Annotated in this window: 48 protein-coding genes, 1 tRNA gene and 1 other RNA gene (1 of these 50 cut by a window edge); 34 read left to right on the top strand and 16 right to left on the bottom strand. The window is 68.2% G+C overall.

The window, feature by feature from the left end:
• From AruCF_RS19590 to AruCF_RS19565, 6 genes are all read left to right on the top strand, one after another.
• Positions 1–472, top strand: the 3' portion of a protein-coding gene (locus AruCF_RS19590; RefSeq protein ID WP_049075467.1) for an IclR family transcriptional regulator. Its footprint begins 389 nt before the window's first position; the window shows 472 of its 861 coding nt (coding positions 390–861); its start codon lies off the left edge, out of view; the stop codon is at positions 470–472.
• Positions 473–896: 424 nt separating this feature from the next.
• Positions 897–1,805 (top strand): arginase family protein, encoded by a 909-nt coding sequence (locus tag AruCF_RS19585; protein WP_049078006.1) that lies wholly within the window; start codon positions 897–899, stop codon positions 1,803–1,805.
• Between the two features lie 41 nt (positions 1,806–1,846).
• The gene (locus AruCF_RS19580; RefSeq protein WP_049075465.1) at positions 1,847–2,638 is read left to right on the top strand and encodes an ABC transporter substrate-binding protein; all 792 of its coding nucleotides are present in this window, start codon (positions 1,847–1,849) and stop codon (positions 2,636–2,638) included.
• A 44-nt stretch (positions 2,639–2,682) separates the two neighbouring features.
• Positions 2,683–3,375: an amino acid ABC transporter permease gene (locus AruCF_RS19575; RefSeq protein WP_049075464.1), complete on the top strand. Its 693-nt coding sequence runs from the start codon at positions 2,683–2,685 to the stop codon at positions 3,373–3,375.
• A 4-nt stretch (positions 3,376–3,379) separates the two neighbouring features.
• Complete coding sequence (locus AruCF_RS19570; RefSeq protein ID WP_049075462.1) at positions 3,380–4,132, top strand: amino acid ABC transporter ATP-binding protein; 753 nt, start codon at positions 3,380–3,382, stop codon at positions 4,130–4,132.
• 190 nt (positions 4,133–4,322) lie between these two features.
• Entirely contained in the window at positions 4,323–5,879 is a 1,557-nt protein-coding gene (locus AruCF_RS19565) for an acetolactate synthase large subunit (RefSeq protein WP_049075461.1), read from the top strand.
• 40 nt (positions 5,880–5,919) lie between these two features.
• Here the strand turns inward: AruCF_RS19565 and AruCF_RS19560 are convergent, their stop codons facing one another.
• From AruCF_RS19560 to AruCF_RS19525, 8 genes are all read right to left on the bottom strand, one after another.
• On the bottom strand, positions 5,920–6,630 hold the full coding sequence (locus tag AruCF_RS19560) for an ABC transporter ATP-binding protein (RefSeq protein ID WP_026383166.1): 711 nt from the start codon (positions 6,628–6,630) through the stop codon (positions 5,920–5,922).
• Complete coding sequence (locus AruCF_RS19555) at positions 6,618–7,391, bottom strand: ABC transporter ATP-binding protein (RefSeq protein ID WP_049075459.1); 774 nt, start codon at positions 7,389–7,391, stop codon at positions 6,618–6,620. The genes AruCF_RS19560 and AruCF_RS19555 overlap by 13 nt, the downstream gene beginning before the upstream one ends.
• Positions 7,384–8,421: a branched-chain amino acid ABC transporter permease gene (locus tag AruCF_RS19550; protein ID WP_049075457.1), complete on the bottom strand. Its 1,038-nt coding sequence runs from the start codon at positions 8,419–8,421 to the stop codon at positions 7,384–7,386. The genes AruCF_RS19555 and AruCF_RS19550 overlap by 8 nt, the downstream gene beginning before the upstream one ends.
• Positions 8,422–8,423: 2 nt before the next feature.
• Positions 8,424–9,305, bottom strand: coding sequence for a branched-chain amino acid ABC transporter permease (locus tag AruCF_RS19545; protein ID WP_006385541.1), 882 nt, complete (start codon positions 9,303–9,305; stop codon positions 8,424–8,426).
• Positions 9,306–9,320: 15 nt separating this feature from the next.
• Positions 9,321–10,481 (bottom strand): ABC transporter substrate-binding protein, encoded by a 1,161-nt coding sequence (locus tag AruCF_RS19540; RefSeq protein WP_049075455.1) that lies wholly within the window; start codon positions 10,479–10,481, stop codon positions 9,321–9,323.
• A gap of 19 nt (positions 10,482–10,500) precedes the next feature.
• The gene (locus tag AruCF_RS19535; RefSeq protein WP_049075453.1) at positions 10,501–11,346 is read right to left on the bottom strand and encodes an alpha/beta fold hydrolase; all 846 of its coding nucleotides are present in this window, start codon (positions 11,344–11,346) and stop codon (positions 10,501–10,503) included.
• Positions 11,343–12,902 carry a benzoate-CoA ligase family protein gene (locus tag AruCF_RS19530; protein WP_049075451.1) on the bottom strand — a complete coding sequence of 520 codons (1,560 nt, stop codon included), beginning with the start codon at positions 12,900–12,902 and terminating at the stop codon, positions 11,343–11,345. The genes AruCF_RS19535 and AruCF_RS19530 overlap by 4 nt, the downstream gene beginning before the upstream one ends.
• A gap of 170 nt (positions 12,903–13,072) precedes the next feature.
• Positions 13,073–13,543, bottom strand: a complete 471-nt coding sequence (locus AruCF_RS19525; protein WP_020926744.1) for a DUF4863 family protein — start codon at positions 13,541–13,543, stop codon at positions 13,073–13,075.
• 178 nt (positions 13,544–13,721) lie between these two features.
• On the opposite strand from AruCF_RS19525, the gene AruCF_RS19520 reads away from it, so the two are divergent.
• From AruCF_RS19520 to AruCF_RS19485, 8 genes are all read left to right on the top strand, one after another.
• Positions 13,722–14,633 carry a helix-turn-helix transcriptional regulator gene (locus AruCF_RS19520; protein ID WP_006385536.1) on the top strand — a complete coding sequence of 304 codons (912 nt, stop codon included), beginning with the start codon at positions 13,722–13,724 and terminating at the stop codon, positions 14,631–14,633.
• 244 nt (positions 14,634–14,877) lie between these two features.
• On the top strand, positions 14,878–16,539 hold the full coding sequence (boxC, locus tag AruCF_RS19515) for a 2,3-epoxybenzoyl-CoA dihydrolase (RefSeq protein ID WP_049075449.1): 1,662 nt from the start codon (positions 14,878–14,880) through the stop codon (positions 16,537–16,539).
• 109 nt (positions 16,540–16,648) lie between these two features.
• Positions 16,649–18,076 carry a benzoyl-CoA 2,3-epoxidase subunit BoxB gene (gene boxB / locus AruCF_RS19510; protein WP_049075447.1) on the top strand — a complete coding sequence of 476 codons (1,428 nt, stop codon included), beginning with the start codon at positions 16,649–16,651 and terminating at the stop codon, positions 18,074–18,076.
• Between the two features lie 51 nt (positions 18,077–18,127).
• Positions 18,128–19,375: a benzoyl-CoA 2,3-epoxidase subunit BoxA gene (gene boxA, locus AruCF_RS19505; protein ID WP_049075445.1), complete on the top strand. Its 1,248-nt coding sequence runs from the start codon at positions 18,128–18,130 to the stop codon at positions 19,373–19,375.
• 60 nt (positions 19,376–19,435) lie between these two features.
• Positions 19,436–19,876: a MaoC family dehydratase gene (locus AruCF_RS19500; protein WP_049075443.1), complete on the top strand. Its 441-nt coding sequence runs from the start codon at positions 19,436–19,438 to the stop codon at positions 19,874–19,876.
• A gap of 319 nt (positions 19,877–20,195) precedes the next feature.
• Complete coding sequence (locus tag AruCF_RS19495) at positions 20,196–21,740, top strand: phage tail protein (protein WP_053086020.1); 1,545 nt, start codon at positions 20,196–20,198, stop codon at positions 21,738–21,740.
• An 11-nt stretch (positions 21,741–21,751) separates the two neighbouring features.
• Complete coding sequence (locus tag AruCF_RS19490) at positions 21,752–23,023, top strand: IS256 family transposase (RefSeq protein WP_144419191.1); 1,272 nt, start codon at positions 21,752–21,754, stop codon at positions 23,021–23,023.
• A gap of 309 nt (positions 23,024–23,332) precedes the next feature.
• On the top strand, positions 23,333–24,985 hold the full coding sequence (locus AruCF_RS19485) for a Tail fiber protein 2 (RefSeq protein WP_049075441.1): 1,653 nt from the start codon (positions 23,333–23,335) through the stop codon (positions 24,983–24,985).
• A gap of 51 nt (positions 24,986–25,036) precedes the next feature.
• On the opposite strand, the gene AruCF_RS19480 is transcribed toward AruCF_RS19485, so the two are convergent.
• The 4 genes from AruCF_RS19480 to AruCF_RS19465 form a co-directional block, all read right to left on the bottom strand.
• Positions 25,037–26,023, bottom strand: a complete 987-nt coding sequence (locus tag AruCF_RS19480) for a TRAP transporter substrate-binding protein (RefSeq protein ID WP_049075440.1) — start codon at positions 26,021–26,023, stop codon at positions 25,037–25,039.
• Positions 26,024–26,151: 128 nt separating this feature from the next.
• Entirely contained in the window at positions 26,152–28,299 is a 2,148-nt protein-coding gene (locus AruCF_RS19475) for a TonB-dependent siderophore receptor (protein WP_080977467.1), read from the bottom strand.
• 208 nt (positions 28,300–28,507) lie between these two features.
• Entirely contained in the window at positions 28,508–29,701 is a 1,194-nt protein-coding gene (locus tag AruCF_RS19470) for an acyl-CoA dehydrogenase (RefSeq protein WP_006385528.1), read from the bottom strand.
• 132 nt (positions 29,702–29,833) lie between these two features.
• Complete coding sequence (locus tag AruCF_RS19465) at positions 29,834–31,516, bottom strand: thiamine pyrophosphate-binding protein (protein ID WP_049075439.1); 1,683 nt, start codon at positions 31,514–31,516, stop codon at positions 29,834–29,836.
• Positions 31,517–31,695: 179 nt separating this feature from the next.
• Between AruCF_RS19465 and AruCF_RS19460 the strand changes: the two genes are divergently transcribed.
• The 4 genes from AruCF_RS19460 to AruCF_RS19445 all read left to right on the top strand — a co-directional run bounded on the left by AruCF_RS19460 (position 31,696) and on the right by AruCF_RS19445 (position 35,065).
• Positions 31,696–32,607 (top strand): LysR substrate-binding domain-containing protein, encoded by a 912-nt coding sequence (locus AruCF_RS19460; protein WP_049075438.1) that lies wholly within the window; start codon positions 31,696–31,698, stop codon positions 32,605–32,607.
• 134 nt (positions 32,608–32,741) lie between these two features.
• The gene (xerD, locus tag AruCF_RS19455) at positions 32,742–33,725 is read left to right on the top strand and encodes a site-specific tyrosine recombinase XerD (protein ID WP_049075436.1); all 984 of its coding nucleotides are present in this window, start codon (positions 32,742–32,744) and stop codon (positions 33,723–33,725) included.
• Positions 33,726–33,788: 63 nt separating this feature from the next.
• Complete coding sequence (gene ybaK / locus AruCF_RS19450; protein ID WP_049075435.1) at positions 33,789–34,277, top strand: Cys-tRNA(Pro) deacylase; 489 nt, start codon at positions 33,789–33,791, stop codon at positions 34,275–34,277.
• A 209-nt stretch (positions 34,278–34,486) separates the two neighbouring features.
• Positions 34,487–35,065, top strand: coding sequence for a DJ-1/PfpI family protein (locus tag AruCF_RS19445; RefSeq protein ID WP_049075431.1), 579 nt, complete (start codon positions 34,487–34,489; stop codon positions 35,063–35,065).
• A gap of 161 nt (positions 35,066–35,226) precedes the next feature.
• Here AruCF_RS19445 and adhP read toward each other — a convergent pair whose 3' ends face one another.
• Positions 35,227–36,255 (bottom strand): alcohol dehydrogenase AdhP, encoded by a 1,029-nt coding sequence (adhP, locus tag AruCF_RS19440; RefSeq protein ID WP_049075429.1) that lies wholly within the window; start codon positions 36,253–36,255, stop codon positions 35,227–35,229.
• 244 nt (positions 36,256–36,499) lie between these two features.
• Between adhP and AruCF_RS19435 the strand changes: the two genes are divergently transcribed.
• The gene (locus AruCF_RS19435) at positions 36,500–36,889 is read left to right on the top strand and encodes a ribbon-helix-helix domain-containing protein (RefSeq protein WP_049075427.1); all 390 of its coding nucleotides are present in this window, start codon (positions 36,500–36,502) and stop codon (positions 36,887–36,889) included.
• A gap of 124 nt (positions 36,890–37,013) precedes the next feature.
• Here AruCF_RS19435 and pbpG read toward each other — a convergent pair whose 3' ends face one another.
• Together pbpG and AruCF_RS19425 are read right to left on the bottom strand one after the other, a co-directional pair.
• The gene (gene pbpG / locus AruCF_RS19430; RefSeq protein ID WP_254431141.1) at positions 37,014–38,174 is read right to left on the bottom strand and encodes a D-alanyl-D-alanine endopeptidase; all 1,161 of its coding nucleotides are present in this window, start codon (positions 38,172–38,174) and stop codon (positions 37,014–37,016) included.
• A gap of 420 nt (positions 38,175–38,594) precedes the next feature.
• Positions 38,595–38,669 (bottom strand) — tRNA-Arg (locus tag AruCF_RS19425).
• A 219-nt stretch (positions 38,670–38,888) separates the two neighbouring features.
• Between AruCF_RS19425 and AruCF_RS19420 the strand changes: the two genes are divergently transcribed.
• From AruCF_RS19420 to AruCF_RS19380, 9 genes are all read left to right on the top strand, one after another.
• Entirely contained in the window at positions 38,889–39,653 is a 765-nt protein-coding gene (locus tag AruCF_RS19420; RefSeq protein WP_049075426.1) for an enoyl-CoA hydratase/isomerase family protein, read from the top strand.
• A complete protein-coding gene (locus tag AruCF_RS19415) occupies positions 39,650–41,272 on the top strand; it encodes an AMP-binding protein (RefSeq protein WP_049075425.1) in 1,623 nt (540 codons plus the stop codon). Before AruCF_RS19420 ends, AruCF_RS19415 begins: the two co-directional genes overlap by 4 nt.
• Positions 41,269–42,219 carry a hydroxymethylglutaryl-CoA lyase gene (locus tag AruCF_RS19410; RefSeq protein WP_049075424.1) on the top strand — a complete coding sequence of 317 codons (951 nt, stop codon included), beginning with the start codon at positions 41,269–41,271 and terminating at the stop codon, positions 42,217–42,219. Before AruCF_RS19415 ends, AruCF_RS19410 begins: the two co-directional genes overlap by 4 nt.
• 88 nt (positions 42,220–42,307) lie before the next feature.
• The gene (locus tag AruCF_RS19405; RefSeq protein ID WP_049078000.1) at positions 42,308–42,841 is read left to right on the top strand and encodes a MarR family winged helix-turn-helix transcriptional regulator; all 534 of its coding nucleotides are present in this window, start codon (positions 42,308–42,310) and stop codon (positions 42,839–42,841) included.
• 90 nt (positions 42,842–42,931) lie between these two features.
• Positions 42,932–43,666, top strand: coding sequence for an enoyl-CoA hydratase/isomerase family protein (locus AruCF_RS19400; protein WP_049075423.1), 735 nt, complete (start codon positions 42,932–42,934; stop codon positions 43,664–43,666).
• A complete protein-coding gene (locus AruCF_RS19395) occupies positions 43,663–44,859 on the top strand; it encodes a CaiB/BaiF CoA transferase family protein (protein ID WP_049075422.1) in 1,197 nt (398 codons plus the stop codon). Before AruCF_RS19400 ends, AruCF_RS19395 begins: the two co-directional genes overlap by 4 nt.
• 71 nt (positions 44,860–44,930) lie before the next feature.
• Entirely contained in the window at positions 44,931–45,902 is a 972-nt protein-coding gene (locus AruCF_RS19390; RefSeq protein WP_049075421.1) for a Bug family tripartite tricarboxylate transporter substrate binding protein, read from the top strand.
• 153 nt (positions 45,903–46,055) lie between these two features.
• The gene (locus AruCF_RS19385; protein WP_049075417.1) at positions 46,056–46,310 is read left to right on the top strand and encodes a type II toxin-antitoxin system Phd/YefM family antitoxin; all 255 of its coding nucleotides are present in this window, start codon (positions 46,056–46,058) and stop codon (positions 46,308–46,310) included.
• Positions 46,307–46,735: a type II toxin-antitoxin system VapC family toxin gene (locus AruCF_RS19380; RefSeq protein ID WP_197487190.1), complete on the top strand. Its 429-nt coding sequence runs from the start codon at positions 46,307–46,309 to the stop codon at positions 46,733–46,735. The genes AruCF_RS19385 and AruCF_RS19380 overlap by 4 nt, the downstream gene beginning before the upstream one ends.
• Before the next feature lie 81 nt (positions 46,736–46,816).
• Here AruCF_RS19380 and AruCF_RS19375 read toward each other — a convergent pair whose 3' ends face one another.
• Positions 46,817–47,770 carry an NAD(P)H-dependent flavin oxidoreductase gene (locus tag AruCF_RS19375; RefSeq protein WP_049075413.1) on the bottom strand — a complete coding sequence of 318 codons (954 nt, stop codon included), beginning with the start codon at positions 47,768–47,770 and terminating at the stop codon, positions 46,817–46,819.
• A 212-nt stretch (positions 47,771–47,982) separates the two neighbouring features.
• On the opposite strand from AruCF_RS19375, the gene AruCF_RS19370 reads away from it, so the two are divergent.
• The 6 genes from AruCF_RS19370 to dnaX all read left to right on the top strand — a co-directional run.
• Positions 47,983–49,182: an MFS transporter gene (locus AruCF_RS19370; RefSeq protein ID WP_049075412.1), complete on the top strand. Its 1,200-nt coding sequence runs from the start codon at positions 47,983–47,985 to the stop codon at positions 49,180–49,182.
• A gap of 16 nt (positions 49,183–49,198) precedes the next feature.
• Positions 49,199–49,360, top strand: a complete 162-nt coding sequence (locus tag AruCF_RS29565; protein WP_167385865.1) for a hypothetical protein — start codon at positions 49,199–49,201, stop codon at positions 49,358–49,360.
• An 84-nt stretch (positions 49,361–49,444) separates the two neighbouring features.
• The gene (locus AruCF_RS19365) at positions 49,445–52,108 is read left to right on the top strand and encodes a PD-(D/E)XK nuclease family protein (RefSeq protein WP_049075411.1); all 2,664 of its coding nucleotides are present in this window, start codon (positions 49,445–49,447) and stop codon (positions 52,106–52,108) included.
• Between the two features lie 3 nt (positions 52,109–52,111).
• Positions 52,112–55,669: a UvrD-helicase domain-containing protein gene (locus AruCF_RS19360; RefSeq protein ID WP_049075410.1), complete on the top strand. Its 3,558-nt coding sequence runs from the start codon at positions 52,112–52,114 to the stop codon at positions 55,667–55,669.
• Between the two features lie 406 nt (positions 55,670–56,075).
• Positions 56,076–56,173, top strand: an RNA gene (gene ffs / locus AruCF_RS19355) — signal recognition particle sRNA small type.
• Between the two features lie 121 nt (positions 56,174–56,294).
• The coding region (gene dnaX, locus AruCF_RS19350) for a DNA polymerase III subunit gamma/tau (RefSeq protein WP_083036828.1) at positions 56,295–57,407 on the top strand (1,113 nt) is incomplete at its 3' end.

Raw genomic sequence — 57,407 nt, 5'->3', positions numbered from 1 at the left:
AATGTTCGTCAACATGCCGGTGGGCATGCGCTTGCCGCTGTATTGCACGGCTGCCGGCCGCGCGGTGCTGGCGCGGCTGGATCCGGCGGTGGCGCGCGGCTTGCTGGAACGCTGCGACCGCAAGGCGTACACCGCGGCCACCCTCACCGAGCTGGATGCGCTGCTGGCCGAACTGGAGTTCGCGCGCCGCCATGGCTACGCGCGTTCCAATGGCGAGTTCTATCCAGGCGACATCACTGTCAGCGCGGCGGTACTGGATGCGGGCGGCACGCCGCTGGGCGCCGTCAACGTCTCGGTGCCATCCAGCCGCTGGTCGTTCGAACAGGCGCAGGCCGTGTTCGGGCCGCAGGTAGTGGAGACGGCTCACGCCATCAGCGCCTCTCGCACCTTGGGACGCTCGCATCCGTTTTATGAACTCGAACCGCCGGGCGGCGCGTTGCGGGGCGCGCCCTTGGGCGACGACGAGGCCTGATCGGGGCCGGGCCCGACCGCGAACGCGGATGTTCGGGGCGACGAAGACGCGACGACATGAGACGCCAATTTGGAGCGCCAGCGCGACGCGCCAAATTGAGGCGGCACCTTGAGGCGTCGACGGAAGATATCACCTTGAGGCAGCTCCTCGACCGGCCAACTTGAGGCGTCGGCGACGCACCGCCCTGGGGCGCCACCCTGTTAATTCCTTACTATCTCAATCGGGTATTAATTCGCCGATCAAGGGAAATTCCCTAATTGGCGGCATACCCGCACGCACGTTAATCTATTTTTGACACGATCGTATCGTATAGCGATTTGTTCAAATCTAAATTTTCACTCTGCCACAAGCTTGCTGCCTGTCGCCAAGGAGCCGTGCCGTGCCGTCGTCCGCCGAAGTCCGCTTTCATCCCGCGTCGGGATTCATGGGCCTGCCGCCGGCCCGCGCCGCCGGAACCGGCGCCGCGCGCGCCTGCGTCGTGGGCATCCCGTTCGACTGCGGCACGCACCCGTTCCGGGTCGGTTCGCGGCAGGGGCCGGACGCGATTCGCGAACAGTCGCGCCTGCTGCGGCCGGTGGACATCTTCCGCCGCCACGGCATCGACAATCCGCCCGAGTTCCTGCGCGCCATCGACGTCGGCAACGTGGCCTGCCATCCTGGCGATCCCGACGCCTCGTATCCGCTGATCGAGGCGGGCATCGGCGCCATCCTCGATGCGGGCGCCATCCCGATCTCGATGGGCGGCGACGGCGCCGTGACGCTGCCGCAGTTGCGCGCCGTGGCCCAATGCCACCCGGACTTTGTGGTGCTGCATTTCGACTCACACACCGACACCTACCCGATCCCCGGCTACAACACCGCCACCACCTTCACCCGCGCCGCCGAGGAAGGCCTGCTGGACGTGCGCCGCAGCTTCCACGTGGGCACGCGCGGCAGTTCGTTCATGCCGGGCGTCATCGAGTTCGGCCGCGAGGTCGGCTACACCATCGTGCCCTTCGACGAGTTCGACCAGGACCAGAAGGGCGCGCTCGACGCCATCAAGCAGCAGATCGGCGAGCGGCCGGTGTACCTGTGCTTCGACATGGACATCTTCGACCCGTCCTGCGCGCCCGGCGTCTGCACGCCGGAGTGGGGCGGCCTGTCGCCCAAGGAAGGGCTGGGCCTGTTGCGCCAACTGGCGGGCCTGAATTTCGTGGCGTTCGACGTGAACACCGTTTCGCCACCGCAGGACGTGCAGGGCGCCACGGCGTTCCTGGCCGCCACCGTCGTGCAGGAATTCTGCGCGTTGGCGGCGGTGGCGGTACGGCAGTACCCGCAAGGACGCCCGGACTGAACCGGCGCATTGCGGCATCCATTTCATACAAGGGGAATTGCATGAAACTCAAATCCATCCTGCTCGGCCTGGCTTCGGCCACGCTGCTGGTCCAGGCCGGCGCCAGCGTGGCGCGCACGCTCGACGAGGTGCGCGCCGACAAGACCTTGAACGTGGTCACCACCGCGTCGGCGCCGCCGCACGGCTTCAAGAACCCGCAGTCGAACCGGCTCGAAGGCATCATGGTGGACGTGGCCGCCGCGGTCGGCAAGCATCTGGGCGTGGCCGACAAGCTCACCGACGTGCCGTTCTCGGGCCTCATTCCGACGCTGACCTCGGGGCGCGCCGATCTGATGTCGGCGCCGTTGTTCATCACCGAGGAGCGGGCCCGCGCCATCGACTTTTCGGCGCCTGTGTACGAATGGGGCGAGGGCATCGTGGTCAGCGACAAGGCCACCCGCCGCTACGCCAAATTCGAGGACATGCAGGGCCAGAAGGTCGGCGTGCTGGTGGACTCGGTGCAGTTCAACATGATCAAGGACATGCCGGGCACCAAGGTATCGACCTACCAGGACTATTCCACGCTGCTGGCCGATGTGCGCGCCGGCCGCGTCGATCTGGGCATCGTCGATCCGCCCAGCATCATCTACCAGATCAAGACCAAGAACATCCCCGGCGTGAAGCTGGACACCGGCTACCAGCCGCAGCGCAAGTGGCAGGTGGGCATGGCGGTGCAGAAGGGCAATACGGCGCTGCTGGAGGCCGTCAACGCCGCGCTGGCCGAGATGAAGCGCAACGGCGAACTGGCCGCGATCGGGCAGAAGTGGGGCGTATCCGACCTGCTCAGCAAGTAATGCCGCCGCCGCGCGGATAAGCAGCACGAGTTAAGGAGCAAGCATTGGATCTCGCCACGTTGCGCATGTACCTGAGTCCCCTGGCCGAGGGCACGCTCTGGACCCTGGCGCTGTTTTTCTGTTCGGCTTTCCTGGCGGTGGCGCTGGGCCTGGTGGTGTGCCTGTGCCGCCTGTCGCGGCGGCCGCTGGTCAGCCGCGCGGCCCGCGTCTACATCGACATCATCCGCGGCACGCCGCTGCTGCTGCAGCTGTTCTACATCTACTACGGCCTGCCGGAGCTGGGCGTGGTGATCAACGGCTTCGTGGCCGGCGTGCTGGGGCTGACGCTGAACTTCGGCGCCTACCTGGCCGAGCTGTTCCGCAGCGGCATCCAGTCGGTGGATGCCGGCCAGTACGAGGCGGCGCGGGCGCTGGGCCTGCGGCGCACGCAGCGGCTGCAGCGCATCGTGCTGCCGCAGGCGCTGCGCACCATATTCCCCGCGCTGGGCAACTACGCGCTGGTGCTGGTCAAGGAGACCTCGCTGGTGGCGGTGATCAGTGTCTATGAACTGATGCGCGCCGGCGAAATGCTGGCGGGCGCGACCTTCCAGGCGCTGACGGTCTACACCATGGTGGGCGTCATCTATTTCGCCCTGTGCAGCGTGCTGGCCTACCTGTTCCGCCGCTCGGAAAAGCGCCTGACCGTGCCGGGTTACTGGAGCGGCGCCGGCGACAACCACGACATTTCAAAGGCCTGACGCGATGGACGGACTGAACGACGCGGCGCCGATCATCACGATGCGGGGCGTCTCCAAATGGTATGGCGATTTCAAGGTGCTGGACGGGCTGGACCTGGAGGTCCGCCCCGGTGAAAAGCTGATCCTGTGCGGCCCGTCCGGCTCGGGCAAGTCCACCACCATCCGCCTGTTGAACCGGCTGGAGGAGCACCAGCAGGGCACGATCGTGGTCGACGGCATCGAGCTGAACGACGACGTCGGCAACATCGAACGCATCCGCGCCGAGGTGGGCATGGTGTTCCAGCACTTCAACCTGTTCCCACACCTGACGGTGCTGGAAAACTGCACGCTGGCGCCGATGCTGGTCAAGGGCGTGGCGCCGGCGGAGGCGCAAAGCCGTGCCATGCAGTATCTGGAGCGCGTCAGGATCCCGCAGCACGCCGCCAAGTATCCGGGCCAACTGTCCGGCGGCCAGAAGCAGCGCGTGGCGATTGCCCGCGCGCTGTGCATGCAGCCCAAAATCATGCTGTTCGACGAGCCGACCTCTGCGCTCGATCCGGAGATGGTCAAGGAAGTGCTGGACACCATGGTGGCGCTGGCGCGCGACGGCATGACGATGGTCTGCGTGACCCACGAGATGGGCTTTGCGCGCGAGGTGGGCGACCGGGTGGTGTTCATGGACCAGGGCGCGATCGTCGAGACCGACACGCCGGACAACTTCTTCCGGGCGCCGCGTTCGGAGCGGGCGCAGGCCTTTCTGGGACAGATCCTGGCGTAGGCGCGGCCCTCGCCTGGCGGGACAGCGTTGGGGGCGCGGTCTGAATTCCGGTTGCCGGAACCTGGGGAATGGTTCCATGCCGAGCCGCGTAAATGGCTCTACCCGGTTTGCGCTACGCTACCTATCATGCCAAATCGGGCCGGCGCGCCGCCGCCGGCCCGAGCCTACGTAAAACAACCAGGGAAACACGATGAACGGCGCTGATAGTCTTTGCGATACCCTTCTGGCCAATGATGTGGACGTCTGCTTTGCCAACCCGGGCACGTCCGAGATGCACTTCGTCGCGGCGCTGGATCGCAAACCGAAGATGCGCTGCGTGCTGGGCCTGTTCGAAGGCGTGGTGACGGGCGCCGCCGATGGCTACGCGCGCATGGCCGACAAGCCGGCCGCCACGCTGCTGCACCTGGGGCCGGGCCTGGGCAACGGCCTGGCCAACCTGCACAACGCCAAGCGCGCGCGCACGCCGATGGTCAACATCGTCGGCGATCACGCCACCTACCACGTGCAATACGACGCGCCGCTGACCAGCGACGTCGAAGGCGTGGCGCGGCCCATGTCGCACTGGGTCAAGCGCGGCATGTCGGCCGAATCGATGTCGGCCGATGCCGCCGAGGCCATTGCCGTGGCGCGCCGCCATCCGGGCAACATCGCCACCCTGATCCTGCCGGCCAACTCCGCCTGGACCGAGCTGCCGGCCGACACCGCGGTGGCCAAGGTGGTCGACGAGGCCGTGCCGCACACCACCATCGAGGCGGTGCGCGCCGCCGCCAAGGCGATCCGCTCCGGCGAAACCACCACGCTGCTGCTGGGCAGCACCGCGCTGCGCGAACGCGCGCTCAAGGCCGCCGGCCGTATTGCCCGCGCCACTGGCGTGCGGCTCATGTCCGAGACCTCCAACCGCCGCGTCGAGCGCGGCGGCGACCGCACGCCGGTCGACCGCCTGCCGTACCCGATCGACCTGGCGGTGGCCAAGCTCAAGGACGTGCGCCACCTGGTGCTGGTCGGCGCCAAGGCCCCGGTGGGCTTTTTCGCCTATCCCGGCAAGCCCAGCCTGCTGGCGCCAGAGGATTGCGAGAAGATCGTGCTGGCCACCGTCGAGCAGGACCTGGCGCATGCGCTGGAATGGCTGGCCGACGAACTCGGCATCGCCGCCGACGCGCCGCGCCTGGCGGCGCCCGCGCCGGCCTACGAGGTGCCGGCCAGCGGCAAGCTGACCGGCGCCGCCGTCAACATCCTGGTGGCGCACCACTTGCCCGAGAATGCCATCGTCTGCGACGAGTCCATCACCCAGGGCCGCGAATTCCCGATCTACAGCGCCAGCAGCGCGCCGCATGACTGGCTGATGCTGACAGGCGGCGCCATCGGCATCGGCCTGCCGCTGGCGGCCGGCGCGGCGGTGGCCTGCCCGGACCGCAAGGTCATCACCCTGCAGGCGGACGGCAGCGGCATGTACACCTTACAGGCGCTGTGGACGCAGGCGCGCGAGAACCTGGACTGCCTGACGGTGATCCTGGCCAACCGTTCCTACGCCACGCTGCACGGCGAAATGAAGAACGTGGGCGTGCAGGAGCCGGGCCGCAACGCGCGCCGCATGCTCGACCTGGAAGAACCGTATCTGGACTGGACGCACCTGGCGCGCGGCATGGGCGTGGAGGCGGTCAGCGTCGATACCGTGGAAGGCTTCGCCCGCGCCTTGCAGGACGGCCTGAAGCGCCGCGGCCCGTTCCTGATCGAAGCGTTGATCTGACCCGCCCCGCCCCGCGCCGCGAGCAGGCGGCGCGGGGTAATCAGACCCCCAGGTAGCGAGTCAGCTGTTCGGGCGCGGCGGCCAGCGCCGCGCTGTCGCCGTCCTGCACGATCAATCCCTTTTCCATCACCAGGCAGCGGTCGGTGTGCGCCAGCACCGCGCGGTAGTTGCGGTCGACGATCAGCGTCGACATGCCGGTGGCGCGGATCTGCCGGATGATCTTCCAGATCTCGGCCACGATCAGCGGCGCCAGGCCTTCGGTGGCTTCGTCCAGGATCAGCAGGTCGGGGTTGGTCATCAACGCCCGGCCAATCGCCAGCATCTGCTGTTCGCCGCCCGACAGCTGCTGGCCGCCATGGCCCAGCCGTTCCGTCAGGCGCGGGAAGGTCTCCAGCACCCGCGCATAGGTCCAGTCGCGCCGTCCCTGTTCGCCGGCGCGCGCCGCCACCAGCAGGTTCTCGCGCACGCTCAGGTTGGGGAAGATGCCGCGGCCTTCGGGTACGTACGCCACGCCCAGTTGCGCGATGGCGTGCGGCCGGGCGCGGGTGCAGTCGGCGCCGCGCACCGCCACGCGGCCCTGGGCGCTGCGCACCTGGCCCACCAGGCTGCGGATCAGCGTGGTCTTGCCCATGCCGTTGCGGCCCACCAGTCCCACGGACTCGCCGGCGCCGATGCGCAGGCCGACGCCGCGCAGCACGTGGCTGGCGCCGTAGTACACATGCAGGCCGTCGGCTTCGATCAGTGCGCGCATGTGAAGTCTCCGTCCAGGTCTTCGCCCAGGTAGGCGGTGCGCACCTCGGCATGGGCGCGGATCCGCGCCGGGTCGCCGCTGGCGATGCTGCTGCCGTTGACCATCACGGTGATGGTGTCGGCGATGCGGAACACCGCGTCCATGTCGTGCTCGACCAGCAGGATGGCGTGGTTGGCCTTGAGCGTTTGCAGCAGCGCCAGGATGCGGTCGGTTTCCTCCGGGCCCATGCCGGCCAGCGGTTCGTCCAGCAGCAGCACCTGCGGTTCGCCGGCCAGGCACATGGCGATCTCGAGCTGCCGCTTGCGGCCATGCGGCAGCAGCCCCGCCGGTTGCATGGCGTCGGCCGCCAGGCCGGTGCGCTCCAGCGCGTGCGCGGCCAGGTCGGCGCTGACCGCGCAGGCCGAGGCCGGCCGCCACCAGTGCCAGAAGCGCTGGCGCCGCGCCTGCGCCGCCAGCCGGCAGTTTTCGAACACGCTCAGTTCCGGGAACAGGGTCGAGCGCTGGTAGCTGCGGCCCAGGCCGGCGCGGGCGCGCTCAGGCTGGTCCCAGGCGGTGATGTCGCGCCCGCCCAGCGACACCTGGCCGCTGCTGGGCGCCAGTTCGCCGGACAGGATGTTGATGAGGGTCGACTTGCCCGCGCCATTGGTGCCGATGACGGCATGCACTTCGCCGCGTTGCAATGCCAGCGATACGCCGTTGACGGCGGTCAGGCCGCCGAAGCGCCGGGTGACCGCGTTGGCGGTCAGCAGGGGATCAGGCATGGGGCTCTCCTTGGATCGGCAGGGCCAGCGGTTTGGCGGCGGGCGAGGCCGGCGTGTTGGGGGCGTGGCGGGCGCGGCGCCGGCGCCATTGCGCCGGCAGGCCGGCCAGCCCGTCGGGCAGCAGCGCGACCAGCGCGATGATGGCCAGGCCCAGCGGCAGGTGCCAGTGGCGCGCGTAGTCGCCGAACAGCGCCTGCGACTGGAACAGTTCCTGCAGCAGCACCAGCGTCGCCGTGCCCAGTACCGCGCCGCCCAGGCTGCCCATGCCGCCCAGGATCACCATCAGCAGCACCAGCCCCGATTGTTCCCAGGCCAGCAGCTCGGGCGTGACGAAGCCATCCTTGAGCGCGAACAGAAAGCCGGCCAGCCCCGCCAGCGCGGCGCCGATCACATACGCCGCCAGCTTGTACGGATAGGTCGAATAGCCGGCCGCCCGCATGCGCTGTTCGTTGATGCGGATGCCGGCCAGCGCCGCGCCGAACGGCGAGCGCCGCAGCAGGGCCAGGAAGCCCCAGGTCAGCGCCAGGCAGGCCAGCACGAAGAAATAATAGGTATTGCCCTGGTCCAGGTCGAATGGCAGCCAGCCTGCGATATTGGCCTGCGGCCGGAAGTACAGGTAGATGCCGTCGCTGCCGCCGCCGACCTTGGTGTCATGGAACACGTAGTAGGCCATCTGCGCGAAGGCCAGCGTCACCATGATGAAGTACACGCCGCGCGTGCGCAGCGCCAGCGCGCCGGTCAGCGCGGCGTAGGTGGCCGCCGCCAGCAGCGCCGCCGGCAGCAGCCACCACAGGCTGGCCGCCTCCGACTGCGGCGACAGCAGCGCGGCGGCATAGGCGCCGATGCCGAAGAACGCCGCGTGCCCCAGGCTGACCAGCCCCGCGCCGCCCACCAGCAATTGCAGGCTGAGCGCGAACACCGCGTAGATCATGATCTTCACGGCCAGGCCGGTGTAGTAGTCGCTGCCGCTCCAGGCGAAGGCGGCCAGCGCCAGCAGGGTCGCGACAGGCAGGAGTCGATTCACGTTCATGGTCAGCCCTGTTTGAACAGCCCTTCGGGCTTGCACAGCAGAATCGCGGCCATCAGCACGTACACCAGCACGCCCGCGGCGGCGGGGAACAGCACCTGGCCGAAGGTCTCGACCACGCCCACCAGCATCGCCGCCAGGAACGCGCCGCGGATCGAACCGATGCCGCCGATCACCACCACCACGAAGCAGATGATGAGCACGCCGTTGCCCATGCCCGGATACACCGACGACACCGGCGCGGCGATGCTGCCGGCCAGCGCCGCCAGCGCCACGCCGGCGGCGAACACCAGCCGGTACAGCTTGTTGACGTCGATGCCCAGCGATCCGGTCATCTCGCGGTTGCTGGCGCCGGCGCGCAGCATCATGCCGAGCCGCGTGCGCGCGATGACCCAGTACAGCAGCAGCGCCACCGCGATGCCCACCGCCGAGATGAACAGCCGGTACACCGGGTAGGTCATCACATCGCCCAGCGCGATGCTGCCCTGCAGCCAGGACGGCAGCGGCACGCCGTGCACATCGTTGCCCACCAGGATGCTGCGCAGTTCCTCGAACACCAGGATCAGGCCGTAGGTCATCAGCACCTGCTGCAGGTGGTTGCGGCGGTACAGGTAGCTGAAGAACGCCGCCTCCAGCAGATAGCCGAGCGCGGCCGCGGCCAGCACGCACACCGCCAGGGTGGCGACGAAGCCGCCGCCGAGCCAGCGGTCCACCGCCGGCCCCAGCGCGAACGCCATGTAGGCGCCGATCATGTAGAAGCTGCCGTGCGCCAGGTTGATGATCCCCATGATGCCGAAGATCAGCGTGAGCCCGCTGGCCACCAGGAACAGCAACAGGCCGTACTGGAAGGCGTTCAGGCTCTGGATGAGCAGGATGCCGAGGTCCATGGGGACTCTCCTGTCCTAGAGCTTGCAGCCGCGGGCCGGGTCGGCCAGCTTGCGCACGGCCACGTCCACCACCTTGTTTTCCAGGCCGTCGACGCGGCGCAGGTAGATGTCCTGCACCGGGTTGCCGGCCTTGGACAGCGTGAACGCGCCGCGCGGGCTGTCGACCGTGGCGCCCCGCATGGCCTCGCGGAATTCCGCCTTCTTGCCGAAGTCGCCCTTGACCGCCGCCAGCCCCGACTGCATCAATTGCGCGGCGTCGTAGCCTTGCACCGCGTACACGTCGGGCTGCATGTTGTAGGCCTTGCCGTAGTCGGCGCGGAAGGCGTTGTCGCGCGGCGTGTTCAGGCCGTCGGCGTAGTGCAGGGTGGTCAGCAGCCCCTGCGCCGACGCGCCCTGCGCTTGCAGCGTGCCGTCGGTGAGAAAGCCCGAGCCGTACAGCGGGATGGTCTTGTCCAGGCCGGCCGCGTGATAGTCCTGCACGAACTTGACCGCGCCGCCGCCGGCGAAGAAGGTGAACACCATGTCGGGCTTGAGCGCGGCGATCTCGGTCAGGAGCGACTGGAATTCGACGTTGGGGAAGGGCAGGCTCAGTTCCTTGACCACCTTGCCGCCGGCCTGCTCGAAGCCTTCCTTGAAACCACCGATGGCCTCGTCGCCGGCCGCGTACTTCCAGGTGATGGTCACCGCCGTCTTGTGGCCGCGCGCCTTGGCCACCGGGCCCATGGCGTAGGCCGGCTGCCAGTTGGTGAACGAGGTGCGGAAAATGCCGGGGCCGCACAGCGGGCCGGTGATGGCGTTGGCGCCGGCGTTCGTCACGATGAGCGTGGTGTCGGCGTCCTTGGCGGCCTTGGCCAGCGCCATCGCCACGCCCGAGTGCACGGTGCCGATCAGCACGTCGACCTGGTCGCGCTTGATGAGGCGGTTGGCGTTCTCGGCGGCCTTGGACGGATTGGACTCGTCGTCCACCTTGAAGTACTCGATCTCGCGCCCGCCGAGCTTGCCGCCCTGTTCGGCCACATACAGCTTGAAGCCGTTCTCGATGGCGGTGCCGAGCGCGGCGTAGGTGCCGCTGTAGGGCAGCATGAAGCCGACTTTGAGCTTGTCGGCGGCCAGGGCGCCGCTTGCGGCCAGCATCAGCGCCGCGCTCAGCGCGGCCCGGGTCAGGGCGTGGGTCATGGTGGTGTCTCCGTGCTTGTCATGGGCTGCCGCTGGGGCGGCCGGGTTGGTCCAGCGCGCCGACGAAGCCGGCGATGGCCTGGATAACGATGGCGGGCTGGTCCTTGTGCGGCGAGTGGCGGCAGTCGGGAATCTCCAGCAGCCGTGTCTGCGGCGCGGCGCGGCGGATGCCGCGTATCTGTTCGAGCGTGCCGTATTCATCGTCCACGCCCTGCATCGCCAGCACGGGGCAGGCGATGGCGGGCAGGTGATCCTCGATGTTCCAGCGGCGGAAGGCGGGATCCAGCCAGACGTCGTTCCAGCCGCGAAAGGCCGAATCGACGTCATCGTGATGGCGTGCCAGCCGCGCGCGCAGGTCGGTGTCGCGGTAGGCCTGGCGCGCCTGTTCGATATGCGCCACGGTGCGGTCCTCGACGAAGATGTGCGGCGCGGCCACCGCGACGCCCGCGACTGCGTCGGGATGCAGGGCGGCGTAGAGCAGCGCGATGGAGCCGCCATCGCTGTGGCCGAACAGGATGGGCCGATCTCGCTTGGCGTCGATGCCAAGCGCGGCGAGCAGTGCGGGCAGTACGTCGGCGGCCTCGCGGTGCATGAAGTCGACCGGACGCTTTTCGCCCGCGGCCAGCGGCGTGGAGCGGCCGTAGCCATGGCGCGAATAGACCAGCCCGCGGCAGCCGGCGGCGGCGCAGGCCTGCCGCGGCCAGTCCTTCCACATCGACACGGACCCCAGCCCTTCGTGCAGGAACACCAGCAGCGGCGCGTCCCGGCGCGCGGCCGCGATCCACTGGTACTCCAGGCGCAGGTCGCGTCCCGCCGCGCGCACGTCGGCCAGAGCGGTGGGCTCGGGAGCGGGCACGGCGCTCATGGCGTGACCTGTTCCAGCTGCCGCAGGCGGAATCGCTGGATCTTGCCGGTGGCGGTCTTGGGCAGTTCGTCGGTGAAGTCGATCTGGCGCGGATACTTGAAGGGCGCCAGGTGCTGCTTGACGTAGCGCTGCAGGTCGGCGCCGGTGTTCGCGTCCGGCGCGTAGCCCGGCCGCAGCACCACGTAGGCCTTGGTCTTGACCAGTCCGTCGTGGTCCGGCACGCCGATCACGGCGGCTTCGAGCACCGCCTCGTGCTGCACCAGCACGTTCTCCACTTCCACCGGCGACACGTACTGGCCGCTGACCTTGATCATGTCGTCGCTGCGGCCGGCATAGGTGTAGTAGCCGTCGGCGTCGCAGATGTACTTGTCGCCGCTCTTGAGCCAATCGCCCAGGAAGCACTGGCGCGTCTTGTCGCGGTTGTTCCAGTACATCAGCGCCGCGCTCGGGCCCTTGATGTACAGGTCGCCAATCGCGCCGGCGGCCACCGGCGCGCCGTTATCGTCGCGCAGTTGCACCTCGTAGCCGGGCACCGGCTTGCCGGTGGTGCCGTAGCGCAACTGCCCGGCGCGGTTCGACAGGAAAATGTGCAGCATCTCGGTCGAGCCGATGCCGTCCAGGATGTCACAGCCGAAATGGCGCTGGAAGCGTTCGCCGATGTCGCGCGGCAGGGCTTCGCCGGCCGAGGTGCAGATGCGCATCGCCACCTGTTCGCGCGGCGGCAGGTCGGGCGCGGCCAGCATGCTGGCGTACAGCGTCGGCACGCCGTAGAACACGGTCGGACGGTGCCGCACCAGGCGCTGGAATACGGCCTGCGGCGTGGGCCGCTCGGCCATCAGCACGACGGTGGCGCCCACCGACAGCGGAAAGGTCAGGCCGTTGCCCAGCCCGTAGGCGAAGAACAGCTTGGCGGCCGAGAACGCAATATCGTCCTCGCGGATGCCCAGCACCGGCTTGGCGTAGAGCTCGGCGGTGTGCCACAGGTTGCCATGGGTGTGGACCACGCCCTTGGGCTTGCCGGTGGAGCCCGACGAATACAGCCAGAAGGCGATCTCATCGGACAGCGTGCGCGCGGCCGGCGCCAGCGGGGCGGCGGCCAGCAGCGCGTCGAGTTCGTGCGCGCCGGCAGGCAGCGCCGCCGCGGGGCGTGACACCACCAGGTGCTCGACCTCGCCGGGCGCCTGCGCCAGCGCGGCCTGCAAGGTCGGCAGCAGGCTCTCGGAGACGAACGCGGCGCGCACGCGGCTGTGGTTGAGGATGTAGGCGTAGTCGTCCGGCGTCAGCAGGGTGTTCACGGCCACTGGCACCACGCCGGCGTGCAGCGCGCCTAGGAACACCACCGGCCAGTCCGCCGTGTCCTGCATCAGCAGCAGGATGCGTTCTTCGCGCCGCAGCCCCAACTGGCGCAGTGCGCCCGCCATGCGCGCCACGCGCTCGGCCAGTTCGCCGTAGGTGAGCTGGCGGGTGTCGTCGATGTAGGCCAGCTTGGCGGCGCGCGGCGCGTTCAAGGCGGCCAGGTGGCTGGCGAAGTTCAGTTCGGCGGGGCAGGCATTCACGGTTGTCTCCTGGTGTCCTGGCGGGCGGGGCGGCCTGTCCGGCGGTCCGCAAGCGTCTGGCGGCTTGTCGTGACCGGGGGCATGGCATGGGACGCGGGGTCAGCCCGCGCCGGCAGCCGGCCGGCCACGCGGGGCGCGGCCGGGGCGCTGTGGGGAAGCGGGGCGCGGATTCATGCGCGGGTGAACTCGATGGCGCCGCCGGGCAGCAGGTACAGCACCAGCGCGCGGCCCTGCGTCACGGTGGGGCGGTGGGCGCTGCCGGGGCCGTAGACCAGCCAGCCGGCGCCGTGGCCGTCGAAGCGCGCCGCGTCGGTCAGCGGCATGATCATGTCGACTTCGCCGTTGGGATGCGCGTGGTGCGGGCCGGCCAGGTCGTCCATGTCGACCACGTCCACCGAGCAGCCGCCCAGGTCCTCGGCCGGCTTGATGACGCGGCCGTAGCGGATGCCGCCGCCTTCGCGGTTGCACATCCAGCCGTCGGCCACGCCCTGCCTACAGGCGGCGAAGATGTCGGCGTACAACGCGCTGTCGGGGCCGGCCTGCTGGTTCAGGCGCTGCTGCAGGGCGCCGTCGAGCGCCTGGCCGGCCATCAGGTCCGTCACCTGGCGCATCAGCGCGTGGAATCGTTCTGGCGTGCTCACCCGGTCTCCTCCTATACACTGTCGGCGCTTCAGCGGCGGATGCAATCCAGTGCTGTTTTGTCGCACCTGACACGCTGTTGAAGCTGTTTGAGGAAAAATAGTGCTTCCATTGATGTGGGTCAAGCACTATAGTGCATAAATCGGGTGTTATCAGGGTTTTTGCGGAGTCAGCTACACCATGAACCAAGCGCTAGAAGACGCGGCGCCAACCGAACCCAGGCGGGAAGCCTTCCTGGTGGCGCTGGGCGAGCGGGTGCGCCGCCTGCGGGCCATCCGCGGCATGACGCGCAAGGGGTTGTCGCAGGTGACCGGCGTGTCGGAGCGGCATCTGGCCAATCTCGAGCACGGCGTGGGCAATGCCTCGATCCTGGTGCTGCTGCAGATCGCCAAGGCCTTCAACTGCGCGCTGGCCGAGCTGGTGGGGGATGTCACCACCGAATCGCCCGACTGGCTGCTGATCCGCGAGCTGCTTAGCGGCCGCACCGAGTCCGACCTGCAGCGCGCCCGCGAGGCGCTGACCCAGCTGTTCGGCGTGGGCGCCGGCGCGCAGCGCCCTAACCGCACCCAGCGCATCGCGCTGATCGGCCTGCGCGGCGCGGGCAAGTCGACGCTGGGCCAGATGCTGGCCGATGACCTGGGCTACCCGTTCGTCGAGCTGAACCGCGAGATCGAGCGCGTGGCCGGCTGCAGCATCCTGGAAATCCACAACCTGTACGGCCCGAACGCCTATCGCCGCTACGAGCGGCGCGCGCTGGAAGAGGCGGTGCAGATCTATCCGGAAATGGTGCTGGCCACCCCCGGCGGCCTGGTGTCCGAGCCGGCCACGCTCAACCTGCTACTGGCGCACTGCTACACGGTCTGGTTGCGCGCCACGCCCGAGGAGCACATGGGCCGGGTGATGGCGCAGGGGGACTTCCGGCCGATGTCCGGCAATAACGAAGCCATGGCCGACCTGAAGCGCATCCTGGCCGGGCGCGAGGCGTTCTACGCCAAGGCCGACCTGACCTGGGTCACCAGTCACCTGGAAGTGCAGGAGAGCTTCGCCGGCCTGCGTACCCAGGTGCGCAAGGCCTGCGGCTTGCCGCTGTAGTGCCCGCGTCTTTCGCCGACCGCCAGGGCCGCCCGTTGGGGCGGCCTTTTGTTTGGCGGGGCGCGGACGTCGGCCTGTCCGTCCAAGGATGGGGGCTTCAGTGGCATACGCCTCGACGTGTTTCCAACGACCTGCACTTTTGTGCATCTTTTGCTTGACGCTGATTTTTGCCTGCACTAATCTGCATAATAATTCATGTCGTGCAGTATTTTTCCTATCCGGCTAAGGCATCAGGAGACAAGCAATGAGCAGCGCCGCCAACAAGGTCGACTTTCGGACCGATCCCTCCCAGTACCGCCATTGGCGCCTGTCGTTCGATGGCCCCGTCGCCACGCTGGCGATGGACGTGGCCGAGGACGGCGGCCTGCGTCCGGGCTACAAGCTCAAGCTCAATTCCTACGACCTGGGCGTGGACATCGAGCTGCACGACGCGCTGCAGCGCATCCGCTTCGAGCATCCCGAGGTGCGCAGCGTGGTCGTCACCAGCATGAAAGACCGCATCTTCTGTTCGGGCGCCAACATCTTCATGCTGGGCCTGTCCTCGCACGCCTGGAAGGTGAACTTCTGCAAGTTCACCAACGAAACCCGCAACGGCATCGAGGACTCCAGCCGCCATAGCGGCCTGAAATTCATCGCCGCGCTCAACGGCGCCTGCGCCGGCGGCGGCTACGAGCTGGCCCTGGCCTGCGACGAGATCCTGCTGATCGACGACCGCTCGTCCTCGGTCGCGTTGCCCGAAGTGCCGCTGCTGGGCGTGCTGCCGGGCACCGGCGGCCTGACCCGCGTCACCGACAAGCGCCGCGTGCGCCACGATCACGCCGACATCTTCTGCACCCTGGTCGAAGGCGTGCGCGGCCAGCGCGCCAAGGACTGGCGCCTGGTCGACGACGTGGTCAAGCCGGCGCAGTTCGAGGCCGCGGTGCGCGAGCGCGCGCTGGCGCTGGCCGAGGGCAGCAGCCGCCCCGCCGGCGAGGCAGGCGTGGCGCTGACGCCGCTGGCGCGCGAGGAAGGCGCCGATGCCTTGTCCTACCGCTACGTCGACGTGCAACTGGATCGCGCCAAGCGCCAGGCCACCTGGACGGTGCGCGCGCCGCAAGGCCCGGTGGAATCGGAACTGGCCGACATCGTGGCCGCCGGCGCGGCCTGGTGGCCGCTGCAGATGGCGCGCGAACTGGACGACGCCATCCTGTCGCTGCGCACCAATGAACTCGACATCGGCACCTGGATCTTCAAGACCGAGGGCGACGCGCAGGCCTTGCTGGCCGCCGACGCCGCGCTGCAACGCCACGCCGATCACTGGTTCGTGCGCGAAACCGCGGGCCTGCTGCGCCGCACGCTGGCGCGCCTGGACGTGACCTCCCGCAGCCTGTTCGCGCTGGTCGAACCGGGTTCGTGCTTTGCCGGCACGCTGCTGGAACTGGCGCTGGCCGCCGACCGCAGCTACATGCTGGACAGCGACGGCGAGGAACACGACGCGGCCCGGCTGATCGTGGGCGAGGCCAACTTCGGCGCCTACCCGATGGTCAACGGCCAGAGCCGCCTGCAACGCCGCTTCCACGAGGAAACGGCGCCGCTCGAAGCGGTGCGGGCACGCGCCGGCCAGCCGCTGGCCGCGCGCGACGCGCTGGAACTGGGGCTGGTGACCTACGCGCCCGACAGCATCGACTGGGACGACGAGGTGCGCATGATGCTGGAAGAGCGCCGCGCGCTGTCGCCCGATGCGCTCACCGGCCTGGAAGCCAACCTGCGCTTCGGCGGCCGCGAAACCATGGAAACGCGCATCTTCGGCCGCCTGACCGCCTGGCAGAACTGGATCTTCAACCGCCCCAACGCGGCGGGCGAGAAGGGCGCGCTCAAGCTCTACGGCAAGGGCGAGCAGGCGACATTCGACTGGAACCGCGTCTAGCGCGGCCCACGCAGCAAGTCCCCATACACGGCGCCGGCCCGCGCAGCGCGGCCGCCGCCCCAAGACCCGACGCCGCCCCGACGCGGCCGTCCATCCAGGAGCAGAGACAATGTCAGGCATCAACTACAGCGACAAGATCCCCAATAACGTCAACCTGTCCGGCGACCGCACGCTGCAACGCGCGCTGGAACACTGGCAGCCCAACTACCTGCAATGGTGGCAGGACATGGGGCCGGACGGCTCGCACGGCTTCGATGTCTACCTGCGCACCGCCGTGAGCGTCGAGCCCGACGGCTGGGCCCACTTCAACCACGTGCGCATGCCCGACTACCGCTGGGGCATCTTCCTGGCGCCGCAGGACGGCCAGCGCAAGATCCACTTCGGCGAGAACATGGGCCGCGACGTCTGGCAGGACGTACCGGGCGAACACCGCGCCAACCTGCGCCGCATCATCGTCACGCAGGGTGACACCGAGCCGGCGTCGATCGAGCAGCAGCGCCACCTGGGCCTGACGGCGCCGTCGCAGTACGACCTGCGCAACCTGTTCCAGATCAACGTCGAGGAAGGCCGCCACCTGTGGGCCATGGTCTACCTGCTGCACCGCTACTTCGGCCGCGACGGCCGCGAAGAGGCCGACGCGCTGCTGCAGCGCACCTCCGGCGATTCGGACAACCCGCGCATCCTCGGCGCCTTCAACGAGAAGACGCCGGACTGGCTGGCGTTCTACATGTTCACCTACTTCACCGACCGCGACGGCAAGTTCCAGCTGTGCGCGCTGGCCGAATCCAGCTTCGACCCGCTGGCCCGCACCACCAAGTTCATGCTCACCGAGGAAGCGCACCACATGTTCGTGGGCGAATCCGGCATCTCGCGCGTGATCCAGCGCACTTGCGAAGTGATGAACCAGTTGAAGACCGATGACCCCGCCGCCGTGCGCGCCGCCGGCGTCATCGACCTGCCGACGATCCAGCGCTACCTGAACTTCCACTACAGCGTCACCATCGACCTGTTCGGCGCCGACCAGTCGTCCAACGCCGCCATCTTCTACGGCTCAGGCCTGAAAGGCCGCTACGAAGAGAGCAAGCGCAACGACGACCACCAGCTCAAGAACGACACCTATCGCGTGCTGTCGGTCGACAACGGCAGGCTGCGCGAGATCGAGGTGCCGATGCTGAACGCGTTGAACGAAGTGCTGCGCGACGACTTCATCCGCGACTCGGTGGCCGGCATCGGCCGCTGGAACAAGGTCATCGAAAAGAGCGGCATCGCCTTCCGCCTGCAGGTGCCGCACAAGGCCTTCAACCGCCAGATCGGCACGCTGGCCGGCATCCGCATGTCGCCCGAGGGCGAGATCCTGTCCGAGGCGCAATGGCAGGCGCACCGCCATCAATGGCTGCCCACGCCGGAGGACCGTGAGTTCGTCGCCTCGCTGATGGGCCGCGTGACCGAGCCCGGCAAGTTCGCCAACTGGATCGCGCCGCCGGTCATGGGCATCAACCGCCAGCCCGTGAACTTCGAGTACGTTCGTTTCAACTAAGGCCCCGTGGCGGCGCCATGCGCCGCCGCGCCGCGCATTCGGATGACCGCGATGAACGCCGCCCTGCCCATGGAAGTCCTGAAACAACACCTGATCGACCCCGAGATCTGCATCCGCTGCAACACCTGCGAAGAAACCTGTCCGATCGACGCGATCACGCACGACAGCAACAACTACGTGGTCGACCCGGACATCTGCAACGGCTGCATGGCCTGCGTGCCGCCGTGCCCCACCGGCTCGATCGACAACTGGCGATTGGTGGTGCGCAGCGACGCCTATTCGGTGCAGGACCAACTGAGCTGGGACGAACTGCCGCGCGAACAGCCCCTGCCGGCGGCCGCGGCCATCGTGGATGAGGCGGCGAACGCGGTCGTCGAACCGGTGTCGTCCGCCGGGGTGGCAGCCATGCCGTCCGCCACGCCCGGCGCCAGCGTGCCGCCGTGGTCCGCCGCGCATCCCTACGTCAACCTCTACACCCACAAGACGCCGGTGACCGCCACCGTGGTCGGCAACTACCGCGTCACCGGCGCCGACACCGACAGCGACATCCATCACATCGTGCTGGACTTCGGCGAGCTGCCGTTCCCGGTGCTGGAGGGCCAGTCGATCGGCATCCTGCCGCCCGGCACCGACGCCCAGGGCCGGCCGCACCACGCGCGCCAGTACTCGCTGGCCAGTCCGCGTGACGGCGAACGCGCCGGCTACAACAACCTGTCGTTGACCGTGAAACGCGTCACCGAGGACCACCAGGGCCAGTCGGTGAACGGCGTCTGCTCCAACTACCTGTGCGACCTGGCCAAGAACGACACCGTGCAGGTGATCGGTCCGTTCGGCCATACCTTCCTGATGCCGAACCACCCGCGCGCCAACCTCATTATGATCTGCACCGGCACCGGTTCGGCGCCGATGCGCGCCATGACCGAGCGCTACCGGCGCCGCATCGAAACGGGGGAGAATGGCCGCCTGATGCTGTTTTTCGGCGCCCGCACCGAACGCGAGCTGCCGTACTTCGGCCCGTTGATGAAACTGCCGCGCGACTTCATCGACATCAACCTGGCGCTGTCGCGCGAAGCCGGCCAGCCCAAGCGCTACGTGCAGGACCTGATCCGCGAACGCGCCGCCGTCGTGCGCGAACTGCTCGCCGATCGCAACACCTGCATCTACGTCTGCGGCCTGAAGGGCATGGAAGTCGGCGTGCTGGACGCCTTGCGCGAGGTGACGGTGCAAGCGGGACAGGATTGGACTATCCTGCACGATGTGTTGCGCCGCGAGGGGCGGCTGCACTTCGAGACCTATTGAACGGGCGGCCGGCTTCCGGCAAGCCCTCCAGGGGTCATCCATGCGAGGGGAAGTCCACCAATGAAGTTCGCTGATTTCAAGGACGGCATGCTGATCAAGGCCGGTCCGGTCACCATCACGGAAGCCGAAATCCTCGAGTTCGCCCGCAAGTACGACCCGCAGTGGTTCCACACCGATCTGAAGCGGGCCGCCGAGGGCCGCTGGGGCGGCCTCATCGCCAGCGGCTGGCATACCTGCGCCCTGGCCATGCGCATGGCGGTGGACGCCGCGCTGCACGATTCCGAGTCCTTCGGCTCGCCCGGCCTGGGCGAAGTGCGCTGGCGCACGCCGGTGCGCCCCGGCGATCAGTTGCGCCTGGAAGCCCGGGTGCAGGGCGCGCGCACTTCGTCCTCGCGTCCCGACCTGGGCATCATCACCTGGGCCTGGACGGTGATCAACCAGCATGACGAGGGCGTGCTGGAATTGGACGCGACCAGCTTGTTCGATCTCTCGGGGGATTGAACCCTGCCCGGAGCCGGGCGCCGGGGGCATCAAGCGCCGCCGAGCCTGGCCCATCCGGGGCCCATGTCGCAGTTGGCTTGTCCGGTAGCACGGATGCTCGTAACATGAACGCGTCGTGGGAGAATTGTGCCCAGCGACATTGAAGGCCCGCCCGGGAAACCGGGCGGGCCTTTCGTATATGGGTATGCCCAATGGTCCAAGCCATCAAGCAACCCCTTCCTGCTCTGACCCCGGCATTTCTCTCAGGCCCGCCCGCATCCGCCGGTGGGCTTTTTCTTGCGCAGCGCCGCTGCTTTCATCCGTCATCAAGGTTCCCTTCATGCAACTCCTCAAACCCATCAACGTCGGCCATGCGCCGAACGACCAGACCGGCGACACGCTGCGCGACGCCATGGCATTGGTGAACGAGAACTTCGCCAAGACGCGCTCCGGCGTGGAAGCCGTCGAAGTGGCCGCCGCCACCGCGCAGCGCAAGGCGGACGCGGCGATTGCCGACATCGAAAAAGGCGCGGCTGGCGGCGTGGCGCCTCTGGACGCGACGGGCAAGGTGCCGGCCGCGCATCTGCCTCCGCCTGCTATTCCGATGACGCAGAAATCGGCGCCGGGGGGCGTGGCACCGTTGGATGATGACGGCCGTGTGCCTGCCGATCATCTGCCGGTGCCGCAGCCGTCGGTACCCCTGGCGCAAAAGGGCCAACCCAATGGTGTTGCGACGTTGGCTGCTGACGGCAAGGTACCTTTCGGACAACTGCCTGAGCTTGTTCCAGCCTCGGCGAGGGCACAGCCTAATGGCATAGCAACCTTGGGCGAGGATGGCCGGATCGTCGCCAATCAATTACCGCCGTTGATCCCTGCGGCCGACAAGGGGCGTCCGGGCGGCATCGCGACTTTGGACGCCGAGGGGCGAGTGCCGGCACTCCAACTGGCCGCAGTGCTGCCGGACGAAAAGGGCCGGCCGGGTGGCGTTGCGACGCTGGACGCGGAGGGCAAAGTACCCGTGGGCCAAATTCCGCCTCTGCCCAGTGGACCACCAGTCGGCTCGGTAGCATGGTGGCCGCTGCGCACTTCCATCCCGTCGGGCCAGATTCCCGCCGATGGGCAGACCATTTCTCGCGACACGTTTCCCGATCTCGCAGCGATGGTGATCAGCGGTAGGCTGCCGGTGTTACCGGAGGCGGACTGGTTGGCGGATCCGCTCAAGCGGGGAAGCTACACCTTGGGAGACGGATCCACGACTTTCCGCGTGCCCGATTTGAACGCCAGGGCCGCAGGGTCTCTGGCGGCGACGGTGTTGCGAGGCGACGGCGCGAAATCCACGGGCGTGCCTGGCAGGTTGCAATCGGACCAACTCGGGCCGATGGACTACCGTGTCGTGAGCGGATTCAATCAAGCCACCAATGTTTTGGCGGATGCCTCCCTGAATGCCGTGATGGCATCGGGGAATTTTGCGGGCTACACGTTCACCACGGCGAGACAGACTACGAACGGCACACGTTGGATCGTTAATACCGGCGACGAAACGCGGATGGCGAACGTAACCGGCGTGTGGACGATTCACGCTTTCGCTGCCGCGATCAATCCCGGCAGCGTGGATATGGCACAACTGGCCAGTGATCATGCGGCGCTCAGTGCAGCGTTCCAGACGTTGCGCGCACAGGTTTTCGGCGTTGGCCAGACGCTTCAAGACGTTAGCGCGTCCCGAGCATTCGGGGTGACATACACCAACAGTACCGGGCGGCCGATCTCGGTTTACATCGTCGGCTCGTCCAACAGTAGCGCCGGGGGCAACATGTCCGTGATGGTAGGCGGCATCGCGGGTGGGCCTATCCGCAATTTTGTGTGCGGGGCATATCATGAGGACTAAAGATCATGGATATGCCGATGAAGAAAAGACGCACAGCAGCCGCTCAGGCGGCGGCCCGTGGGCCGCTGCCTGAAGTCCCAGCCGAACTACTGGACCATCTGGTCAAGGGACCGATGACGCCCAGCGAGGTTCAAGACCTGTTCCTGTCGTTCCAGAAGGCGGTGATCGAGCGCACGATGGCCGCCGAGATGAACCTGCATCTGGGCTATCGGCCAGGCGAGGACAAGCCCGAGGGCCAGGCCAACGAGCGCAACGGCGCCAGCGGCAAGACGGTGCTGACCGAGCGTGGCCCGGTGCGCGTGGAGCTTCCCCGCGACCGGGACGGCTCCTTCGCCCCGATCCTGATCCCCAAGCACGAACGACGCTTCACCGGGTTCGATGACCGGATCATCGCCATGTACGCCCGGGGCATGAGCGTGCGCGAGATCCAGGCGTTCCTGGCCGAGAGCTACGGCACCGAGGTCTCGCCGGACTTCATCAGCTCGGTCACCGACGAGGTCATGGCCGAGACGATTGCCTGGCAGAACCGGCCGCTGGAGGCGATGTACCCGGTGGTGTTCTTCGACGCGCTGCGGGTCAAGATCCGCGACGACGGCGGGGTCAGCAACAAGGCGGTGTACCTGGCGCTGGGTGTGCAGGCCGACGGCCAGCGCGACGTGCTGGGCTTGTGGGTCGAGCAGACCGAGGGGGCCAAGTTCTGGCTCAAGGTCTTCAATGAACTCAAGACCCGAGGGTGCCAGGACATCCTGATCGCCGTGGTCGACGGCCTGAAGGGCCTGGCCGAGGCCATCGGCACGGCCTTCCCGCGCACGACCGTGCAGACCTGCATCGTGCATCTGATCCGCAACAGCCTGGATTACGCGGGCTGGAAGGATCGCAAGGCCGTGGCCGCCGCCCTGCGCCCGATCTACGCGGCCGCCAGCGCACAAGCGGCCGAGCAGGCGCTGCAGGCGTTCGCCGATGGACCTTGGGGAACCAGGTACCCCACGATCGTCGCTGCCTGGCAACGGGCCTGGGAGAACGTCACGCCGTTCTTCGTGTTCCCGCCAGACATCAGGCGCGTGATCTACACGACCAACGCCATCGAGAGCTTGAACATGCAATTGCGCAAGATCATCAAGACGCGAGGCCACTTCCCAACGGATGAGGCCGCCATCAAGCTCCTATGGCTGGCGCTACGCAACGTGCTGGCCAAGTCCGTCAGAGCGACCTTCGACTGGAAAGTCGCCATGAACCAGTTTGCTATCCTGTTCGGCGAACGGTTTACTGCGGCCCGGGGATAACAACTTTTAAAACGCCTCGCCCACAAAAATACGGACAGGCTCTCGCGGGTACCCGTTCCATTACCCCATATAACGGCGTCTCACTGTCGCTCACGGCCGTCATTCCCCCCGGAATCACGTACCGGGTGGTAGCCGACAGCATGACGCAGAATTTCTGGACCGAATATCGGTGAGTCGTCATACACGCTCGCAACGGCGCTGGCAGCCTCAAGTTCCACGTGCCGCGTAAACCTATTTCCCGCCACTACCCCAATACGTGGCTGGCTTTTCATTCCGTGACGTATTGTCCCCCATCAGGGCCTTTCTCCTATGCAAATCCTAAAACCCATCAATATCGGCAACGCGCCTAATGATCAGACAGGCGACACGCTGCGCGCAGCCATGGCGATCGCGAACGAGAACTTCGCCAAAACGCGCGCCGGCGTGGACGCGGTCGAGGTCTCCGCCGCCGCCGCCCAACGCAAGGCGGACGCCGCCCTGCCCGCCGCCGAGAAAGGCGCCGCGGGCGGTGTCACGCCGCTGGACGCTGCGGGCAAAGTTCCGGCCGCGCACCTGCCCCCGCCGGCCGTGCCGCTGTCGCAGAAGTCGGCGCCCGGAGGCGTGGCGCCGCTTGACGACGATGGCCGCGTGCCTGTCGATCACCTGCCGATTCCGGTACCCGCCGTGCCGCTCGCGGAAAAAGGCCAGCCGAACGGCGTCGCCACGCTGGCCGCGGACGGCAAGGTCACGCCGGTGCAATTGCCCGACCTAATCCCTGCCGCCGAAAAAGCCCGGCCCAATGGAGTGGCTACCTTGGCGTCCGACGGCCGGATCGTTCCAGGCCAACTGCCAGCGCTGATCCCCGCCGCCGACAAGGGCCGTCCTGGCGGCGTGCCGACACTGGACGAGGAAGGCCGTGTTCCGGCCGCGCAACTGCCCGCGGTACAGGATGCCGTGCCGTTGGTGGAAAAGGGCCAGGCAGGCGGCGTCGCAACCTTGGGCGGAGACGGCAAGGTACCCGCCGGGCAGTTGCCGGTGATGGACAGCATCCCGCTGGGCTTCGTGTCCTGGTGGCCGAGTCGCGCCGCGATTCCCGCGGGTTGGGCACCCTTGGACGGCCAGACGCTAAGCCGGGCCGCTTTCCCCGACATGGGGGCTCGCGTGCTGGCTGGCGATTTCCCGCTGGTGTCCGAAGCCACTTGGCAGAGCGATGTGACGGCGCGGGCCAGCTATACGGACGGAGATGGCTTGACCACGTTTCGCGTACCGGACCTCAATGGCAAATCGTCCGGTGCGTTGGGCGCCGTGATGCTGCGCGGAGACGGCACTCGCTCGACCGGCTCGGATGGCGTGATCCAGCAGGATGCGCAGCAGAACATCACGGGCATTATTCAGTACAGCATCAATCCTGGCTCGGCAGCTGTCGCCAGCGGTGCGCTGGGGGTGCAGGCGAGAGGGACTGGTGTCTACGCGTTCGGAGCATCGGGCGCCGCCTATGACATTACGCTGGATGCTTCCCGCGTGGTTCGTACCGCTTCCGAAACGCGCCCCTTGAATGCCACCGGCTGCTGGGTGGTGAAGATCGCCGGCGCGGCGGTCAATACGGGCAAGCTGGATGCCTTGCAATTGGCCTCGGACCTGGCGAACGTGAACGCGCAGATGCAAACGCTGCAAGGCCAGTTGGGCAGTGTCCTGGGCATCGGGCAGACGCTGCAGGATGTGACGGCGCAACGGGCCTTGGCCACGAACTACACGAATCCGACGGCTCGTCCCATTGTCGTATATGGCGCAGGGACCTCCGCCGCGGCGGGGGCAAGCATGGCGCTGGTGGTCAACGGCTCGGTCGTGTCCACCAGTTCCTATGCGGGTGTCGGCGCCGAGTTCGGCGTGTCGAGTATTGTGCCCTCGGGGGCATCCTATTGGATTGTTGCCGCAGGCTTGACTAATGGGAACACGCTCAAGAAGTGGATGGAATATCGTTGATCGGGTTTGCTGGGACCGAGCCATCACATTTGCGGGATGGCCCGTGTCGCGCTACGGCCGCCGCATCGCCTTCAGGATATTCACCCCCTCCGGCCCCGCCGCCGCCTCCCACTGCTTCACCGAATCCACCGCCGCATTCTTCAGCGCCTGGCGCACCGGCATCGGCACGGCGGTGTCGATCGTCACGCCGTTCTTGCGCATGTTGGCGTAGTTCTGCTGCAACCGGCCTTCGATGCGCTTCCACTGCTCGGCCTCGGTCTGCGCGGCGGCCTGGTCGATGGCCTTGCGCGACTTCGCGTCCAGCGCCTGATAGGCCTGCAGGTTCATCGTTGCCACCGAGATCGGCATGGCGTAGTTGATCTCGGCGAAGCGCGGCAGGTGTTCCCACAGCTTGCGGCCGGCGCCGCCGTCGCCCGAGGACAGCACCGCGTTGACCTCGCCCGAGGCGATGCGCGGCATGGCGTCGGCGAACGAGATGTTCTGCGCGCGCGCCCCGGCCTTCTGCATCACGTCCTGCGAGGTCGCGTCATAGGTGCGGATGCTCAGCGCCTTCAGCGCGGCGACGCTGTCCACCTTGTCCTTGGACCAGATGCCCGAGGCCGGCCAGGGCGTGGTGTAGAGCAGCTTCTGGCCATGCGCGGCCAGCAGTTTCTCGTAGGCCGGGCGGGCCGATTTGTTCAGCGCGCGCGCCTTGGCCAGCGAGTCGGCCAGGAACGGCAGCGAGGACACGCCGAAAATCGGATACTTGGTTGCCAGCGCGCCGGCGAAGGCGTCGCCGGCATCGACCTTGCGCGCTTGCACTGCGTCGATCATGTCGCCGGACTTGATGCCGCGCGCGGCGTCGAAGCTGGCGTCGATCAACACCTGGCCGCCGCTCTTGCCGCGCACCAGGTCGGCGAAGGTGGACACGCCTTGTCCCGGCATCGAAGTGGCCGGGTACTCGGTGGTCATGGTAAGGGTGGTGGCGGCGAATGCGCCGTGACTTGCAAAAGCGATGGCGATGCCCGCCCACAGGCGGAACGAGGGACTGCCTTGCATGCGCGACTCCTGGTCGTGACGAAAAATCCGGGGTCGGGCAGGCGGATACAGCGGGCCGGCACCAGGCCAATGCCGCACAGCGTACGGCAAGGGCCCGGGCCCGGCTAGTTCCTGATAACCCTAAGTTCCTAGAACTTCAGGCTGGCGCTCAGCCCATAGGTGCGCGGGTCGCCCGCTTTCACGTAGTTGGGGCTCTGGTACAGCCAGTAGCGCTTGTCCGCCAGGTTGTTGATGCCGGCGCGGAAGGTGGTCTCGTAGCCGTAGATGCGCGTGTCGTAGGTGGCGCCGATGTTGACGATGGCGTAGCCCGGCACGTCGATCACGTTGCCGGGGTCGAGCATGGTCTTGCCGGTGTATTTGACGTCCGCGCGCAGTTTCAGGCCGGGAAGTTGCGGCACCGAGTAGGCCACCTGCGCCGCCGCCACGAACTTCGGCGCGCCGGCCACGCGGTTGCCGGTGAAGCCGACGCCCTGGCGGTATTCGGAATCCAGCAGCATCAGGCTGCCGCCGACGTTCCAGTTGGTCGCGATGCGGGCGGAACCGGCCAGTTCCAGTCCCTGGTAGATCGACTTGCCGTCCTGCACCAGGACGCGGTCGGCATTCGAGTATTCGGCCTTCTTCTCGATGCGGAACAGCGCGGCCGACGCGGCCCAGTCTTCCTGCTCGGTCTTGACGCCAAGTTCGTACTGTTTGCTCTTTAGCGGGTCGAGCAGGGCGCCGTAGTTGGCGTACTGCGTGCCGACGACGGAGCCGGGCTCCAGCGATTCCATATAGCTCGCGTAGGCCATGGTCTGCGGCGTGATCTTGAACATCAGCGCGACCGTCGGCGTGGGCACGCCGTTCTTCTCGTAGCGCGAGGTGCGCGCGCCGGTCGTGTCGAAGCCGGTCTGCTCGTAGTTGGTGTAGCGCACGCCGCCCAGCACCGACCAGCGGTCCGTCAGATCGACCGTGTCGCTGGCGAACAGCGCCTTCTGCGTGATCTCGGCGGCGCGGTACAGGCGCAGGCTGCCGTCGCTGTAGTAGGTGTTGGTGTTCTGGCTGCGCAGGTTGCCGGTGCCCATCAGCTGGTAGACGCCGTTGGAGCTGTAGTCGTTCTTCTGCTTCTGCCACGAGGCGCCCAGCACCACGTGATGACGCAGCGAGCCGGTGTTGAATTTGCCCTCGGCCATGCCCTGCCACTGGTTGTACTGGTAGGCCTCGCCGTAGTCGGAACGGTAGTCGTCGTAGTCGCCGGCGCCGTTGCGCAGCGTCAGCACGGATTCGTTGCGGCGCGTGCGGGTGGAGCTATAGCTGTAGTTGGTGCTGAAGGTCCAGGCGTCATTCAGCTGGTACTTCAGGCCGGTGGCGTAGAAGCGGAAGTGGTTGTTGGCATAGGGGCCTTCGCCCACCAGGGCGTCGCTGTTGCGCACCGTGCCCGGCAGCTTGCCGCCGGTCATGCTGCTGGTGGTGATGGTGGGCTCGATGCCGACCGCCTTGCGGTCCTGGTAGATCGACTGGAAGTCCCAGGTCAGGCGTTCGCTCAGGCGCGCATCCAGCGCCAGCGACACGGAGTCGCGGTAGAGCGAGCCATCGTTGTAGGTCGTGCCTTCCTCGTGCGTGGCGTTCAGGCGGTAGCCGAAGGCGCCGCTGGCGCCGGCCCGGCCGCCCAGGTCCACGTGTTCGCGCAGCAGGCCCTTGGACCCATAGCCGAGGTCGATGGCGCGCACGGGCTCGTCGGTCGGCTTTTTGGTCACGTAGTTGACCAGGCCGCCGGGCGTGCCGAAGCCGTACATGAAGCCCGAGGCGCCCTTGAGCAGGTCGATCTGCTCGAAATGCTCGTAGGGCAGCGTTGTCACGTAACTCAGGAACGGCTTGCCGTCGATGCGGTAGGAGTTCTGCCAGTCCAGCGGCAGGCCGCGCACCGTCAGGTAGCTGGCCCAGGCGCCGTTGGCCGAGCTGTTGTCGGAGACCGAGGCGTCCAGCGCGAACACGTCGCCTAGCTTGGCAACTTGCCGCGCTTCCATGTCGGCGGCCGTGACCACGGTGGTGGAGAAGGGGGTTTCCAGCTGCGTGCGGCTACCGAGCGCGCCGCCGTTGACCGGGCGATCGAGGTGGATCAGCGTATCGTCGACCGGCGCGGCGTTCACCGTCACCGCTGGCAGTTGCACGGCATCGCCTTGTTGCGCCTGCGCGCCGCAGGCGGGCGCCAGGCCCAGCGCCGCGGCGAGGACGGCGGGGTTGAACAGGGGGGCAATGCCGGGGCGGTTCTTCCCGCGGGAAGAGGGAGGGCGGGCCAAGATGGGTCTCCGATGCAAAAATCGGAAATATTATTGCTAACACAAATCGTTATCAATAAATGTTTGGCATCGTTGCATTGCCGCCTCGTGTTTTCGCGATGCGGCACGCAAAAAAAACGCCCCTCGAAAGGGGCGCACAGTCTTCGCCACGCCGGCGAACCGCGCGTCGGGAGCAGAGCCGGGCTCCGTCCGCGCGGCGAACTGCAAATCAATAGAAAGCCTGGATGCCGGTCTGCGCGCGGCCCAGGATCAGGGCGTGCACGTCGTGGGTGCCTTCGTAGGTGTTGACCACTTCCAGGTTCACCAGGTGGCGGGCCACGCCGAACTCGTCGGAGATGCCGTTGCCGCCCAGCATGTCGCGGGCCAGGCGGGCGATGTCCAGCGCCTTGCCGCACGAATTGCGCTTCATGATCGAGGTGATCTCGACCGCGGCGGTGCCTTCGTCCTTCATGCGGCCCAGGCGCAGGCAGCCTTGCAGCGCCAGCGTGATCTCGGTCTGCATGTCGGCCAGCTTCTTCTGGATCAGCTGGTTGGCGGCCAGCGGGCGGCCGAACTGCTTGCGGTCCAGGGTGTACTGGCGGGCGGTGTGCCAGCAGGCTTCGGCGGCGCCGATCGCGCCCCAGGCGATGCCGTAGCGGGCCGAGTTCAGGCAGGTGAACGGGCCCTTCAGGCCGGACACGCCGGGCATCATCTGGTCGGCGGACACTTCCACTTCGTCCATGACGATTTCGCCGGTGATCGAGGCGCGCAGGCCGACCTTGCCGTGGATGGCGGGGGCGGTCAGGCCCTTGGTGCCCTTTTCCAGGATGAAGCCGCGGATCTTGCCGTCGAACTCGCCGCCGACGCACTTGGCCCACACCACGAACACATCGGCGATCGGGGAGTTGGTGATCCACATCTTGTTGCCCGTCAGCTTGTAGCCGTCGGCGGTCTTGACCGCGCGCGTTTCCATGCCGCCGGGGTCGGAACCGTGGTTGGGCTCGGTCAGGCCGAAGCAGCCGATCCACTCGCCGCGGGCCAGCTTGGGCAGGTACTTCTGCTTCTGCGCTTCGCTGCCGAATTCGTTGATGGGCACCATCACCAGCGACGACTGCACGCTCATCATCGAGCGGTAGCCGGAGTCGATGCGTTCGACTTCACGGGCGATCAGGCCGTAGCTGACGTAGTTCAGGCCGGCGCCGCCGTATTCGGCGGGGATGGTGGCGCCCAGCAGGCCCAGCTCGCCCATTTCCGAGAAGATCTCCGGGTCGGTCTTTTCGTTGCGGAAGGCGTTCAGCACGCGCGGGGCCAGCTTGTCCTGCGAGTAGGCGTGGGCGGCGTCGCGCACCATGCGTTCTTCTTCGGTGAGCTGCTGGTCCAGCAACAGGGGATCTTGCCAATGGAACGAGGGATTCGAGGACATGCTGGGTCTCCGCTATGGATTTCCGTTTTCGGAATCTGGAAAGTTTAAACCTAAAATAATTGGCGCGGCAACCCGGGGTTTACGCGACGCGCGCGGGCGCGTCGCCGTGGGGTTGCCGCCGCCTCTCGGGTATCAGTGCCGGGCCTTGAGCGCCGCGTCGCGGATCTTGTCCAGCGTGGTCGACGGCGTGATGGTCTGCGGGTCGATGAAGCAGTGCAGGATGGCCGGCTTGCCGCTGGCCAGCGCGCGTTCGAACGCCGGGCCGAACTGTTCGGTGGTCTCGACGCGTTCGCCGTGGCCGCCGAAGGCGCGGGCGTAGTCGGCGAAGTCAGGGTTCTTCAGCTCGGTGGCGGAAATGCGGCCGGGGTAGTGCTTTTCCTGGTGCATGCGGATGGTGCCGTACATGCCGTTGTCGACCAGCACCACGATGATGGGCAGGTCGTACTGCACGGCGGTGGCGAATTCCTGGCCGTGCATCAGGAAGCAGCCGTCGCCGGCAAAGCAGACCACGGTCTTGTCGGGCCAGACGCGCTTGGCGCCGACGGCCGCCGGCAGGCCATAGCCCATCGAGCCCGAGGTCGGCGCCAGCTGCGTGCCGAAGCGGGTGAAGCGGTGGAAGCGATGCAGCCAGGTGGCGTAGTTGCCGGCGCCGTTGGTCATGATGGCGTCGGCCGGCAGGGTCTTTTCCAGGTAGGCCATGACCTGGCCCATCTGCAGCGCGCCCGGGGTGGTCACGGTGGTCGGGTCGCTCCACTTCAGGTACGACTCGCGCATGGCCTGCGTGCCTTCGGCCCAGGCCGGCTGCGCGGGGGCTTTCAGGCCGGCCACTGCTTCGGCGAAGGCGGCGGGCGAGGTATTGATGGCCAGCGTGGGGCGATAGACGCGACCCAGTTCGGCGGCGTCCGGATGCACGTGCACCAGCTTCTGCTTGGGCACCGGGATGTCCAGCAGCGTGTAGGCCTGGCTGGGGTTTTCCGACATGCGGCCGCCGACCAGCAGCACCAGGTCGGCGTCGGCCACGCGCTTGAGCAGGGCGGGGTTGATGCCCAGGCCGACGTCGCCGATGAAACACGGATGGTCGGCCGGGAACAGCATCTGGCGGCGGAACGACACCGCCGTGGGCAGCGCGTGGCGCTGCGCGAAATCGGCGAACTGCTGCACCGCGCGCGCGTCCCAGCGCGTGCCGCCAAGGATGGCGACGGGGTTCCTGGCCTGGGCCAGCAGTTGCTCCAGGTCGGCCAACTGGCCGGCGGTGGGAGCGGAGTCGATGACCTCGTAGCGGGGCGCGTCGGCCACCTGCGCGGCCTCCACCAGCATGTCCTCGGGCAGCGCGATCACCACCGGGCCGGGGCGGCCCGAGGTGGCGATGTGGAAGGCGCGCGAGATCAGTTCGGGAATGCGTTCGACCTGGTCGATTTCCGTGACCCACTTGGCCTGCGTGCCGAACACGGCGCGGTAGTCCATTTCCTGGAAGGCCTCGCGCTCGCGCATGCCGCGCTCGATCTGGCCGACGAACAGGATCATCGGGGTCGAGTCCTGCTTGGCGATGTGCACGCCGGCCAGCGCGTTGGAGGCGCCCGGACCGCGGGTCACCATGCAGATGCCGGGTTCGCCGGTCAGCTTGCCATGGGCGTCGGCCATCATGGCCGCGCCGCCTTCCTGGCGGCAGACAGTGACCTTGATGTCGGCGTCGTGCAGGCCATCCAGCACCGCCAGGTAGCTCTCGCCGGGAACGCAGAAAACGTGTTTGACGCCCTGGGCGACGAGCTGGTCGACGAGGATGTGGCCGCCGAGGCGGGATGCTTGCTGGGACATGGTGGGTGTCAGGATGAGCCGAGATTAAGACACCCGAGCATAATGTTCCTTGATCGCACAACGCAATTGATAAAATTGCACAATCTAGTGACCCGCCGGCACGACCGGGATGTTGCGCCGCGGCAGGCGCGGCGGGTGTTTCCGGCGATCTTCGGTTCCTTCCTGGCGGTTCCCGCTCCATGAGAAACGGCATTCCCAACCTCAGCGCCCTGCAGGCCTTCGAGGCCTCGGCCCGCCTGGGCAGTTTTTCCCGGGCGGCCGAAGAGCTGTCCCTGACCCACAGCGCGGTCTACCGCCAGGTCGCCAGCCTGGAGGCGCGGCTGGGCGTGCAGTTGTTCACGCGGGTGCGGCGCCGCATCGTGCTGACCGACCATGGCGCGGAATATGCGGGACGCATCCGCCATCACCTGGACCAGATCGAGAAGGACACCTTCGGCCTGGTGAGCCGCACCGGCATGGGCCGCAGTATCCACATCGCGGTGGTGCCGACACTGGCCACCACCTGGCTGATCCCGCGGCTGGCGGATTTCCAGCGCGAGCAGCCGGACATCACCGTCAGCCTGTCGGTGCGCACGCTGCCGTTCCAATTCAAGGACCAGCCGTTCGACGGCGCCCTGTACCACGGCGACACGCTGTGGCCGGGCACCCAGGGCGTGCTGCTGTTTCCGGAACGCGAGCTGGTGCCGGTCTGCGCGCCTGAACTGGCCGCCCGCGTCACCGAGGCCGGCGCCGGTGCCGGCGCGCTGGCGGGCATGACCCATCTGCATCTGAGTTCCCGCCCCGACGCCTGGCGCCAGTGGTACGGCGCCAACAATTACCTGTATGGCCCCCAGGCGGCGGGCGGTCCACGCTACGAATTGTTCACCATGGTGATGGCGGCGGTGCAGGCCGGGCTGGGCGTGGGCCTGATGCCGCGGTTCCTGGCGCAGCCGGCGCTGGACCAGGGCACGCTGGCGATGCCGGTGGCGCAGTCGCTGACGGTCAGCCAGGGCTACTACTTCGGCTATCCGCAGCGCAGCGAGCGTTCCGAGGCGCTGAAGCTGTTCGAGACCTGGCTCAAGTCGGCCGCCGCGGCGGTGGCGGGGCGCTGAGGGCATGGCGCAAGCGTCGCCGTAGAATGTGGCCCATCCCCCTGGCGTGGCCGGCGTACGCCGCAAGGTTGCGCGCGCCTGCGCCGGCGCTCTCCGCCGCCGGGCACCTCTCTTGATGCCTTGATTTCCGTTCCATGTCCGATTCCCGCCAACCGCTCGCTTCCCAGGCCGATATCGACGCCTTCATCGACGCCGTCTGGCTCGAGGACGGCCTGTCGGCCAACACCCTGGCCGCCTACCGGCGCGACCTGACCGGCTTCGCGCGCTGGCTCGAAGACCCCGAGGCCTACGCCCGCGAGATGGCCGACCGCCACGGCGAGGCGGCTTCGGCCCAGGCGCAGCCCGCCGGTCCCGCCAAGGCGCTGGCCGAGGCCGGCAAGGCCGACATCGAGGCCTGGTTCGCCTTCCGCCACGAGGAAACCCGCGCCACCACCGCCAACCGCCGCCTGGCCGCGCTGCGGCGCTTCTACGCCTGGGCGCTGCGCGAGCACCGCGCGGCGCAGGATCCCTGTCTGACGCTGGTCGCCGCCAAGCAGCCGCCGCGCCTGCCCAAGACGCTGTCCGAGCAGCAGGTGGATGCCCTGCTGCGCGCGCCCGACCTGGGCCAGCCGCGCGGCCTGCGCGACCGCGCCATGCTGGAAACGCTGTACGCCACCGGCCTGCGCGTGTCGGAACTGGTCGGGGTGCGGGCGCTGGACGTCAGCCTGAACGAGGGCGTGGTGCGCGTGGTGCAGGGCAAGGGCGGCAAGGACCGCCTGGTGCCGCTGGGCGCGGAGGCGGCGCACTGGATTGACCAGTATCTGAAGACCGCGCGCCCCGAGCTGGCCGCCGGCCGCGTCAGCGACGCGCTTTTCATCACCGGCCGGGCCGAGGCCATGTCGCGCCAGGCGTTCTGGCAACTGGTCAAGAAATACGCGGTGCTGGCCGGCGTGCACGCGCCGCTGTCGCCGCACGTGCTGCGCCACGCCTTCGCCACCCATCTGCTGAACCACGGCGCCGACCTGCGCGTGGTGCAGATGCTGCTGGGCCACGCGGACATCTCCACCACCCAAATCTACACCCACGTGGCGCGCGAACGCCTGAAGGCGCTGCACGCCACGCATCATCCGCGCGGTTGAGGGCGTTTGCGCGCCGCCGCCCGCGTGCCTACACTTTTGCCTTCGCCTTTTCAGCGCCCCGCCATGAGCAAAGCCCGCCACGTTTCCGAAACGCCCGCCACCCAGTTCCTCAAGCAGCACAAGGTGGCGTACACCGAGCACACCTACGACTACGTCGATCATGGCGGCGCCGGCGAGGCCGCGCGCCAGTTGGGGCTGGACCCGCACGCGGTGGTCAAGACGCTGGTGATGGAAGACGAATCGGCCAAGCCGCTGATCGTGGTGATGCACGGCGACCGGGAAATCTCCACCAAGAACCTGGCGCGCCAGGCCGGGCTGAAGAAGGTCGAGCCCTGCAAGCCCGAGGTCGCGCAGCGCCACTCCGGCTATCAAGTGGGCGGCACCTCGCCGTTCGGCACGCGCAAGAAGATGCCGGTGTGGGTCGAGGCCGAGGTGCTGCAATACCCGGTCGTCTACATCAATGGCGGCCGCCGCGGCTACCTGGTGGGTATCGATCCGAACGTGCTGGTGAGCCTCCTGGGCGCCAAGCCGGTGACGGTGGCGCTGGAGTAGGGCGCCTGCCATTGCCCGGCGCCGCGCGCGGCCGCGCATGCATGTCGGGGGCGGGCGCGGTCCCGCTTCGGGGCATCCACCTTGGCGTGGTATCCCGTTACCACCCTCGCCTGCGCGGGTAGGAGCACAATGGACCGCAGAACATCAAGAACCGGCCGCCCGGCCCTCGGGCGCTTCAGTCGGCGATCCCCCATCCCCAGGAGACAATCATGAGCAAGAGACTGTTGATGCTGGTCGGCGACTACGCCGAAGACTACGAAACCATGGTGCCGTTCCAGACGCTGCTGGCGGTGGGCCATACGGTGCACGCGGTCTGCCCTGGCAAGAAGTCCGGCGAGAGCATCGCCACCGCCATCCACGATTTCGAAGGCGCGCAGACCTACAGCGAGAAGCGCGGCCACAACTTCGCGCTGAACTACGATTTCGAGCGCGTCGAGGCCGGCTCGTACGACGGCCTGGTGATCCCCGGCGGCCGCGCGCCGGAATACCTGCGCCTGAACGAAAAGGTGCTGGAGATCGTGCGCGCCTTCGATCAGGCCAAAAAGCCGATCGCCGCCGTCTGCCACGGCGCCCAGCTGCTGGCGGCCGCCGGCATCCTGGAAGGCCGCACCTGCTCGGCCTACCCCGCGTGCGCGCCGGAAGTGCGGCTGGCCGGCGGCACCTACGCCGAGATCGGCATCGACCAGGCCTACACCGACGGCAACCTGGTGACGGCGCCGGCCTGGCCGGCGCATCCGGCGTGGCTAGCGCAGTTCCTGGCCGTGCTTGGGACCAAAATCACGCACTGAGCCTGGGCCGCGCGGCGAGCGCCCGTGGGCGCTGCCACGCGCGCGCCGGCGCCGCATGCCCCTGAAAGCGGGGCGTTGCCACGCCATGGGGGCGTTCCGTGCCGCCACAAAAAAAGGCGCCTGCCGCGGCAGGCGCCTTGCTGCATGACAAGGCGCGTGGATCAAGCCGCCATGTCGAGCACGATGCGGCCCTCGATCTGGCCGCGACGCATGCGGTCGAACACGCTGTTGATGTTCTCCAGCTTCTCGGTGGCCACTGTGGCATGCACCTTGCCTTCCTCGGCGAACTGCAGCGACTCCTGCAGGTCCAGGCGCGACCCCACGATCGAACCGCGCACCGTCACGCCGTTGAGCACCATGTCGAAGATCGACAGCGGGAAGTCGCCCGGCGGCAGGCCGTTGAGCGCCACCGTGCCGCCGCGGCGCACCATGCCCAGCGCCTGCTCGAAGGCCTTGGGCGAGACCGCCGTGATCAGCGCGCCGTGGGCGCCGCCGATTTCCTTTTTCAGATAGGCCGCCGGGTCGGTGGTCTTGGCATTCACGACCACTTCCGCGCCGAGGCGCTTGGCAAAGGCCAGCTTGTCGTCGTCGATGTCCACCGCCGCCACGTTCAGGCCCATGGCGCGCGCATACTGCACCGCCATGTGGCCCAGGCCGCCGATGCCGGAGATCACGACCCAGTTGCCGGGCCGCGTGTCGGTCATCTTCAGGCCCTTGTAGACCGTCACGCCGGCGCACAGCACCGGGGCGATGTCGACGAAGCCGACGTTCTTCGGCAACAGGCCCACGTAGTCGGCAGCGGCCAGGGCGTATTCGGCGAAGCCGCCGTTGACCGAGTAGCCGGCGTTCTGCTGCTGCTCGCACAGCGTTTCCCAGCCGCCCAGGCAATGCTCGCAATGACCGCAGGCGGAATACAGCCACGGGATGCCGACGCGGTCGCCTTCCTTGACGTGCGTCACGCCTTCGCCCACCGCCACGACGTGGCCCACGCCCTCGTGGCCGGGGATGAAGGGAGGATTGGGCTTGACCGGCCAGTCGCCCTCGACCGCGTGCAGGTCGGTGTGGCAGACGCCGCAGGCCTCGATCTTCACCAGCAGTTCGCCGGCGCCGGGGCGCGGCACGTCGACTTCTTCGATTTCCAGGGGTTTGCCGAATGCGCGAGCCACGGCGGCCTTCATGGTTTTGTTCATTGCTACCTCCGAAGTCAGATCAGTCTTAGCATGCTCGGATGGGGACGCGTCCGAGACCTTGATTTATATCAACGGCTTCCGGACGAGTCGGACGAAAGAAACTTATCGTTGCAGAATGGGCGGGAATACCCCGGGACAGAGGGGCATTGCCTGGCGGATCGCCCCGCTGCAGAGGCGTCTTGCCGGGCTGGCGGCTATCGTCGTACAGTGGCCCGCAAGCCTCGTGTCCGCCCCAGGAGCTCCCATGTGTGAAATCTTCATCCGCGCGAGCGAACAGTCCTACGCGCCCGAAACCCGCTCCCTGCGCCTGCACGGGGCGGCCACCAGCCTGCGGCTGGAACAACTGTTCTGGCAGGTGCTGGAGGAAATCGCGGCGCGCGACGGCATGCGGGTGACGCAGCTGATCGAGCGCCTTTACGACGAGCTGGTGGAATACCGCGGCGAGGCCGCCAACTTCACCTCGTTCCTGCGCGTGTGCTGCCTGCGCTATCAGTTGCTGCAGGCCGAAGGCCGCATCCCGGCCGATGCCGCGGTGCCGATCCGGTCGCTCAATCCGCGGGCGGTGCTGGAAGGGCTGCCGCCGTCGATGTACGACCCGCAGCCATTGCGGTCCAAGCGTCCGGTGGCGGCGTAGCGCCGCGTCGGCGGCACCGGGGCGCGCCACTCGCGGCCTGCTTCCGCCCGTATTCAGCCCTGCCGCCAGACGTAAAAAAGCCCGATCGACGATCGGGCTTTTTCGTGGCCGGAGGGCGCCTGGATCAGCCGCCCGGCTGGGCCGAGGCCATGGCCACTTCGCTTTGCACGATGCGGCGGATGCGCACGGCATCGCCGATGCGCGACAGCTTGCCCTGCGAATCCAGCAGCACGATTGCCAGGTCGCGGCCATTGATGCGCGCCAGCATCACCAGGCATTCGCCGGCTTCGTTGATGTAGCCGGTCTTGGACACCTTGATGTCCCAGTCGGGCTTGCGCACCAGCAGGTTGGTGTTGCGGAACGTCTGCGTGCGGTTGTTGATCTCGACGTCGTACTCGGTATCGGTGGAGTAGCGGTGGATCAGCGGGCGCTGCGAGGCGGCGCGCAGCAGGCGGGCCAGGTCGTGCGGCGACGACACGTTGTCGCTGGACAGGCCGGTGGGCTCGATGAAATGCGTGCTGGTCATGCCCAGCGACTGTGCCTTGGCGTTCATGGCGGCCACGAACGCGGGCAGGCCGCCCGGGTAATGGCGACCCAGCGCGTTGGCGGCGCGGTTTTCGGACGACATCAGCGCCAGGTGCAGCATGTCGCCGCGCGACAGTTTGGTGCCCACGCGCAAGCGCGAGGTGGTGTGCTTGAGGCCGTCGATGTCTTCATCGGTGATCTCGAGCATTTCATCCATCGGCTGGTTGGCGTCCACCACCACCACCGCCGTCATCAGCTTGGAAATCGAGGCGATGGGACGCACCACGTTCTCGTTCTTGGCGAAGATCACGGTGGAGGTGGCCAGATCCTGCACGTACGCGGTGCTGGAGCGCAGCGCGGCGGCCTCGGCGCGCACCGACACGGCGGGCGGCGGCATGGCCGCCGCGGCCGCGGCGGCAGCCGTGCGCTGCGCGCGCGACGGCTTGTTCGGCTTGCCGTTCTTGCCGGCGGCGCCCTTCTTGGATGTCCCTTGTTGGGCGACGGCCTGCTTGCCGCCCTTGGGCGGCGCTTTCTTGCCCGCAACCTGCTTGGGCGCGCCCTTGGCCGTGGCCTGTTTGCCCGAGGCGCCCTTGGGCGTGGATTTTGCGGCGGCCGACTTCGGCGCGGCTTGCTTGCCGGCGGCTGCCTTGGGCGCGCCTTTGGCCGCGCTCTGTTGGGGGGGCCAGCCTTCTTGGCGGGCGCGGGGGCTTTCTTGGCTTGTTGCGCCTTGCAAGCGGCCGACTTGGCGTTGGTCTTGCAAGGGTCGGTGGTCTTCGCGGCGAAGGCGGCAGAGGGCAGGAGCGCGCACATCGCCAGCGCCGCCGGCGCTATCGCGTTCGCAATTGCACGTTTCCAGTTAAATGCCATGGTTTAAGCAGGCTTATCAGGCTGTGAAGAATTATTTCCCCGGTCAAGCTTGCGACGGTTCGGGAAAAGTCCAGATGAATTAGAGGCTTACGCGTCGAATTTAAACAGTAATTTCAAGTGGCGCGCAAGGCGATTCGCTATCTTCGCCCAAAAAATTATTGGGGTCATATTGACGGATTGCGTATTGGTCACCAAACGCGTCCCGAGACGCTACCGGCGCGCCGCGCGTGAGCGTAGCCCGGATTAACCCTCATCTGGCTGAAAGCGGGAAGTTTTCTTGCGATGGCCTGGGGAGCCGAGGCCGGGGGATGGGTGGCCTCGCCGGGTGGAATCGAACCACCAATTGACCCTTAGGAGGGGCCGGTTATATCCATTTAACTACGGCGAGACGGGCGGCGTGGCCTCTCCTGGGAATCGCACTGGCCCGGCGGGGCGTCTAGTGCCTTGATATTCCAGGGAAAGACCAGGGGCGCAAGTGTAACACCATTGGATAACAACCGAAAATTAGTGGATTAAATCAACTATATGCCCTATATTGCCTGGCATGGCCAGGGGCGCCGCGCCTTGCGCGGACCCCGGCCCCATACCTAAAACATCAGGAGCAGGCATGACCCCGACTTTCCACACGATCCTGCTGGACGTGCAGGACCGTGTCGCCACGGTGACGCTGAACCGCCCCGACAGCCGCAACGCGCTCAATTCCCTCATGTGCGCCGAGTTGGTGCAGGCCATGCAGCAATTGGCTGCCAATCCGGACGCGCATGTGGTGCTGATCGCCGCCGCCGGCGCGGCATTCTGCGCCGGCGCCGACCTCAAGGAGCGTAAGAGCATGTCCAATGCGGAAATGACGGCGCGCCGGGTGCAGGGTTTTGCCGCCTATGCCGCCATCGAACGCATGCCGCAGCCGGTGATCGCGGTGGTGCAGGGGGCGGCGTTCGGTTCCGGTTGCGAGATCGCCGCGGCGTGCGACTTTGTGCTGGCCTCGTCCGACGCGACGTTCTGCTATCCGGAAGTGGGTTGGGGCACGGTCGGCGCCACGCAGCGGCTGCCGCGCGTGGCCGGCGCGCGCAAGGCCAAGGAACTGCTGTTCACCGGCCGCCGCTTCGACGCGGCCGAGGCGCGCGAGATTGGCCTGGTCAATCAGGTGTACGCGCCCGAGGCCTTGGCGGGTGAAGCCACGCAGATGGCGGCGGCCATCGCTCGCGCCGCGCCGCTCACCGTGCGGCTGACCAAGCGCAGCATCGATCAGGGATTGGCGACCACGCGCGAAGGCGCGATGGCGATCGAATTGCTGGCCATCGAGGAAAACCTGCGCGGCACCGATTGGAAGCAGGCCATCGCCGGCTTCGGCGCGGCGGGAGACAAGGCATGATCGGCCCCACGATTCTGTCGCAGGCGCTGGCGCGCCAGGTGGCCCAGCGCGGCACGGCCGAGGCCTTCGTCGCGCCTGGCGAGCGTCACACCTGGGCCGCGCTGCAAGACGGCGCGCAACGCATCGCCCGTGGCCTGCATGCGGCCGGCGTGCGCCATGGCGACCATGTCGGCGTGCTGCTGGGCAACGGCGGCACCTGGGTGCAGGTGTTTTACGCCTGCGCGCTGCTCGGCGCCGTGACGGTGCCCGTCAACACGCGCTTCAAGACCGATGAACTGGCGTTCTGCCTGAAGCAGGCCGACGTCAAAGTGCTGCTGACGGCGGATACCTTCCTGGGCATCGATTTCCTCGATCTGCTGACGCAGGTGGAACCGGCGCTGGACCAGGCCCTGCCGGGCGCGGCGCTGCCGCTGCTGCGACAGGTGGTGGTGCTGGGCGAGCGCTGCCCGCGCGGCGCGCGCGCCTGGGCGGACTTCCTGCGGGCGGGTGAGGCCGTCGACGATGCGGCGCTGCGGGCCTGCATGGACGCGGTGGCTCCGGAGGACGTCCTGCTGATCCAGTACACCTCGGGCACCACGTCGTTTCCCAAGGGCGTGATGCTGACGCACGCCAACATGCTGACCAATGCCTGGGCCGCGGCGCAGCGCATCGGCGTGCGGCCGGACGATCGCTATTTCAGCATCCGTCCTTACTTCCATGTGGCCGGCACCACGCTGTCGATCCTGGTCAGCCTGATGAGCGGCTGCTGCCTGCTGACCCTGCCCAAGTTCGACGTAGCCGACGCCTTGCGCATGCTCGACGAAGAGCGCTGCACCCTGACATCCGGCAACGACACCATCTTTCTCATGCTGATGGGTCATCCCGATTTCGACCGCGCGCGCATCCATCTGCGCGGCGGCTGGGCGGCGGCCGGCCCGCAGGTGATGCAGAAGATCCGCGACGTGATGGGGGTGCCGGGCATCTGCAATGCCTACGGCCAGTCCGAAGCCTCGCCCAACATCACGCTGTCGGCGCACGATGATCCCTTTGAACTGCGCGCCATGGGCTGGGCGCTGCCGCATCCCGGCATGCAGGTGCGGGTGGTGGACCCGGGCACGGGCGAGCCATTGCCGGCCGGCATGCAGGGCGAGATCCAGGCGCGCGGCTGGAGCGTGATGAAGGGCTACTACAAGATGCCCGAGGCCACCGCCCGCGCGCTCAGCGCGGACGGCTGGCTCAGCACGGGCGACCTGGGCGAAATGGACGCGGCGGGCCGGTTGCGCATGGTGGGCCGCCTGAAGGACATGTTCCGCGTGGGCGGCGAGAACGTCGCGCCGGCGGAGGTGGAAGAGACCCTGCACGGCCACCCCGCCGTGCGCATGGCGCAGGTGGTCGGCGTGCCCGATGCGCGCCTGGGCGAAGTGCCGGCGGCGTTCGTGCTGCTCAAGGACGGGCAGGACTGCACGGCCGAGGAACTGACGGCCTGGTGCAAGGCGCGCTGCGCCAACTTCAAGGTGCCGCGCTATGTCGAGATCGTCGACAGCTTCGAGCACATCGGCATGACGGGCAGTTCCAAGGTGCAGAAGAACAAGCTGCGCGCCCACGCGCTGGCGCTGTTCGGACTGGAGCAACAGGCATGAGCGCGCGCGACGTGGTGCTGTGCGAATGCTTCGCGCGCGATGGGCTGCAGCATGAGCCCGACTTCATCGGCACGGCGGCCAAGGCCGACCTGATCGACCGTTTCGCGGCGCTGGGCTTTGAACGGATCGAGGCGACCTCGTATTCCAATCCCAAGGTCGTGCCGCAATTCGCCGACGCCACCGACCTGCTGGCGGTGCTGCCGCGGCGCGCGGGCGTCTGGTACAAGGCCACCTGCGCCAACGCGCGCGCCGTCGAGCGCGCGCTGGTTGACCTGGATGCCGGCATCGGCGCCAACGAGATCAGCCTGCTGGTCTCGGCCAGCGAATCGCATTCGACGCGCAACCTGAAGCGCGAACGCGCCGCCCAGTGGGACAACATTGCCGAGATGGCGCGGTTGGCGAACGGCCGTTTTCGCCTGATCGGCACGATTTCGGTGGCCTTCGGCTGTCCCTTCGAAGGCGCGGTCGACCCCGACGTGGTCATGGCCGACGCGCGGCGCTTCGCCGCGCTGGGCGTGGGCATCGTGACGCTGGGCGACACCACCGGCATGGCCACGCCGGCCTCGGTGCGCGACCTGTATGGCCGGATGGCGCGCGAGGTGCCCGAGGTGACGCCGGTGGCGCATTTCCACGACACGCGCGCCACCGGCCTGGTGAACTACGTGGCCGCGCTGGAGGCGGGCGTGAGGCACTTCGATTGCGCTTTCGGCGGTGTCGGCGGCCATCCGGCCAAGGTGCGCTACGGCGGCGGTCATACCGGCAACGTGGCGACGGAAGACCTGGTCAACCTGTTCGAGTCCATGGGCGTGCGCACCGGCCTGGATCTGGCGGCGATGGACGCGGTGTCGCGGCATTGCGAGGCGGTGCTGGGGCGCGCGCTGCACAGCCGCGTGGCGCAAAGCGGCTTGAACCCGCTGCTCGGCGTTGCGCGGGAGGCGGCCGCATGAGGATCGCCGGCCGCGTTTGTATATCATGCGGGCAGCGGCGCGCGACGCGCGCGCACGCCGTTTTTTTCCGCATCTGAAGAGTCCGCCCATGGCCACCCGAACCGCATCCAAGTCCGCCGCCGCGCGCCCCGCACCCCGCGCGTTGAAGGAACTGTTCTCGTACCGCCTGAACCGGCTGGCCTACGTGTCCAGCCGCATTGCCGCCGGCCTGAACGAAAGCCGCTATGGCGTGGGCCCGCGCGAGTGGCGCATCATCGCGCTGCTGGGCGCGGCGCCGGACATGTCGCTGAACGCGGTGGCGCGCGAGGCCAACATCGACAAGAGCCAGGCCAGCCGCACCGTGTCCGAACTGATCGAGCGCGGCCTGATCCAGCGCAGCGCCGACAGCCAGGACGGCCGCGGCGTCAGCCTGGACCTGACGCGCACCGGCCGCGCCCTGTACGAAGAGATCTTCCCGGCCGCGATCGAGCGCAATGAGGACATGCTGTCGGTGCTGTCGGAGGCCGAGCGCGAGGCCATGGAGCGCATGCTGGACAAGCTGACGACGCACGCGCTGGAGATGCTGAACGAATGCAAGGCGGAGGTGCCGGCGCGTCGCGGCCGCGGCGTGCAGCCGCGCTGAACGCGCGGGCGCGCGTCCGCGCCTTTTTTTACCCTTATTGTTGATTTAATCAATCAATTTGCTTGTCGCCATTGGAAGAGGATATCCGTGATGTCGGAACTGATCATTGAAGACCTGGGCGCGGTACGGCTGCTGCGCCTGAACCGTCCGGAAAAGCACAACGCGCTGAACACCGCGTTGACCACGATGCTGCTGGACGCGCTGCGCCAGGCCGATCGCGACGACGCGGTGCGCGCGGTGGTGCTGACGGGCAATGGCAAGTCGTTCTGCGCGGGCGCCGACACCGGCGAGTTCTCGGCCCTGACGCCGGAACAGCCGGACGCGGTGCTGCGCCGCGCCGACCTGACGACCGACCTGCACCTGGTGTTCTCGCGCATGGTCAAGCCGGTGATCGGCGCGGTCCATGGCAACGCGCTTGGCGGCGGCGCGGGGCTGGCGCTGGCCTGCGACCTGACGGTGATGGCCGAGGACGTGCGCTTCGGCTATCCGGAACTGCGCCACGGCATCGTGGCCGCGGTGGTCATGGCCAACCTGGTGCGCCAGGTCGGCCGCAAGCATGCCTTCGAGCTGGTGGCGATGGCCGAGCCGATCGATGGCGCGCGCGCATTGCAACTGGGCATCGCCAACCGCGTCGCACCCGCCGCGCAGGTGCTGGACCAGGCGCTGGCGATGGCGCAGCGCCTGGCCGGCTGGGAACCGGCCGCGATGGGGCTGACCAAGCGCGCCTTCCACCGCGCGGCCGACCTCGGGCTGGGCGAGGCGCTGGGCGTGGGCCGCGACGCCAACATCATCATGCGGGGTTTTCGCCAGGGAGCGGCGCGATGAGGCCGCTTGAAGGCGTCACCATCCTGGACCTGTCGCGCGTGCTGGCGTGCCCGTTCGCCTCGATGATCCTGGCCGAGCTGGGCGCCGAGGTCATCAAGGTCGAGCAGCCCGGAGGCGGCGACGAGACGCGCGGCTTCGAACCCAAGGTGCAAGGCGAGGGCGGCACCGAGTCGGCCTACTACCTGGCCTTCAACCGCAGCAAGCAGTCGGTCACGGTGAACTTCCGTCATCCCGAGGGGCAGGCCCTGATCCGGCGATTGGCGCAGTCCTGCGACGTGGTGGTCGAGAACTTCCCGGTCGGCACGCTCGCCAAGTACGGCCTGGACCGCGAGCACATCGCGCCGGACAACCCCGGCCTGATCTATTTCTCGTGCACCGGGTTCGGCATGACCGGACCGTACGCGCCGCGCAAGGGCTATGACACCGTGTTCCAGGCCATGGGCGGGATCATGAGCCTGACCGGCGAGCGGGGCGGCGGTCCGGTCAAGCCGGGCCTGCCGGTGAGCGACCTGACCTCGGGCCTGTGGGCCGCCATCGGCATCCTGTCGGCGCTGGTGGGACGGGCGCGCTCGGGGCAGGGCTGCCATATCGACTTCTCCATGCTGGACGGCCAGGTGGGCCTGCTGTCGCTGGCGGCGGCGCGCTATTTCGCGCTGGGCGAAGTGCCGCCGCGGCTGGGCACGGAACATCCCGGCCGGGTGCCCTCCGCGGCGTTCGAGTGCGGCGACGGCCGCTGGGTGCAGATCACCGGCAGCGACCAGCACTGGAAGCCGCTGTGCGAGGCGCTCGAGCTGCCGCAATGGGCCGACGATCCGGAGCTGGCGCGCAACGCCGTGCGCGTGGCGCGCCGCGACGAAGTCATGGCCGGCCTGTCGGCGGCCGCCGCGCGGCTGACGCGCGACGAACTGTGCCGCCGCTGCGATGCGCGCGGCGTGCCGGCCGGCCCGATCCTGGATGTCGAGGAGATCCTGCACAACGAGCACGTGCTCGCGCGCGGCATGGTGGCCAGCTACGAGCATCCGTCCATCGGCCGCTTCGGCGCGGTGCCGGTGCCGTTCAAGTTCGACGGTTTCGACGATCCGAGGCTGGAGCGCCCGCCCTTGCTGGGCGAGCACACCGACAGCGTGCTGGCCGGCCGGCTGGGCCTGTCGCCAGCGCAGATCGAGGCGTTACGCGCGCAGGGCGCGATCTAGCCATCGGGGCCATGAGCCCCGGGGCCTTTCCCCGCACCACACATAAAACACAATATCCCAGGAGACAAACCATGAAGACTCTGAAGCGCCTGCTGTGCGGCGCGGCGGTGGCCGGCGCGTTGTGCGCCCCTGCCGTCGCCGCCGATTCCTATCCCTCGCAGCCGATCACGCTGGTCAACCCGTATGCCGCCGGCGGTCCCGCCGACGTGCTGGGGCGGGCGCTGGCGCGCGAGCTGGAAAAGCAGCTGGGCAAGACCATCATCGTCGAGAACAAGGCCGGCGGCGGCGCGGCCATCGGCGCCAACTTCGTGGCGCGCGCCAAGCCGGACGGCTACACGCTGCTGCTCGGCACGTCGGCCGCCCACGTGGTGACGCCGCTGATGCAGCAGACGCCGTACGACGGCATCAAGGACTTCGCCTTTGTCTCGATCGTCGCCAACCAGCCCAACATGCTGGTGGTGCGGCCCACGCTCAAGGCCGACAGCGTCGAGCAGTTGATCGCGATGGCGCGCAAGGAGCCGGGCCGCATCAACTATGCCTCGGCCGGGCCCGGCAGCTCGCCGCACCTGGGCGCCGAGCTGTTTCGCGAACGCGCCGGCGTGGACATCGTCCATATCCCCTACAGCGGCGCGGCGCCCGCCATCAACGATCTGGTGGGCGGGCAGGTGGACATGGCGGTGCTGAACCTGGCCGCCAGCCTGCAATTCATCCGCAGCGGCCGACTCAAGGCGCTGGCCTACGCCAACGACCACCGCTCGCCGTTGCTGCCCGACGTGCCGACACTGGCCGAATCCGGCGTGAAGGGCGCGGAGTCCGCCTCCTGGTACAGCCTGGCCGCGCCCAAGGGCACGCCGCCGGAGATCTTGCAGCGCCTGAACGACGCGGTGGCCAAGGTCAACGCCAATCCGGAATACAGCAAGCTGATGCAGGCGCAGGGAGTGGACCTGTGGAACATGACGCCGCAGGAAGCCACGGCCTTCGTGGAGAAAGACCAGGCCGCCATGCGCAAGCTGGTGCAGGCGGCGGGGTTGATGAAGAAATAGGACGATTCTGGCTGGATGCGAGGGCGCGTGGTCGCCCTTGGCTGATCCTGACGCGCGGGAGAATTCCTGGGCGGCCTCGGCTGCCGGGGGTTGTCCCGCCACTTTTAATGTAGTAACGTTACTACATATTAAGCAAGGATCAAAGGATGCGCGATGTCCATCACCACACTTTCCAGCCGCGAACTCAATCAGGACGTGACCAAGGCGAAGAAGGCGGCCCTCAAGGGGCCCGTGTTCATCACGGATCGAGGCAAGCCGTCCCATGTCCTGCTCGCCATCGAGGACTACTGGCGCCTGGTCGGCAAAAAGCGAAGTATCGTCAGCGCGCTGTCGATGCCCGGCCTTGCCGACATCGAACTCGATGCTCCCCGCTCACGCGAGCTGCCTCGCCCGGCGGACGTCGCGTGATGTTCCTGCTGGATACCAACGTGCTTTCCGAACTGCGCAAGGTGGGCGACGGCAAGGCCGACAAGAATGTGACCGCCTGGCTCTCGGATGAGGATGCGGCGAATTTTTACGTTTCCGCGATAACGCTCATGGAGCTGGAGATCGGCATTCTGCGCATGGAGCGACGCGATGTCGGGCAAGGCGCGCGGTTGCGCGAGTGGATGCGTGATCACGTCCTGCCGGAGTTCTCCGACAGGACGTTGCCGCTCGATGGGGCGGTGGCATTGCGCTGCGCCAGGTTGCACGTGCCGGATATGCGTCCCGAGCGGGATGCGTTCATTGCCGCCACCGCCCTGGTGCACGGCATGACGCTGGTCACCCGGAACGTGTCTGATTTTTCGGGTTGTGGCGTGGTCATCGTCAATCCCTGGGAAGCCGGCGCGTGAATCCCGCCCTCGCCCGGGCGATACCGGGGCAGGGCTGAAACCGCGGCGATCTTCGTGCGGATGTGGGGCTCGATCCGCGCTTCACTCCGCCAGCAGCGCCGCGCGCCTGAGCGCTTCGCGCGTTTGCGCCACCAGTTGCTCGACCACCGCGCCCGCCGGTTGCAGGCTGTCGATCAGGCCCGCGCTCTGGCCGGCCTCGACCTTGCCGCCCTGCACGTCGCCGTCGAAGGCGGCCTGCTTCAAGGAACTGCCGGCGAACAGGGTCTCCAGCATGGCCAGATCGCCGCCGTGTTCGGCCGCGAGATAGTCGCGGGCGAAGGCGTTGCGCAACATTCTCACCGGCGAACGGCCGCGTCCCACCAGCGTGGTGTCGGCCACGCCCGCCGCCAGCACCGCGTCCTTGTAGGCGTCGCATACGCCCGCCTCGGGCGTCAGCAGGAAGCGCGTGCCCAGCTGCGCGCCGGCCGCGCCCAGGCATAGCGCGGCCGCGATGCCGGCACCGTCGGCAATGCCGCCGGCCGCCACCACCGGCACCGACACGCGTCGCACCACCGCGCGCAGCAACACCTGCAAGCCGATCTCATCGGGTCCTGGGTGGCCACCGGCTTCCAGGCCGACCGCGATCACCGCGTCCACGCCGGCCGCTTCGGCCTTGGCGGCATGCTCCGGACTGGCGATCACCTGCAACCATTTTGCGCCAGCGTCGCGCGCGCGCCCAATGTGTTTCTGGGGGCCGCCCTGCGAGGCGATGATGACCGGCACGCCTTCGGCCAGGGCGATGTCCATGTGTTCCTGCGCCCGCTTGTTGTAGAGCGGGATGTTGACGGCGTAAGGCGCCTCGGTGCCGGCGCGAACCGCGCGGATGGCGGCCCGCAGCGCCTCGGGATACATGGGGCCGGCGGCGATCACGCCGAGCCCGCCGGCGCGCGATACGGCCAGCGCCAGCGCCGCGTTCGACGAGGCCCAGCTCATGCCGCCCTGGATGATCGGATAGCGCGTGCCCAGCAGGCGGGTCAGCGGAGTTTGCAGAGTCATGGCTGATCAGGATGGGGAAAATCCCATTCTGGAATAATTGGTTGATAAAATCAACTATATTGTTGGGCGTGGCGCAAGCCCTGGCGTGATACGCGATGCGGCGACACGGGTATTGCCGGTGGCTCCGGGTTATTTGTTTATGATGTGCGCGTCTGGCCCACGGCCCGGCCGTCCCGAGGAGGGGACGCCTTTCTCCATCAATAAGAACAATCATGTCGAGCACTACCGATACGCGTTACGTGCGCACCATCGTCCTGGGTACCCTGGTGGTGCTGCTGGCCATGGGCGTGCGCGCCACCTTTGGCCTGTTCATGCAGCCGATGGGCCTGGCGCACGGCTGGAGCCGCGAAGTGTTTTCCATGGCCTTCGCGCTGCAGAACCTGGTCTGGGGCGTGGCCTGCATTTTCATGGGCATATTGGCCGACCGTTATGGCTCCGGCCGCACCATCGCGCTGGGCGCGCTGCTGTACATGCTGGGCATGATCGGCACCCGCTTCGCCACCGACGAAACCACGCTCTACCTGAGCGCCGGCCTGCTGGTCGGCCTGGGCCAGGCCGGCACCACGTTCCCGGTGATCCTGCCGGTGGTGGCGCGTGCCGTGCCGCCCGCCTATCGCAGCACCGCCATGGGCATCGCCAGCGCCGGCGGCTCGCTCGGCCAGTTCGCGGTGGTGCCGACCGGGCAGGCGCTGATTACCGGCCTGGACTGGCCGGGCGCGTTGTGGGTGCTGTCGCTGTTCGTCGCTTGCGCGGCGCCGCTGGCCTATTTCCTGCGCGGCCGTCCGCAGGCCCACGGCGGGCCGCAGCAATCGCTGACGGCGGCGGTGCGCCAGGCGGTGCGGCATCCGTCGTTCCATTTCCTGTTCTGGAGCTACTTCGTCTGCGGCTTCCACACGGCCTTCATCACGCTGCACCTGCCGGCCTACGTCACCGACGGCGGGCTGACGCCGGGGCAGGGCGCCACCGCGATCGCGCTGATCGGGCTGTTCAACGTGCTGGGGTCGTTCTACGCCGGCAAGCTTGGCGGCCAGTACAGCAAGAAGCGCCTGCTGGCGGTGGTCTACGGCATGCGCGCCTTCGGCATCCTGCTGCTGTTGTGGCTGCCGCTGTCGCCGTGGGTGCTGTACGCGTTCGCGGCCTGGATGGGCCTGTTCTGGCTGGGCACGGTGCCGCTGACGCAGGGGCTGATCGGCCAGATCTATGGCCTGCGTTATGCCGCGACCCTGTCGGGCATCGTCTTTTTGGGACACCAGGTTGGCAGTTTCATCGGCGTCTGGCTGGGCGGTTATGCCTATGCCAAGACCGGCAACTACGACCTGGTCTGGTGGCTGGGCGTGGCGCTGGCGGTGGCCGCCGCGCTGCTGTGCCTGCCGGTGCGCGAGCAGCCGCTGGCGCAGCCGGCGACCGCCTGATACCCGGGTGGCCCTGATGACCGACTCGCCCTCCGCATCGCCCGCCCGCCGCCATCGCGTCTGGCGCCTGGCGGGCTGGGGGGCGCTGGCCCTGGTGCTGGGCCTGGCCTTCTGGGGCTATACCCAGCCCGACATGCAGATCCATTGGGAAAACCTGGCGTCGCTGTGCGGTTTCTAGCCACGCGGGCGGGGCGGGGGCGCGGTATCCTACGGCGGTAATCGTTTTGACACCGCGTTTCCGTATCGCGTTTTGACGCCGCCCATGCAGGACGACCCGCTTTCCTACCCCGACCTGAGCCTGTCCGCCATCGGCGACATGCCCGCCGCCGACATGCTGGTGCTGACGGTCAACAACCGCCTGTCGCGCCGGCTCACGCTCGAGCTGGCCGGGTTGCTGCGCCAGGAGCGCCAGGTCAGCGAACTGCCGCGCATCCTGCCGTTGTCCGCCTGGCTGGCCGAATCCGCCAATGAACTGGCGTTCGAGGCCGATGACGACGTGCCGGCCTACCGGCTCGACGGCTTCGCCACCCAGTTGGTCTGGACCGAAGCCATCCGCGCCGAAGAGGCCGAGCGCGTGCTGCTGGACGCGAGCCAGGCGGCGCGCCTGTCGATGGACGCGGACCAGCTCATGGACGAGTGGGCGCTGCGCGTACCGTCCGGCGCCGACACTGACGAGTACCGCGGCTTCGCCCGCTGGCGCGAACGCTACCGCCAGGCCCTGGCCGCCATCGACGCCGAGGACGCCAACCAGGGCTATGCCCGCGTGCTGCGGGCGCTCGAGGATGGCCGGCTGGCCGTGCCCGGCCATCTGGTGTTGGCTGGCTTTACCGACATGTCGCCGCGTTTTCGGCGCCTGCTGCGGGCATTCGAGGAACAGGGCTGCCTGATTGCGCAATGGCGCGACACGCAGCGCGCGCCCGCCGCGCCGCGCCGCTACGAGGCGCCGGACCAGGGCGCCGAATGGCGCGCGGCGGCCGAGTGGGCCGCCAGCCAGCTCAAGCGTCATCCCGGCGGCCGCTACGCCATCGTCTCGCCCCAGCTCGAAGCCGAGTCGCCGTTCGCGCGGCGCATTCTCAGCCAGGCGCTGGCGGGCCATGACGGCGCGCCGGCGTTCGCCTTCAACGTGGCGGTCGGCCGTCCGCTGGACGAATGGCCGCTGGCGCGCGCCGCGTTGGCGTGGCTGCGCGCGCTGGCCGAGTGCGCGGCCGGCAACGGCTCCGGCGTCGAGGTGTTGGGCGCCGCGCTGCTGGCGGGCCACTGCGCGGGCGATGTCAGCGAACGCGCCGGCCTGGCCGCGCTCGATGCGCGCTGGCGCCGTCGCGGCCAGATCCACCTGTCCGCGACGGAATGGCGCAAGCAACTGTCGCAGTTGCCGCCGCTGGCGCAGGCCTGGGACCAGGCCATGGAGATCTGGACCAAGGGGGGCGCGCGCGCCACCAGCGATGTCTGGATGTTGCGCATGAAGGCGGCGCTGACGGCGCTCGGCTTTCCCGGCGAGGGCGCGCTGGACAGCGTCGGCTATCAGGTGCTGGGCGCGTTCGGCGAGGCGTTGGGCGGCTTCTCGGCGCTGGCGCCGGCCGCCGGCAAGCTGGGCGGCGTGGCGGCGGTCAACCTGCTCCAGAGCGTGGCGCGCTCGGCCGCGTTCCAGCCGCAGCGCGACCCGCTGGCGCGCCTGGATGTGCTGGGCCTGCTGGAAGCGGAAGGCGGTTTCTGGGACGGCGTGTGGATGCTGGGCCTGACCGACGACGTGCTGCCGGCCTCGCCCAAGCCGAACCCGCTGCTGCCGCTGGCGGTGCTGCGCCAGGCCAAGGCGCCGCGCGCCACGCCCGAGCGCGAACGCGAGTGGGCCGAGGGCATCTACGCGGCGCTGTGCCGCTGCGCGCCGGAGGTCATCGTCAGCCACGCGCATATGGATGGCGAACGCGAGTTGCGGCCGTCGCCGCTGATCGCCGAAGCTGCCCTGACCGATTGGCGGCCGGCGCCGGCCGCCGCCGTGGCCGCCTTGCCGCAGGAAACCCTGGACGACGCGCAAGGGCCGCCCCTGACCTCCCACGACCATGGCGGCGGCGGGCTGGATGTATTGGACACGCAGGCGCGCAACCCCCTGTGGGCGTTCGTGCGCCACCGGCTGGGCGGGCGCGAACTCGCGGCCTATGCCGACGCGGCCACGGTGAACGTGCGCGGCCAGTTCCTGCACAAGGCGTTGGAACTGGTGTGGGGCATGCTGCCCGACCAGGAGGCCTTGCATGACACGCTGGCCGGCGGCCGCCTGCCCGCCTTGCTGGAGCAGGCGGTGGCGCAGGCCGCCGATGAAGAACTGCAGCAGTATGCGCCGGCGCTGAAGGCGCTGGAATGCGCCCGCGCGCTGACGGTGCTGGCGTCGTGGCTGGACATGGAAGCCCAGCGCCTGCCGTTCGCGGTGGCGCAGGTCGAGAAGAACCATGAATGGCGCCATGGCCCGCTGCACCTGAAGCTGCGGCTGGACCGCATCGACACGCTGGCCGACGGCCGCAACGTCATCGTCGACTACAAGACCGGCGTGGCCGCCGCCAAGCCCGAGCCCGATTGGTCGCGCAGCCGTCCGGTGAACGTGCAGTTGCCGTTCTACGCCTCGGTGCTGGCCGATGCCGCCGGCGGCGAAGTGGCCGGCCTGGTGCTGGCCCAGATCCATGCGCGCCAGGTGGCGGCGCAGGGCCTGGCCGACGAAGACCTGGGCATGGAAGGCGTGACGCTGGCGGCCGAGAGCAAGTACTTCGACGGCCTGTCCTGGCCCGAGATACGCCAGCGCTGGCGCGCCGCGATCGAGTCGCTGGCCGATGAATACGTGGCGGGCCATGCCGCCAACGTCGCTTACCGCCGCGACGACCTGAAATACTGCGACGCGCTGCCTTTCCTGCGCCTGCACCTGGATGACGAGGACGCCTGAGCCATGGCCGATATGGAACGCCAGCCCCAGGACCATGCCGCGCGCGCGGCGGCGCTGGACCCCGCACGCTCTTTCCTGGTGCAGGCGCCCGCCGGCTCCGGCAAGACCGAACTGCTGACCGACCGCATCCTGGCGCTGCTGGCCACCGTCAACCGCCCCGAGGAAATCGTCGCCATCACCTTCACGCGCAAGGCGGCTTCGGAGATGCATGCGCGCGTGTTGAGCAAGCTGCGCCGGGGCCTGGACGCGCCGCCGGAGGCCGCCCACGAGCGCCGCAGCTGGGAACTGGCGCGCGCCGCGCTGGCGCGCAACGCCGAACAGGAATGGCACCTGCTGGAGCATCCGGCGCGGCTGGCGATCCGCACCATCGACTCGTTCTGCGCCGGTCTGGTCCGCAGCATGCCGTGGCTATCCGAACTGGGCGGCATGCCCGAGATCACCGACGACGCCCGCGCCCACTACGAAGCGGCGGCGCGCGCCACGCTCGATCTGGCGGACGACTACGACGCGGTCCGCATCCTGCTGCAGCACATGGACGTGGACGTGCAGGCGGCCAAGGACGCCATCGCCGACATGCTCGGTCAGCGCGACCAGTGGCTGCCGCTGCTGCGCCATGGTTCCGACCGCGAGGCGCTGGAGCAAACCCTGGCCGAGGCCATCGGCGAGGACCTGGACGCGCTGTGCGAGGCCATGCCCTACGGCTGGGCCGACGCGCTGTGCGGGCCGGCGCGGTTGGCCGCGGCGCAATTGCAGGACGGCGGCGAGGACGACCGCCTGGCGGCCTTGCTCGACTGGACCGAGGAACTGCCGGCCGACGCCGAAGTGCTGGAGCAATGGCGCGCCGTGGCCCATCTGCTGCTGACCGGCACCGGTTCGCTGCGCAAGACCGTCAACAAGAACCTGGGCTTTCCCGCCAAGTGCGCGCACAAAGAACCCTTCGTCGCCTGGCTCGAGAGCGCCGATGGCGACGCGCCGTGGGTGCGGCGCCTGGCCGCCGTGCGCGATATCCCCGCGCCGCGCTTGAGCGATGCCCAGTGGGAAGTGCTGGGCGCGCAGTTGATGACGCTGGCGCTGGCGGTGGCGCAATTGCGCCTGCGCTTTGCCGACAAGGGCGAGGTCGATTTCATCGAGATCTCGCAGCGCGCCGCCTCGGCGCTGGGCAGCGCCGACGATCCGGGCGAGCTGCTGCTCAAGCTCGACGCGTCCATCCGCCACCTGCTGATCGACGAATTCCAGGACACCAGCCAGACGCAGCTCGATCTGTTGAAAACGTTGACCTCCGGCTGGCAGGAGGGCGACGGCCGCAGCCTGTTCCTGGTGGGCGATCCGATGCAGTCGATCTACCGTTTCCGCAAGGCGGAGGTGGGGCTGTTCCTTGAAGTCGCGGAAACGGGCGTGGGCGAACTGCAACCGGGTTTCCTCAACCTGACCGATAATTTCCGCTCGCAGGCCGGCATCGTCGACTGGGTCAACCAGTCGTTCGCGCAACTCTTGCCCAAGCGCAGCGACGCCGCCGCGGGCGCCATCAAGTACAGCCCGTCCACGGCTTTTCACGAGGCCTTGCCGGATCCGGCGGTGCGCTTCCATCCCGCCTGGTCGCGCGCCGGCGCCGCGCCGGCCGAGGAACAGGCCGAGGACATCGCCGTCGGCCTGGTGCGGCAGGCGCTGGCCGAACACGCGGGCAGCAAGCACCCGGTCGCCATCCTGGTGCGGGCCCGCAGCCACCTGGGCACCCTGACGCGCCGGCTGGCGCAGGAAGGCATCCGCTGCCGCGCGGTGGACCTGGTGCCGCTCGCGCTGCGGCCGGTGGTGGCGGACCTGGTGCAACTGGTGCGGGCGCTGTCGCATCCGGGCGACAGGCTGGCGTGGCTGTCGGTGCTGCGCGCGCCGTTCTGCGGCCTGACGCTGGAGTCGTTGCAGCGCCTGTTCGGCGCCGATCACGTGACGCCGGTGCCGGTGCTGCTGGAGCGCCTGTTGCGCCCGGCGCCGGCGAAGGCCGTGGCGGCGCCCGTGGCCACCGCCCCGGCGGCGCGCCAGGGATCGCTGTTCGACGACACCGAGAACCCGGCGCAAGGGGCCTTGTTCGACGATGCGGCGTCTGATGCCTCGCGCGCTGATCCGGCGTTGATGCCGATCGCGGCCAGCGATGGCGAGCCTTCGTTCAGCGGCGCCGATACCCCGCGTTCGGCCGAGGCCGTGCTGCGCCCCGAGGAATACGCGCGCCTGCGGCAGGTGGCGGCGATATTGCTGGATACGCGCAACGCCTCGGGCGCGATGCCGTTCGCGGCCTGGGTCGAGACGCTGTGGCGCCGCCTGGGCGGGCCGGCGCTCTACAGCGGCCCGTCGGTCGCCAACGACGCCGAAAGCCTGTTCCAGCTGGTCGAGCGCCTGGCGCCGCACGGGGCCATCGACGCGGCCGCGCTGGATACCGGCATCGCGCGCCTGTTCGCGGCGCCCGACGCCGCCGACGAAGAGGCCGCGGTCGAGATCATGACCATGCACAAGTCCAAGGGCCTGCAGTTCGAGACCGTGATCCTGTACGGCCTGCATCGCGCGCCGCGCGGCGACCAGCCGCCGCTGGTGCGCTTCGAGCAAAGCGGCGGGCGCGTGCTGTTCGGCCCGGTCAAGCCGCGCGCTGAAACCGAGGCCGATCCCGTGTCGCGCTACCTGGGCGCGCGCGAGGCCCGCCGCGCCTCCTATGAGATCGACCGCCTGCTGTACGTCGCCGCCACCCGCGCCCGCAAGCGCCTGCATCTGGTCGGCCACGTCAGCGTCGACGAGGCCAGCGGCCAGCCCAAGACGCCATCCTCCGCCAGCCTGCTGGGCCGCCTCTGGCCTTGCCTGGCCACGCCCACGCCGCCGGCCGCCGACGGCGACACGGCCGAGCCCGTGGCCGACGCGCCCGAGTGGCAGGGCGAACCGCTGCGCCGGCTGCACCGCGACGGCCTGGCGCAACTGGCGCGGCAGGCAGATATCGCCATCAGCCCCGGCTTCGCCGCCGCCGCGCGCGGCGCCTGGGGCGACAGCGCTGAACATCCCGCCTGGCAACTCGAATCCGGCTACGACGCCGCCATCGGCACCCTGGCCCACGCCTGGCTGGCCCGCATCGGCCAGGACGGCATCGCGGCCTGGCCGGCCGACACCCTGGCCCAGCGCCTGCCCGCCATGCGCCGCCAACTGACCCGCGCCGGCATCCCCGCCAGCCAGGCCGACGCCGCCGCCGAAGCCGTCCTGGACACCCTCCAGTCCACCCTGGCCGACGACCGCGGCCTCTGGCTCCTCTCCCAATCCGGCGCCCGCCGCGAGTGGCCCCTCATCGACGCCGCCGGCAAGGTCTCCGTCATCGACCTGGCCCTCAGCACCGAAGACGGCTGGCTCATCGTCGACTACAAAACAGGCCGCCCACAACCCAACGAATCCCCCGCCGCCTTCGCCCAGCGCATGCGCCAACGCCACGGCGACCAACTCCTGCGCTACTGCGCCCAAGTCACCGCCCTGGACGGCCGCAAAGCCCGCGCCGCCCTCTACTTCCCCCGCGCCCGCGCCTGGATCGACCTGTAGCAGCCCCCCTGCCCAACCAGGGCAAGCCAAGCCAAAGCAAGCGAGGCAGGCAAAGCGGAGCAAGCCAAGCGAAGTAAAAGCAAGGCAAGCCAGGGCAGAGCCAGGCAACGCCAGGCAAAGCGAAGCGAGCCAAGCGAAGTAAAGGAGTAAAGGGGAGTAAAGGCAAGCCAAGGCAGAGCCAGGCAACGCCAGACAAGCCAAACCAAGCCAAGCCAAAGCAACCGAGCGAAAGCAACCGAGCCAGCCAGGCAAAGCGAAGCGAGCCGCCAAGACAAGCGAAGCAACGTCTTCTCCCCCTCCCCCTCGGGGGGAGGGCCGGGGAGGGGGCGCACATACAGCCCCCCGGGGCCCGCCAAGCAAGAGGCTAGCCGAGCGAGCAACGCGAAGCTCTGCTAGAATCTTGCTTGGCGGGCCCCTTCGCATGGTTCGACGGTGAACCTGGTCAGGTCGGGAACGAAGCAGCCATAGTCGTTTAGGGTCAGTGCCGGAGTAAGGCTCGCCAACCGGTTTTCGCAAAGGGGACGGGGTTGTTTTCCAAGGGGATTTCCCCGGAAGATGATTCCGTCCCCTTTGCATTTCGCGCCGGCAATCGCATCGGCTCTTGCAAAGGCTCTACAATCCCGCCATGACTTATCTGGTACTGGCCCGCAAGTGGCGGCCGCGATCGTTCGATACCCTCGTGGGACAGGATCACGTGGTGCGCGCGCTGACGCATGCGCTCGACACCCAGCGCCTGCACCACGCCTGGCTGTTCACCGGCACCCGCGGCGTCGGCAAGACCACGCTGTCGCGCATCCTGGCCAAATCGCTCAACTGCGAAACCGGCATCACTTCCAAGCCCTGCGGCGTCTGTCGCGCCTGCACCGAGATCGATGCCGGCCGTTTCGTCGACTACCTCGAACTAGACGCGGCCTCCAACCGCGGCGTCGAGGAAATGACCCAGCTGCTGGAGCAGGCCGTCTACGCGCCGGGCGCGGGCCGCTTCAAGGTCTACATGATCGACGAAGTGCACATGCTCACCGGGCACGCGTTCAACGCGATGCTCAAGACGCTGGAAGAGCCGCCGCCGCACGTCAAATTCATCCTGGCCACCACCGACCCGCAGAAGATCCCGGTCACGGTGCTGTCGCGCTGCCTGCAATTCAATCTGAAGCAGATGCCGGCCGACTCCATCGTGGGCCACCTGCAGGCGGTGCTGGGCGAGGAGCAGGTCGGCTTCGAAGTGCCGGCCCTGCGCCTGATCGGCCAAGCCGCGTCGGGTTCGATGCGCGACGCGCTGTCGCTGACCGACCAGGCCATCGCCTATAGCGCCGGCAATCTCACCGAGGACGCCGTGCGCGGCATGCTCGGCACCATCGACCAGCGCCACCTGGTGCGCCTGCTGGACGCCTTGTCCACCGGCGACGCCAAGGGCGTGCTGGCGGTGGCCGACGAACTCGCCACGCGCGGCCTGTCGTACGCCGGCGCGCTGGCCGACCTGGCGGTGCTGCTGTCGCGCGTCGCCATCGAGCAGCGCGTGTCCGGCGTGATGCCGGCCGAGGATCCGCTGGCGGCCGACATCGCCCGCCTGGCGCAGACCCTGCATCCCGACGCGGTGCAGCTGTTCTACTCGGTGGCGGTCCACAGCCGCGGCGAACTGACGCTGGCGCCGGACGAGTACGCCGGTTTCATCATGGCCTGCCTGCGCATGCTGGCGCTCAACGGTGACGCCGGTCCGCAGACCGCCATCGAAGCGCCC

Source organism: Achromobacter ruhlandii (assembly GCF_002082135.1).
GTDB classification, from domain to species: domain Bacteria; phylum Pseudomonadota; class Gammaproteobacteria; order Burkholderiales; family Burkholderiaceae_B; genus Achromobacter; species Achromobacter ruhlandii.
This window is presented reverse-complemented; position numbering and strand designations above follow the sequence as displayed.

What these genes read in the sequence shown, in the direction of transcription:
- AruCF_RS19410 (WP_049075424.1), top strand. Translation starts at nt 41,269, where the DNA reads ATGAGCGCGCGCGACGTGGTGCTGTGCGAATGCTTCGCGCGCGATGGG.
- AruCF_RS19545 (WP_006385541.1), bottom strand. Translation starts at nt 9,305, where the DNA reads ATGGACCTCGGCATCCTGCTCATCCAGAGCCTGAACGCCTTCCAGTAC.
- AruCF_RS19535 (WP_049075453.1), bottom strand. Translation starts at nt 11,346, where the DNA reads ATGAGCGCCGTGCCCGCTCCCGAGCCCACCGCTCTGGCCGACGTGCGC.
- AruCF_RS19435 (WP_049075427.1), top strand. Translation starts at nt 36,500, where the DNA reads ATGTGTGAAATCTTCATCCGCGCGAGCGAACAGTCCTACGCGCCCGAA.
- AruCF_RS19520 (WP_006385536.1), top strand. Translation starts at nt 13,722, where the DNA reads ATGAACCAAGCGCTAGAAGACGCGGCGCCAACCGAACCCAGGCGGGAA.
- AruCF_RS19555 (WP_049075459.1), bottom strand. Translation starts at nt 7,391, where the DNA reads ATGCCTGATCCCCTGCTGACCGCCAACGCGGTCACCCGGCGCTTCGGC.
- AruCF_RS19490 (WP_144419191.1), top strand. Translation starts at nt 21,752, where the DNA reads ATGCCGATGAAGAAAAGACGCACAGCAGCCGCTCAGGCGGCGGCCCGT.
- AruCF_RS19580 (WP_049075465.1), top strand. Translation starts at nt 1,847, where the DNA reads ATGAAACTCAAATCCATCCTGCTCGGCCTGGCTTCGGCCACGCTGCTG.
- AruCF_RS19375 (WP_049075413.1), bottom strand. Translation starts at nt 47,770, where the DNA reads ATGACTCTGCAAACTCCGCTGACCCGCCTGCTGGGCACGCGCTATCCG.
- boxA (WP_049075445.1), top strand. Translation starts at nt 18,128, where the DNA reads ATGAACGCCGCCCTGCCCATGGAAGTCCTGAAACAACACCTGATCGAC.
- AruCF_RS19500 (WP_049075443.1), top strand. Translation starts at nt 19,436, where the DNA reads ATGAAGTTCGCTGATTTCAAGGACGGCATGCTGATCAAGGCCGGTCCG.
- AruCF_RS19560 (WP_026383166.1), bottom strand. Translation starts at nt 6,630, where the DNA reads ATGCGCGCACTGATCGAAGCCGACGGCCTGCATGTGTACTACGGCGCC.
- adhP (WP_049075429.1), bottom strand. Translation starts at nt 36,255, where the DNA reads ATGAACAAAACCATGAAGGCCGCCGTGGCTCGCGCATTCGGCAAACCC.
- AruCF_RS19395 (WP_049075422.1), top strand. Translation starts at nt 43,663, where the DNA reads ATGAGGCCGCTTGAAGGCGTCACCATCCTGGACCTGTCGCGCGTGCTG.
- AruCF_RS19405 (WP_049078000.1), top strand. Translation starts at nt 42,308, where the DNA reads ATGGCCACCCGAACCGCATCCAAGTCCGCCGCCGCGCGCCCCGCACCC.
- AruCF_RS19550 (WP_049075457.1), bottom strand. Translation starts at nt 8,421, where the DNA reads ATGAACGTGAATCGACTCCTGCCTGTCGCGACCCTGCTGGCGCTGGCC.
- AruCF_RS19480 (WP_049075440.1), bottom strand. Translation starts at nt 26,023, where the DNA reads ATGCAAGGCAGTCCCTCGTTCCGCCTGTGGGCGGGCATCGCCATCGCT.
- AruCF_RS19400 (WP_049075423.1), top strand. Translation starts at nt 42,932, where the DNA reads ATGTCGGAACTGATCATTGAAGACCTGGGCGCGGTACGGCTGCTGCGC.
- AruCF_RS19465 (WP_049075439.1), bottom strand. Translation starts at nt 31,516, where the DNA reads ATGTCCCAGCAAGCATCCCGCCTCGGCGGCCACATCCTCGTCGACCAG.
- boxC (WP_049075449.1), top strand. Translation starts at nt 14,878, where the DNA reads ATGAGCAGCGCCGCCAACAAGGTCGACTTTCGGACCGATCCCTCCCAG.
- ybaK (WP_049075435.1), top strand. Translation starts at nt 33,789, where the DNA reads ATGAGCAAAGCCCGCCACGTTTCCGAAACGCCCGCCACCCAGTTCCTC.
- AruCF_RS19390 (WP_049075421.1), top strand. Translation starts at nt 44,931, where the DNA reads ATGAAGACTCTGAAGCGCCTGCTGTGCGGCGCGGCGGTGGCCGGCGCG.
- AruCF_RS19470 (WP_006385528.1), bottom strand. Translation starts at nt 29,701, where the DNA reads ATGTCCTCGAATCCCTCGTTCCATTGGCAAGATCCCCTGTTGCTGGAC.
- AruCF_RS19585 (WP_049078006.1), top strand. Translation starts at nt 897, where the DNA reads ATGGGCCTGCCGCCGGCCCGCGCCGCCGGAACCGGCGCCGCGCGCGCC.
- AruCF_RS19415 (WP_049075425.1), top strand. Translation starts at nt 39,650, where the DNA reads ATGATCGGCCCCACGATTCTGTCGCAGGCGCTGGCGCGCCAGGTGGCC.
- boxB (WP_049075447.1), top strand. Translation starts at nt 16,649, where the DNA reads ATGTCAGGCATCAACTACAGCGACAAGATCCCCAATAACGTCAACCTG.
- AruCF_RS29565 (WP_167385865.1), top strand. Translation starts at nt 49,199, where the DNA reads ATGACCGACTCGCCCTCCGCATCGCCCGCCCGCCGCCATCGCGTCTGG.
- AruCF_RS19460 (WP_049075438.1), top strand. Translation starts at nt 31,696, where the DNA reads ATGAGAAACGGCATTCCCAACCTCAGCGCCCTGCAGGCCTTCGAGGCC.
- AruCF_RS19445 (WP_049075431.1), top strand. Translation starts at nt 34,487, where the DNA reads ATGAGCAAGAGACTGTTGATGCTGGTCGGCGACTACGCCGAAGACTAC.
- AruCF_RS19485 (WP_049075441.1), top strand. Translation starts at nt 23,333, where the DNA reads ATGCAAATCCTAAAACCCATCAATATCGGCAACGCGCCTAATGATCAG.
- xerD (WP_049075436.1), top strand. Translation starts at nt 32,742, where the DNA reads ATGTCCGATTCCCGCCAACCGCTCGCTTCCCAGGCCGATATCGACGCC.
- AruCF_RS19385 (WP_049075417.1), top strand. Translation starts at nt 46,056, where the DNA reads ATGTCCATCACCACACTTTCCAGCCGCGAACTCAATCAGGACGTGACC.
- AruCF_RS19365 (WP_049075411.1), top strand. Translation starts at nt 49,445, where the DNA reads ATGCAGGACGACCCGCTTTCCTACCCCGACCTGAGCCTGTCCGCCATC.
- AruCF_RS19540 (WP_049075455.1), bottom strand. Translation starts at nt 10,481, where the DNA reads ATGACCCACGCCCTGACCCGGGCCGCGCTGAGCGCGGCGCTGATGCTG.
- AruCF_RS19370 (WP_049075412.1), top strand. Translation starts at nt 47,983, where the DNA reads ATGTCGAGCACTACCGATACGCGTTACGTGCGCACCATCGTCCTGGGT.
- AruCF_RS19570 (WP_049075462.1), top strand. Translation starts at nt 3,380, where the DNA reads ATGGACGGACTGAACGACGCGGCGCCGATCATCACGATGCGGGGCGTC.
- AruCF_RS19420 (WP_049075426.1), top strand. Translation starts at nt 38,889, where the DNA reads ATGACCCCGACTTTCCACACGATCCTGCTGGACGTGCAGGACCGTGTC.
- AruCF_RS19565 (WP_049075461.1), top strand. Translation starts at nt 4,323, where the DNA reads ATGAACGGCGCTGATAGTCTTTGCGATACCCTTCTGGCCAATGATGTG.
- AruCF_RS19495 (WP_053086020.1), top strand. Translation starts at nt 20,196, where the DNA reads ATGCAACTCCTCAAACCCATCAACGTCGGCCATGCGCCGAACGACCAG.
- AruCF_RS19360 (WP_049075410.1), top strand. Translation starts at nt 52,112, where the DNA reads ATGGCCGATATGGAACGCCAGCCCCAGGACCATGCCGCGCGCGCGGCG.